This is a genomic window from Candidatus Binatia bacterium, assembly GCA_026415395.1.
Classification (GTDB): domain Bacteria; phylum Desulfobacterota; class Binatia; order HRBIN30; family HRBIN30; genus HRBIN30.
On sequence record JAOAHD010000001.1, the window covers coordinates 57,672 to 115,342 of the forward strand.

Below are 57,671 nucleotides of genomic sequence, written 5' to 3' on the forward strand. Positions count from 1 at the left end.
AGCAAGCGGCAGAGCTCCAACGGTCCAATGCCGCATTAGCTCGAGCCAACAAAGAACTCGAGCGCGCCAACGTAGTCAAAAATGAGTTCCTGGCCAGTGTTTCGCACGAACTCCGCACACCGTTGAATATCATCATGGGCTATGTGGACCTTTTGGCCGAAGGCACTTTTGGCCCGTTGCCTGACGAGGCCGCTGAAATTGTGGAGCGGCTGAGTCGAACTTCACGAAACCTCGTGTTTCTCGTCAGCGATCTTTTGGACCTCTCCCGCATCGAAGCAGGCCAGCTCCATATCGAACTGGCTAACGTGGAACTCGAACAAATCTTCGACGAACTCCGTGAGTATGTCGCGGGGCGACTTAACCACAGGCCGGTGCAATTCATTATGGATCGGCCGTCAGGTCTAACCGTGTACGCCGACCGAAATCGGCTGCAGCAGATTCTCCTGAATTTGCTCTCCAATGCCCTCAAGTTCACGGAAAAGGGCTCGATTCATTTGTACGCAACCGCCAGCAACGAGGGCTACGTCGAAATCCACGTAGAGGATACTGGCATCGGCATCGCCCCTGAAGAGATACCTCTGCTCTTCGAACCGTTCCACCAGAGCAAAGTCGGCCGCCAAGCCGGCGGAGTGGGAATTGGGCTGGCGCTTTCCAGGCGCCTAGCCACCGCGATGCATGGAGAGATTTTCGCCCACAGCGAGTTGGGCAGGGGCTCCCGGTTCACTTTGCGGCTGCCACGTGGCAGTTAGAGAGAATTCAACGCCCAACCCAAGCCGATCTCCACGCCGAGAGCCGGCTGGGAACGGAGGAAGGCTTGGCCCCCTTCCCAACAAATCTACGAGGTTTACCTCAGCGCTAGAATCGTCTTCTGTCCTTCGCTGCGGATCTGCAACTTATCTTCCCGCGCCAACCAACCCACTGCAGCGTAAAATACGTCGCTTCCCATCTTAAGCTTGCGTTTTAAGGTGTCCGCAGCCGTCGGCCCGTTGGCATCGAGGTAACGCCACACTTCTCCAGCGGCGGAGCCGATATCATTCAACGTACTCGCCATGTTTCCTCCCTCGTTCGCTTCTCCGATTGCTGCCACCGCAGCTTTTCCGTTGGCGATCCGTTTCGATCGAGCAACGCTTAGCACTTTAGGCGCCAGCCGCGCCGCGGTACAGCTCGGGTTTTCCGCTCGACTTCACAGCTTGACACTCTCCCAAGACTTCCATGAACGCCTTCAGCAGATCGGAACGTGTGAGAATTCCCACTAGCCGTGCACCTTCCACCACAGGTAAGCAACCAATTCGCTCGCGACGTAACAAGAGTGCAGCGTATGCAATGGAATCGTCGGGCTCGACCGTGAGGACATGGGGAGTCATCGCCGCCTCAACCACGAACTCCCCCGCATCTAGCGCTCGAGGGTTTCGACCGGCTACCTCTCGTGCGGACTCAAGTGCGTCGTGTATATCTCGCGCGGTCAGCAGCCCGACCAACCTCCCTTCAACCACGACAGGCAATTGATCGATGCGGTGTTCTTCCAGCAAACGCTGCGCCCTAGCCAGCGAATCTCGGGGAGACACGGTGACCACGTTACGGGTCATCCATTTTCGAACTTGCATGGCTTTGTCCTCCATCTGGTGGCTTCCGCTTCGTTCCTTCCGCAAGAATTTTGCCAAAAGGGCAGCTCTTAATTGCTGTAAGTCGAGAGACGACCAAAACTTGCACGGCTGCAAAATCAGCAAGCCACACTGCATCTCGTTCCGGCGTGTTTCCACAGCAGCACGGACGTGTTTCGCGAGTCTAAGAAATGCAGAAACCAACGAATCGCTTTCCAAGTAGCCCAGTTGCCGCTACGGGCCGCAGAAGAAAACCGCATGTCCAAACTTCCAGAACTCTCTGAGCTCGCATCACTCGATGTTGGAGAACCTACAGCACTCGCACGAGGACTCGCTCCGGCAAGCCAAAAGCGGGGCGCTGGAAGTTTCCGGGTCATCGTGACTTGCGTTTCTCTCTCCCACTTGCATAGGAAGCAGAAACCACCGCGACACGGGTTGGGAACCAACGCTGGGGACTAGTGGCGGCTGAGCGAGGAAGGAAACGATGGTGGAATCAACCCGATGGGACGGCCAACGCGATGTGCGCGCTGCGATTGCGGACTTAGAAGAGCGCTTACCAGAGAGTCTTCGCGACTTGGCCTGGCTGGCCATGAACTATCGCTGGTCCTGGCACCCCGATGGGCCCGGGCTGTTCGCGACGATTGACGCGGAGTTGTGGGAAACGCTCAAGGAAAATCCGCGCGATCTACTTTGCCTTGCTCCCCGCGCCCGCTTGCGCGCCCTAGCGCAAGACCCCGCCTTTGTACAACGCCTGGCGGCTGTGGCTGAGGCCTGCCGCAAGGACTTTTTACGGCCCTCGTACCCAGGCATCCCGACGGATCAACCGGTGGCCTACTTCTGCGCCGAGTTCGGCTTCCATCCCTCGGTGCCGATTTACAGTGGTGGACTGGGTGTGCTCGCGGGTGACATCCTCAAAACCGCTTCGGACCTCGCTCTGCCAATGGTCGGCGTGGGAATCTTCTACCGCCAAGGCTATTTTCACCAGCGGCTCGACAGTTGGGGTTGGCAACACGAGTACTGGATCGATCTCAGCTTCCGTCGCCTTCCGACCGTATTGGTTACGGGCCAGGACGAAAAACCCATCCTCGTCTCGGTGCCGATCAACGGTCGGACCGTCTTCGCCCGTATCTGGCGCATCGATGTGGGCCGTACGCCGTTGTACTTGCTCGATACCGATCACGACGCCAACGAACCGATCGATCGCTGGATCACATCTCGGCTCTACGTGGCAGACCGCATGATTCGCTTGGCTCAGTACGCCATCCTCGGCATCGGTGGTGTGCGCGCTCTCGATGCGATGGGCATCACTCCCAGTGTCATTCACTTGAACGAAGGGCATGCCGCACTTGCCACATTTGAGCGGTTGCGCCAACGCCTCGAGCGAGGAAAGCCGCTCGATGCCGCACTCGCGGAGGTGCGGAGCCAAGCCGTTTTTACCACCCACACACCCGTGCCCGCCGGAAACGAGGGCTATCACGAACAAGAGTGGGGAGCGGTACTGGGAAGCTATTTGGATCGCCTGGGAATACCCAGACAGACGTTCTTCGATTTCGGTCGAGTGGCGCCGGGGAATCCTCACGAGGCGGTAAACATCACGCCACTTGCGCTGCGGACCACAAAGCTAGCCATTGGCGTGTCGCGTAAGCACGGCGGAGTCTCGCGCGCCCTGTGGCACCCCTTGTGGCCCGACCGCACTGTCGAAGAGGTACCGATTCGTCATGTGACCAATGGCGTGCACGTCCCAACGTGGATGGGCCCTGAAATGCAAAGTTTGTTTCGACGCCATCTTGGCGAGCAGTGGCTCGAACATCTGCACGAACCGAACTTCCTCGAGCGGCTCGCCACCATTCCGGACGAGGAACTGTGGAGCGCACGGAACGCCCAGCGCAAGTATCTCGTCGACTACGTGCGCGCGAAATCCGTCCGTGACCGCCTGAGTCGCGGCGAACAAGCCGATTACACGCGCGCTGCATGGGAAACCTTTTCTCCCGACTCCCTCACCATCGGATTTGCCCGCCGAGTGGCTGGGTACAAGCGTTTCTATTTACTCGCTCGGCTCACCGAAAACGGCATCCTGCAAACCTTGGAAAATGCCCACACTCCGTTCCAGCTTGTCCTTGCTGGCAAAGCTCATCCTGCGGATCACGAAGCCAAGGAAGACTTGCGAAATCGCTTCCAACTCAAGCACTCACCGGAAATCAGCAAGCGCGTGGTTTTTCTCGAAGATTACGACCTCGCCATTGCTCGCGTCCTCACGTGGGGCGTCGATCTCTGGCTCAACCTGCCCCGTCCGCCGCTGGAAGCTAGCGGAACGAGCGGAATGAAAGTGGCGCTGAACGGTGGCCTGAATCTCAGCGTCCTCGACGGGTGGTGGGACGAGGCATTCGACGGCGAGAACGGGTGGGGAATTCGCTCACCAGAGGCTGACCCCCACACCCAAGATGAACACGATACCCGGGTTCTGGCAGAGTTGCTCCAGCATGAGGTGATTCCGCTGTTTTACGAGAGAGACGCTACCGGCCTCCCCCGTCGCTGGCTGGCGAAAGTGAAGCGCTCACTGCGCACATTGGTCGGTCATTTCAGCGCCAACCGGATGCTTCGGGAGTATGTGGCCTTACTCTACACGTAAGGCTTGCGCCGGAGGAGGCACGTTCCGTTAGCCCCGGTTATTGCCTGGCAAGGCGCCCCGCATCACGGCAAAGCTGACGCAACGCATCGCGATCCAAGCCGTGGTAATAGCCGCGAATCTCTAGGTTACGGCCGACCAGTACGAAGCGTTCGCTGTGCACGATCGGTTCTTCCGCGCGGGCATTATTCTCTTGCACGGCCAGACGGAAGCCGTTCGTGACTAACCCGTACACGGCATCACGATCTCCCGTCAGAAACGACCAGCGCGGCGTTACGGCTCCCCGCTCCTCTGCATATCGTTGCAAAACTTCAGGAGTATCATGGCGGGGATCTACGCTAAACGACACGAGCTCCACGGCACGAGCCGCCTCGCAGTTGTCTGCGAACCAACGCAGGTGCTCGGTCAGCGCCGGGCACACGCCACGGCAGCGAGTGAAAATGAAGTTCGCCACCCACACTCTGTTCCGCAAATCCACCGATCCGAATGGCTTTCCGCGGGCGTTTACGAGCGAAAATTCCGGCAATTGACCTAGGACCGGCGGCGGTGGCTGCATCCACTCGCGAATGCGTTTCAGGCCAACCACAAGCGGTACGGCGACGGAGACGAGGAAAAACGCCAACGCCAATAAGCGTTGCCAACGGGAAAGCGTCATATCGCCACAACATGGCGAATCAGGACGAGCGCTTCAAAGCAGCGGTGGCAAGTGCCGCGCGCACACCAAAGTATGCTGGCTTCGGCCTCCAGGATTCATCGAATGGTAGCGGCCAGTCGGTGATCCCGAGGAAATCACGAATCCAACTGTAACGGTCGGAAAGCCCCCAAAAGGTCACTCCCGTGCATCGCGACACCCTCGTGCAGGCTTCGACTACCTGCCGGTAATAATCTCCCTGGAACTCCAGCCGGCCCGGCAAATCCCCGACAGGAAACAAAAGGGTAACGTCGAGCTCCGTCAACTCGACATCGAGGCCCAGGTCCGAAAATCGTCGCAGCGATGCCTCCACGGTGCGGCTGTCTGGATACTGACCCATTGGGATCAGACCCAGGTGTGCCTGGAAGCCGACACCGTCGAGCGGAACTCCCGCAGCAAGCAACTCCTGCACAAGTGCAAAGAAGCGGTCTTGGCGCGGCCCTGGTGCCTCAATTCCGTTCTCGTTCAAGAATAGCTTCGCCTCGGGATCGGCCGCCCGCGCAAGATGGAATGCCTCCGCAATGTATCCGGGACCGAGCAAGCGCCGAAACACGTTGTCGTCCAGTCCGTCCTCGGTCGGCGGCTCCCCCATTGCAGACAGAGGCTCGTTGAACACGTCCCACTGGGCAATGCGGCCACGCCAGCGGCCCACAACGGCGGCTATGTGACCCGCCAGCAGAGTGCGCAACACGTCAGCCGTCGGCGCATTTTCGACGTAAGGGGGTAGCTGCATCGCCCCCCCAGACGAGGGTGTGCCCGCGCAGTCTCGCCCCGATGGCATCCGCTAGAGGGACAACTGCGTCCGCGGCAGCAAAGCTGTACACGCTGGGCAGCGGGTGAATTGGCTCCCACTTCATCGCGTTCTCAGCGGTCAGCGAGTTCAGCTCACGTTGCAGTAACCAAGCATGACTCGCGTCCGCCGCGACCTCCTCTGGCTCCACCGCCGCACCAATGAACATGCCGATCTCGTCCCCTAAGTTGCGGAGGCTGCGTGATGTGGCCTCGCCAATCACTCCCCCCGCAATGCGGAACAAAACTTCAGCAGCCTCCTGAGGAGTTGCTAAGCCCGCGCATTGCAAGGGGAAGGTCCGCGCTAGTCGTAGCTGCGTGCGGGCTACAACTCTTCTCCGAGCTTCGAGTGCCCCAGCACGCCGGCGCACAAACGCCCGCTCGCTCAACACCGCACGGGCACAATTTCCCGCTAAGGCGGCAAGCAAACGGCTCCGGCACACGTCGCTCGCCGGCAAGTCACTGGCACCTGCGCTCACGGCGGCTGCTAGCCTCTGCCACAGAGCGTCCAACTCCGCAGTGGTTGCGGCACAACGGCCGCTACCATCCAGCGCTTCCGCAGCATTCCACGCCCGCTCCAGTCGGCTGAACGCCTCAGCCAGCCGAGTGTCACGTCGCGCGGCATCGTGGTCCGAGATGAACCGCGACTCCGCAGCGAGTACACTCCGGCAAGCACGTGCCGCCGCGGCGATCTTTCGTGCAGCGCACACCACTTCTGGCGGCTCGGCGGCTCCCACCGCGCTTGCCATCGCACCCAATGTAAGAAGTACAACGAGCAGGGAGCGCTCCATAACGCGCCCCCACATTCTGAACCAAGAACGGAGCGAAGCAAGCAAAACTGTTAATGCTCTGGTGCGGACGTACCGACCAGAGCGAGTGGTTGTGGAAGTGCCCTCAGATCAGCCGATGGCCCCCGCACTCAGCGGGATTCGGTTAAATCGGGACCGCCTCCCGCTCGATGCTTGCAAGCAAAGGATGGCCTGCAGCACGGGCGCGTTCAAGTTCCTCTGGAGTGAGTACGATCGGCTCGATGGGGAGGTCGGTTCGCCGCAAAATCTCCCCGATCCGCTCGACCATGCGCCCAGGAATTCTTCCTACGATCAGTAAATCGATGTCGCTACCCTCGTGCTCTTCCCCGCGTGCGAATGAGCCAAAAATGTACACCTGCTCGACGTTCAGCTCGCGGCGCAAGACGGCGGCAAGCTCTCTCAGCCTGGCCAAAATCTCTTCACGTGCTCGAGGATCGAGTGAGCAAACTCGATGCACTGTTCTGCGTCCTTTTTATCGTAATACCTGGCCGGGGGAACTTCTTGGTCGAGGCCATTGGGATAGCGGGTGGCAATGTAGTACTGGTCGAGAAATCGGCAGGCATCGTCGAGCTGTGCAAATGCCGGGTGCTCCCCCGCGCATTCCTCTCGGAGGCGGCGTAAACTGTGCGTGATAATCGAGGTGCGCCCGCGACCGTAAAGAAACGCTTTGAGCGCCTTCTCTCCCGCCTGTTGTGCCTGAAAACACGCCCATTCGTAGTGCCTTGCCGCAGCGCTGTCCTGCGCAGCAGCAAGGTCGGCCTCAGCCTGTTCGAGCCATGTTCGCGCAATCTCAGCCCGGCCAGTCATGCATGGGAGGTTGGCACGGAGTGGCGCTCGCGTGCAAGCCAGCCGAGCTTGCTCCCTCAACCGCGGTTCAGGGCCAGCCGATCGTCATCGTTTTTCGCAAGGCCACATGGCACAGGATGCTGCCCGCCAAGCAAGATCATGCCTGCCGTCGTTCAAGTCCACGGGCAGATTTACACCCGCCGGTTCGCTGACTCGGCACTTCTCAAGGAAGGAGCCACCGGCGATCGAAAGCCATCGCACCCAAAACCAAGGGCAGGTATATCAGCGAAGCGAACAATAATGCACGGGCACGGTCCCGTGAAGGTTGGTGTGCAAACGCCACGCTCACGGCGACAAACCCAAGGCCTGTCAACACGGCCGTGCCCAAGTACAGCCACCCTGTCATCTCCAGCGGCGTTGGCAACAGAGCCACCAGCGCAAGGGCAACCGTGTGCATGACTGTTTGCCGGGCAGTGACCTCTGTGCCCGCCTCCACAACGGGCAACACCTTCAAGCCGGCCGCTGCGTATTCGTCGCGATAAAGCTGGGCAATCGCTAGCGAGTGCGGGAGCTGCCACAAAAACAGCATCGTGAATAAAACTCCAGCTTCCACACCCACCGTCCCCGACGCCGCGGCCCAACCAGTCACTGGTGGTAACGCACCAGGGATCGCCCCTACGATCGTGCAAAGTGGCGAGCGCCGTTTGAGCGGGGTGTACAAACCCAAGTAGGTCACAATGGTCAGCGCCGTGATGGCCGCTGGGAGCGAACCCACAGTGAGCGCAAGCCAGAGAACCCCAATCACGCTGAGCGCGACACCGTAGACGGTGGCCTCGATTAGGCTTAAACGTCCCTCCGGTAAGGGACGCTGACTAGTCCGAACCATCAGCGCATCTGTGTCGCGCTCTAAGACCTGGTTTAACGCCAGCGATCCCGTGGCTGCCAAGGCAGTCCCCAAAATTGTTGGCCATAGAAGAGCCAGATCGCTCGACTCGTGAGCGCCGAGATAAAAACCCACTGCCGTGGTGACCAATACCAGGAACATCAAGCGGGGCTTGCCCAGTTCGATGTAGTCCAACACACGGCGAGCTAGCCGTGCGGCGCTAATTGGCTCCGCTCGACTGGAAGGGGTTAAGTCCATGCCTTGCTGGCCTCCCCGAGCGACCAACCCGAGCGTACCCACAACCACCGTACGCGAGCGAGCCGCAAAGCGAACACGAGACTACTACCCCACACCAAGGTTCCCGTAATTCGGTGAGCGGCAAGTAAACTCAGACCAACTCCGTACGGCAACCGCAAATGCAGGTCTGTAAAATGCCAGAGATACGCCATCAATCCCAGGCTCAACTGCAAGCTCACGAGCCCAGCCAAAGCAAATGCAGGCGTGCGCAACTCCGCCACCTGCGGCACAACGCGCATAACCCACACCAACACTGCAACGGTCAAGACCGCAACGAGACACGCTAGGAAGATATGCTCCCACACGGCTTGGCCCCGATGGGTGAGAAATGCCCCCAAAACAAGTTGCGCGTAAACCGCCGCCGGCAACGCCATCCGCAAAAATGCTGCAAACCACGAGGACTCAACCATTCCAGCCTTCTGCTCGAGCCGATCCCAACTCGGGCTGGTGACGACCCACAAACCAACAAGCAGCCCGAAAAACGCCTGCGCAAAACACCCGTGTACAACGGCGAGTCCGTGTTCGAGCAACACAACCCGCATCCCGCCGAGCACTCCCTGTACAATCACGGCCGCAACCGCTCCGAGGGCCAACCACCGGACCCACGACCGCTGTTCCCAACGCCATGCAGCCACCGCCAAAATGATCGTCAGGAACCCCACCACGCTTCCCAACAAGCGATGCGAGTGCTCGTACAAAACACCTCCGACCCATTGCGAGGGCGGGTAAGTGAACATGTTGTACCCAAAAGTTGTGGGCCAATCTGGCACCGCCAGGGCGGAGCCGGTGTTCGTCACCAGCCCTCCGAGGGCCACAAGCGCAAGCGTCGAGCCAACCGCGGCGGTGCAGATCCAGTGCAACCTACGTTGCAGACTCATCACCTGTTTTTCAGGCCTCACACTGCCTCTCCTCTAGTAAGCTCGCGTACCATCGCAAAACCCGGGGACGAAGAAAACCCTTCACCTTCTTTCCGAAACGCGGCCTGCAACAATCGTGCGCTCGGACCGCTGCTTTTAAAGCAATTCAGGCCAATCGCCCCTTTTCTCGCTTTCGCGAATCCATCGGATGTCATGGCTCCGGATAGAACCGCCCGTTCGTTCCGACCGGCGCTTACCAGGAGCCCTTCTCGTGCTCGGAAACGCTCGGCACTTTCTCGCTGCCTCCCGCAGCACCCGGGCAGCCCCAACCGTGCAGCGCATGGCCGCGGCCATCGGCTGCTGGCCGGGCTGCTCTCCCGGCTGCGGCGCTTGGGCTCATGGAGGTTGTAACCCTTTCAATCGGACTTTGCGGTACTCGTGGCGAGCCGACCGTAAAGCTCGCTGAGGCTCCGCAGCCGCTGCCATACGGCGTCGGTAAGCTGGCCCGGCTCCAGGCGCCAACGCCAATTCCCTTCTGCCCGGCCAGGGTAATTCATGCGCGCTTCGGAGCCGAGGGACAGCAGATCCTGCGCGGGCACAATGAACGTGTCCGCCACGGAACCCATGCCCAAGCGAATCAAGTCCCAGGCGATGTCGCGACCGGAGCGGCCGAGGTAACGTCGCGCATAGCGACGCTCGGCTGGCGGCGCACTACGGAACCAGCCGACGGTCGTATCGTTATCGTGGGTTCCGGTGTAGACGATAAAGTTGGCAGTGTAGTTGTGAGGCAAGAACCGATTGCTTGCATCCGATGAGAAGGCAAACTGCAAAACCTTCATCCCCGGTAGGTCGAATTGCTCGCGCAGGGCATCCACCTCGGGCGTGACCGCCCCCAGATCCTCTGCCACCAGCGGCAACTGACCCAAAGTTTTGTTGAGCGCAAGGAGAAAATCCGCGCCTGGACCTGGAAGATAGCGGCCCGTTTCAGCAGTAGGGGCACCGGCCGGGATTTCCCAGTACCGCACAAAACCGATGAAATGGTCGATCCGAATGAGATCTACGAGCTCGAGAGTTGCGCGGATCCGATCGATCCACCAGCGGTAGCCATCGTCCGCCATGCGCTGCCAGCGGTACAACGGATTCCCCCAGAGTTGCCCGGTAGCGCTGAAGTAATCCGGCGGGACACCAGCAACAACTGTTGGCTTGCCACGTTCGTCGAGAAAGAACAGCTCTGGATGCGCCCAAACGTCAGCGCTGTCGTAAGCGACGAAAATTGGCACGTCTCCGAAAATTCGCACCCCGCGGGTGTGGGCGTAGCTGCGCAAGGCCTGCCACTGCTCGAAAAAGAAAAACTGCCACGCGGTGTATGTGTCGATCTCGCCGCGCAGTCGGTCACGCCAACGCTGCAATGCAGCCGTGTCCCGGGCAACGATGTCGGCATCCCATTCGCTCCAAACCTTCCCGCCGAACACGTCCTTGAGCGCAGAGAACAGCGCATAATCCTCGAGCCACCAGGCGGCACGTTGGCAAAAGCTTTGGTAGCGCTCCAACAGCGCTCCTTGCGCGGAGCGCAGCCGCTCGGCTGCTCGCCGCAGCCAAGTCCGTTTCCACGGGATCAGGCGCCCGAAATCCACCCGACTGGCAGGAAACGCAGGCACTGGCTCCAGGTCATTCTGTGAAAGCAGTCCCGCTGCCATCAAATCCTCGGGCGAAATCATCCAAGGATTTCCAGCAAAGGCGGAAAAGCACTGGTAGGGCGAATCGCCGAATCCCGTGGGCCCCAGCGGCAAGATTTGCCACCAACGTTGCCCCGCGGCGGCGAGGCAGTCGACCCACTCCCGTGCCGCCGGACCGAGGTTACCGATTCCAAACCTGGAAGGCAAACTTGTTGGGTGCAGGAGCACTCCGCTAGCGCGCGGCAACCTCATGCTCGTCTCCTGTCGTCGCCCAATCCTGTGCCCGCGCCGCTACTGCGGAACGTAGCTTGCCGCTAACGCACAAAACGCCTCGACCTCCCGCTGTACCCAGTGCTCGTCGCGCCCCAGTTCTTTCGCCATCAAGCGAGCCACGGTCGGAGCCATGGCCATTGCGGCGCGCGCGTTCAAAAACGTGGCGCGCAACCGCCGCGAGAGCACGTCTTCCACCGTCCGTGCAAATTCGTGACGAACTGCCCACACCACCTGCACCGCCCGATACGGCAGTGCCGGATGCAAGAATTCGCCCAGTTCGGGAGCAGCGAGCATCAGGCGCTGCAATACCACGGCGTCCGACCCATACGGAGCGAGGTCACCGAACCGCTCGGCGTTGAGGTGATAACCGTGCAAGTTGAGCACGCGCGTCACGCACGGGCGTTCCTCTAGCTCGGCAAGCATGGCTGCGTGATTCACACAGTCCTCGGCCATGTTTCGGTACGTCGTCCACTTCCCTCCAGTGATCGTGAGCAAGCCGTTCTGATCGACGTGAATCTTATGGTCGCGCGACAACGCCGCCGTGGACTTACCGTTGCCCGAGCGCACCAGCGGTCGGATACCAGCAAACATGCTGAGTACGTCGTCGCGCGTCGGCGCTTTATGAAGGTAAAGTGCCGCCGTGCTCAAAATGAAGTCGATTTCCGCCGCTAAGGGGCGCGGCTCAGGGCTGACTTCTGAGATTGGTGTGTCGGTCGTGCCAATTAGCGTGTGACCGCACCACGGGATCGCGAAAAGAACGCGGCCATCGCTCGTATGTGGCACCATGATGGCTACGTCGGAGGGCAGAAACGAGCGGTCGAACACGAGATGAATGCCCTGACTCGGGGAGATCAGCGGCGACGCATTGGGATCCGCGAGGCGGCGGACCTCATCGACAAACGGCCCCGCGGCATTGACGACAACCTTCGCCTGTACTGGAAACTCTTCTCCGGTCTCGGCATCGCGGGCCCGCACGCCGCGCACGACACCGTCAGCCCCGCGTTCGAGCGCGACGACACCGCAGTGATTCAAGATCACCGCCCCTTGCTCCGCCGCCGTCTGTACCAGCGCCACGAGGAAGCGCGTATCGTCGAACTGGCCGTCATAGTACAGCACGCCACCGCGCAGACCTTCCCGCCGAATCGTCGGCAAGAACTCCAACGTTCTTTCCTTCGAAAGATTGCGCGACTTACCGAAACCGTAGCGGCCCGCCAGCAGGTTGTAGACCCGCAAGCCGGCACCGTAAAACGGTCCTTCCCACCAAGCGTAAGTGGGAACGACAAAGGCAAGATCGGTCACGAGATGCGGAGCGTTTTGTCGCATAATCCCCCGCTCGCGCAACGCCTCCATCACCAGCGGCACGTCACCCCGCTCGAGGTAGCGCACCCCCCCGTGTACCAACTTGGTGCTGCGACTGGATGTACCCTGTCCAAAATCCCCACGCTCGAAAAGAACAACGTCGTAACCTCGCGCGGCAGCGTCGAGCGCCACTCCGACGCCGGTCGCGCCGCCGCCAATGACAACAATGTCCCAGGGGCGACTGCGTCGCCGCACAGCGTCGAGAAGTTCTTCGCGGGATGGAAGGCGATACATCTGCACCCGACTCCAATCGGCTTGTCTAACCAAAATTTGCCTCAGCGTCACACCTGTTTCTCGCAGCCTGAACACCGAGACCTGCCATCACCCGGCAGACGCCTGGCAACGGCGCTTCTCCCCCAACGCTCGGCACGGAACAAAGCGGAAAGAAGTCGCGGGGCTTCGCTCACTATGGCGGCCACGCTCGATGGCTCACTAAATTGCCGGCAAACCTGCCGTTCGGCGATGAAGGACAAGCACCAGAACGACGTAATCGAGATCTGCCTCCACCGAGCGATCCAGGGAGATGCGCAAGCCCCCTTGAGCGTCACAACGAGAACACAACCACCGAGGGTTTGTTTCCTCGGAGCAAGCCTTCCGGAATCCAGCTCACCTAACCATCGAGTCGCCTCGCTGCGGCCTCGTCGAGAAACCAAACAAGCTCCCCGTCGTGCGGGCAAACGCCACGTGCCGGCACCTCTTCCACTGCGCCAGTGGGGCTGAACACGCGGGCCACAGCCTCGGCCTTGTCTCGGCCCGTAACCAAAAACAGCACACAGCGCGCTGCGTTGAGCACCGGGTACGTCATCGTGAGTCGGGTTGTGCGGAGCTGCGGAACGGGGTTTGCCACAACCCAGTGGCGACGCTCCTGCAGCGCCACCGTGCGAGGAAACAGCGACGCTGTGTGGCCATCGGCTCCCAAGCCCAGCAACACCAAGTCGAACCGCGGTGGGTGGCTCTTCCACTGGACGCCAAATGCGCGCGCCATTTCTTCCTCGTACGCCCGGGCCGCAGCGGGAAGGTCGAGATCCTCACCGCGCATGCGGTGAATTTGCCCAGGGGCAATCCCAAGAGGTTGGAGCAGCGCCTCCGAAGCCATGCGATAATTCGAGTCCGGATCCGTGGGCGGCACCGGGCGCTCGTCGCTCCAAAAGAAGTGCACCTGTCCCCACGTCACCATCGGGCGAAACTCATCGCCTGCCAGCATTTGGTACATTCGTTTGGGCGTACTCCCACCCGAAAGCGCAACAAACGTGGTCGCGTTGCGCGAACGATCGGCAATTTGTCGCACGAACTCTTCGGCTGCCGCACGGCTTGCGGCCTCGTGGTCGCGGGCAACGTGCACGCGGGCGGCAGTCATCCCTCTTGCATCGACTCTGTTGCCGCTCGAGGCAGCGCCTCTACCAGCGGGCGCCATCGATGCCCTTGGCGCGCGAGCATGGCATCTGCCTCCGTTGGTCCGGGGCTGCCCGCAGGATAAAACACCAGCGGCACGGCTCCCTGGGCCCAGGCTGCCTCGATCGGATCGATGATTTGCCACTGTGCTTCCACTTCATCCCCGCGGGTAAACAACGTGGCATCGCCGCGCATGGCATCGAGCACGAGCACGACATAAGCATCCGGCAGCCGCACACCAAAGGCGCGCTGGTAATCGAACTCCATATGCACGGTGCTCGTGCGCATCTCCGGACCCGGCCGCTTCGCGCCGAACGAAATCGAAATCCCCTCTTGCGGTTGGATCCGTAACACGACGGTATTCGGCTCGATGAAGTCGCGCGGCGTGCGGGCAAAGAGCGCTTGTGGCGTGCGTTTAAAGTGCACGGCAATTTCCGTCAGCGTTGCCGCCAGTCGCTTACCGGTGCGCAAATAAAAAGGCACGCCCGCCCAACGCCAGTTCTCGACGCGCAACTCCAATGCAGCGAACGTCTCGACCATGGACTGTGGGGCGACGTTCGGCTCTTCCCGGTAACCGGGAACCTCCTGACCTGCGATCGTTCCGCGGGTGTACTGCCCGCGCACGGTGCGCTGGCGAATGTCCTCGATCGACCACGGCCGAATCGCCTGAAGCACCTGTACCTTTTGGTTGCGGACCGCGTTTGCTTCGAACGCCACGGGTGGCTCCATGGCTGCCAACGTCAGGAGTTGAAGCATGTGGTTTGCCACCATATCGCGCAGGGCTCCCGCCTCTTCGTAGTAGCCCGCACGCGTGCCCACTCCGGAACTTTCCGCCGCGGTGATGGACACATACTCAACGTAATTCCGATTCCACACAGGCTCGAACAACGCGTTTCCGAAGCGAAACACCAGGATGTTTTGCACGGTGTCCTTACCCAGGTAATGATCGATGCGAAACACCTGGTCCTCGCGGAATACTCGGGTCACCTGTTGGTTCAAAGAACGCGCCTCCGCGAGGCTCCGGCCAAACGGTTTTTCCAAGACGATGCGCGCCCAACCGTTTTCATCCCGTGCCAAACCGCTGGCACCCAGCTCGTTGAGGATGGGCAGGGCGAGTGAGGGCGGGACAGAGCAGTAGTACAGGCGATTCGCTGGGCGTTGCCGCGCAAGCTCGATTTCCTGCAGCCGCCGGCTCAACTGCGTATAAGTCGCTGGATCGCCCAAGTCGCCCGAGACGAAGTGCAACGAAGGGGCAAATTTCTCCCACTGCTCGCGGGGGACGTGCGGCATCGCCGAACGCATTTGCTCCCGATACGCCGCGTCGTCGAAGTTACGCCGAGCAACGCCAATGACGTCGAAGCCCTGACTGAGACAACCCTCGCTCGCGAGGGTGAACAAAGCCGGAATCAGCTTGCGCCGCGCCAGGTCACCAGCAGCCCCAAAGATGACCACCGTGCACGGCTCCGCCGGCGGTAAATGAAACTCCGGGCACGGCTCCACCGCCGCACGAACAACGATGCTCACGGCTCGGTCCTCGCCCGAGGTTCTTGATGCCTGCCAAACTCGAAGCGCAGCGCCGACAAAACTCGGTTGGCGAACTCTGCGTTGCCGCGCGAAGCAAACCGCGAAAACAGCGCGGCAGCAAGCACAGGCACCGGCACACCTTGGCGAACGGCAGTTGCGATGGTCCACCGGCCCTCACCCGAATCGCCCACCACACCGGCAAAGGCGTCCAAGGTCTCATTCCGCGCTAAGCTCATGGCTGCCAAGTCCAGCAACCACGAACCGATCACGCTGCCCCGCCGCCAAAGCTCGGCAATCTCCGCTAAGTCGAAATTAAACCGGTATTCTTCGTGGCCAGGCACAGCCATGGACTCGGGATTTTCCGCTGGATCCTTGGAGACACACGCTCGCCGCAACAGATTGAATCCTTCTGCATAGGCAGCCATAAGGCCGTACTCGATGCCGTTGTGGACCATCTTGACAAAATGGCCAGCACCGTGCGGCCCGCAATGCAAATAGCCGTGCTCGGCCGAGCTCGTGCGCTGCCGCAGCGGATTGGCCGGTGCTGCTTCTTTACCCGGCGCGAGAGCAGCCAAAATCGGCTCGAGGCGCTGTACAACCGTGGGCTCGCCGCCCAACATCAAGCAGTAGCCGCGCTCGAGTCCCCACACGCCCCCGCTGACTCCGCAATCGACATATTCAATGCCGAGCGGTGCCAAGCGACGTGCCCGTTGGATATCGAGTTCGAAGTAAGTGTTGCCACCGTCCACCACAACATCGCCGCGTTGGAGATGGGGCAATAGCGCCTCGATCGTGGCATCCACCACATCCACTGGTAGCATCAGCCATACAACACGCGGCGGGCTCAGCTTCTCCACTAGCTCTGCCAACGAAAACGCCCCCATTGCCCCTTCTGCCACCAACTGCTGCACCGGCCCTGCGCTCCGATTGTAAACCACGCACTGATGGCCCTTACGCAACAAACGCCTGGCCATGTTTGCCCCCATCCGGCCTAAACCGACGATGCCGATCTGCATACGGTTCTCCTCGTTGTCCGTGCAACACTACTCGAACGCAACAACGTCACAGCTTCTCCCGCTGTGCCGCGCGGGTGCGGCGTTCGCGGAAGTACAAGATCCATTCGTTCGTGGAGGGGTCGTGTTGCGGCTCGGCATCACCACACAGTTCCGGGGCGATGCGCTCGGCGAGCTCCTTGCCCAACTCTACCCCCCACTGGTCGAACGAGTTGATATTCCAAACCACACCCTGCGTGAACACGGCATGCTCATACAGCGCAATCAATGCCCCGAGGCTGCGGGGAGTGAGTTTCGGCGCCATGAGAATGGTCGACGGGCGATTTCCAGGGAAAGTTCGGTGCGGCACTAAACCAGTGGCAACTCCGCGAGCTGCGACTTCCTCCGCGCTTCGCCCGAAGGCCAAGGCCTCTGCTTGCGCCAACATGTTGGCAATCAGCAGGTCGTGATGATGCTGCAGGTCCGTTTGCGGCTCGCAAAATCCGATGAAGTCGCAAGGCACCAGCACCGTGCCTTGATGCAAGAGTTGAAAAAACGAATGTTGGCCGTTGGTCCCCGGTTCGCCCCACACGACCGGCGAGGTCGACCACTCCACTGCCTCGCCCTGAATCGTGACGGACTTCCCGTTGCTCTCCATGAACAACTGTTGGAGATAGGCTGGAAAGCGCCGCAAGCAGTGATCGTACGGTACCACCGCCCAAGTTTGGCAACCGAAAAAGTTCACGTACCAGACACCGAGGAGACCGAGGAGAACCGGTAGGTTGCGATGTAAGGGGGCACTACGAAAGTGTTCGTCCATGGCGTGAAAGCCGGCGAGGAAGTCCCGAAATCCATCGGGCCCGATGGCAATCATCAGCGACAGGCCGATGGCGGAATCCACCGAGTAGCGGCCACCCACCCAGTCCCAAAACGCAAACATGTTTTCCGGCGCAATGCCGAATTCCCGCACGGCAGCCTCGTTCGTGGAAACGGCCACAAAGTGGCGGCTGATCGCGCGCACATCCCCGAGATGACTCAGCAGCCATTCGCGCGCGCTTCGTGCGTTCGTCATCGTCTCCAAGGTCGTGAACGTCTTCGAGGAGACGATAAAGAGAGTCTCCGCCGGATTCAGGTCGCGCACGGCCAACGTCAGGTCGGAGCCATCGACGTTGGACACAAAGCGCACCTGCAAGTTCGGATCGGCATAAAAGCGCAGCGCTTCGTACGCCATTGCCGGCCCCAAGTCGGAGCCGCCGATCCCGATGTTCACTACAGTGCGGATGCGCTTGCCGGAGTATCCCTTCCACGCTCCGAGCCGCACGCGCATGGCAAAATCGGCCATGCGATCCAACACCTGATGGACCTGCGGCACAACATCCTGATCGCCGACGATGAGCGAACGCGAACGCGGCAACCGAAGAGCGATGTGCAGTGCAGGGCGGAACTCAGTCGTGTTGATGCGTTCCCCGCGAAACATCGCCTCGCGCCGCCCTGGCAGACCGCACTCTTCGGCAAGTTGCACGAGGAGCCGGACTGTGTCTCGGGTGACCCGATGCTTCGAAAAATCGGCACGCCAACCCGCGGCTTCGAACGTGAGTTGGCGGGCGCGTTGCGGGTCTTCCGCAAACAGTTGTCGCAGATGGCACGCCGCTAGCTCCGCGTAGTGTCGCTCGAGCAAAGTCCAGGTTGGAGCCGCAGTCGGAAGGCGCATGCCCATACGGTCGTTCTCGCGTGGGGAAACTTACACGGCCGCACGCAGCTCCGCCTCACGGACACTCAACCGCTCAAGCAAAGCACGCCAAGACTGCTGGAAGGCTTCCGCACCCTCTTTTTGCAACCGTTCAGCGAGCGCCCCTACGTCCACACCAGCCGTCGCGAATTCTGCCAAGAGCTCTTCGGCGCCGCGGCCGTCAACCGGCAGAGGCTCTCCTACCCGACCGTGATCCACAAACGCGAGCAACGTTTCCTCCGGCATCGTGTTGATGGTGTTCGGAGCGGCCAACGCCTCGATGTAAAGGACATCGGAGGCAGCCGGATCTTTTGTTCCCGTGCTCGCCCACAGGAGTTTTTGCGGGCGCGCACCTTCCGCTGCCAAACGCTGCCAACGTTCGCTGGCAAGCAACTCGTTGTAGGCCCGGTACGTTTTCAACGCCACCGCGTAACCCAAGCGGTTGCGCAGCCGCTCCGGCACTTTGCCCAAGACCGCCTTGTCCCAGCGGCTGACGAACAGCGACGCTACCGAAGGAATGCGCGGGTCGAGCCCAGCCGCGATGCGCCGCTCGACTCCTTTCATGTATGCCTCAGCCGCGGACAGGTAGTGCTCCCAGGAAAACAGCAGCGTAACGTTCACGGGCACGCCGCGAAAAATACTCTCCTCGATCGCGGGCAGGCCGGGAGGGGTACCCGGAATCTTGATAAAGAGATTTGGCCGCTCCGCCGCCTGCCAAAGCTCGGAAGCCGCGCGGATGGTAGCCTCAGTGTCATAGGCCAGCTCAGGCGAAACTTCTAAAGAAACGAATCCGTCAGTTCCTCCCGACGCCTCGTACGCTGGCCGGAAGAGGTCTGCCGCTTCGCGCAGGTCCTCCAGCGCCAGGGCAAGGAACAACTGCTCACCGTGAAGGCCGCGGCGCATCCCCTCAGAAATCGAGGAATCGTAGTCGCGAGAGTTCTTGATGGCGTTGTCGAAAATCGTCGGGTTCGAGGTCAATCCGCTGACCCCAAACTCCTCGATGTACTTCCGCAACGTGCCTTTACGCAGCAACGAACGTGTGATTTGGTCCAGCCAAACACTTTGCCCGAGGGCGCGCAAACGATGAGTCGGGAGCATCGATCCTTCCTCCTTTCGCAAGACGGCAACTTATCCCTTTCCTGTGCTGAGAAACAGACCTTTCCGGGACGCGGCTGCTGCTGGGCTTCCGCCACCTTGAAGGGGTCTCGTCTAGCGAAGTGGTGCCCAGGCTTCATCATCATCATCATTGCCCTTGCTCTCGTTCCTCTGCTTCCACGGATTTCGCTGGCCGCTCGGCCACATGTCGTTTGGGTGGTGGTCGACTCGCTTCGTTGGGACCACGTTGACGTTTACGAACCGTCGGCTCATCTCACGCCGTCGCTTTTGCAGCGCGCCCAGTCAGCCACCGTGTTCTGGCAAGCTTACGCGCCCTCGTCGTGGACGGTCCCCTCAGTGGCGTCGTTGTTCAGTGCCAAGTATCCCTCGTTGCATGGGGCCACCCGGTTTGGCGCTGCACCTACCTTCGACGACAACTCCGCGGCATTGGCCTTCGCGCGCAGCGGCTACCGCACCTTAGCGATCTCTGCCAACGCATTTGTCGCGCGCTCCTCGATCTTTTCTACCGGGTTTGCGACGTTCGTCGACACTAAGGATCTTCTCGGACCAGACCGCAAGGGGAAGGTGCGCGCGGAAGAAGCGCTGCGGGTCTTGGACCAGTGGCTCTCGGAACACCAGCACGGGGACTCGTCCCCGCTCTTCCTTTATTTGCATCTGATGGATCCCCATTGGCCTTATGGCCCGAAAGACGAGTTTTTCTCCCAGGTACTGCCCCGTTACGGTGAGCCGGAGAGGCTGCGGAAACTCACTGGCGAACTGTACTTCGGGCAGCTTCGTTTGGATGGCAACGTCCCACCCGAGGCCCGCAACGCGGTGCGCGCCCTTTATGCCGGCGAGGTGCTGGCCACCGATCGGGCCCTCGCCGACCTTTTTGATGTGCTCGAACGCCACGGGATTGCGAAGCACATGCTCCTCATCATCACTGCGGACCATGGAGAAGAGCTCTTCGACCACGACCACATCGGCCACGGGCGCACGTTGTACGAAGAAGTCGTCCGCGTTCCTTTGCTCACCTGGTTTCCTGGGCAAAAGCAGCGGGTGGACGTCCACACCCCGGTCTCCCTGATTGACATTCTGCCAACATCATTAGAGGTCGCGGGCGTACAACGGCCGCGCGCGTCGCTCAAGTTCAACGCGATCTCGCTTGCCGGCTGTGCTCCCGCGAGCTCGTGGCTGTCTCGCATCCGGAAGTGGATCGCGCGGGAGCGCTGTGGCGAGCCCCACCGCGCGGTGTTCGCCGAGTTGCTCCCGCTAAGAGCCGCACCCGCCGCCGCGCCTAAGCACCGCGCCGCGGTCGTTCAAGGCCGGTACAAACTGCTCATCGCACTTGACAGGACCATAGCCGCATTCGGTCTCGGCAATACCCTGCAGGAGGTGGACGGTACTGTCGTACCGGCCGAACGTTTGGAGGAACTCAAGTCCGCTTGGACAGCTTTCCAAGAGCAGCTCGCGGCCGCACCTCGAGCGGTTCCCATCGTCACCCCAGATGCTGCCACACGCGAGCAACTCCGTGCGCTAGGCTACGGCGATTGAACGCCACGAGCGCGGTAACGGCGTTGCTCCTCTGAGCTCCGCTCGGTACAAGCCGGCGGGTGAGTGACTTAGGCCGGTATGACATAGCGGTGATTGGGGCGGGAATTGTGGGTTTGGCGACCGCGCGCGCCTTGCAACGTTTACGCCCGCAAGATCGCATCCTCGTGCTGGAGAAAGAACGGACGGTTGCGGCGCACCAAACTGGTCACAACAGCGGCGTGATTCACGCCGGGATCTATTACAAGCCGGGCTCTTTGAAGGCGAAGCTGTGCGTGGACGGCGTACGCAAGATGAAGGCGTTTTGTGCCGAGCACGGAGTGGCCGTGGACGAATGCGGAAAAGTCGTGGTTGCCACGAACGACACCGAAGTGCCCCGCCTCGAGGAGTTGTTCCGGCGTGGCCAGCAAAACGGGGTGCCCGGCCTGCGCTTGATTGGCCCGCAGGAGCTCCGAGAAATTGAGCCCCATGCGAGCGGCGTCAAAGCAATCCACTCTCCTGGAACCGCAATTGTTGATTTCGCCGCGGTCGCGCGCGCAATTCGGAGCGAGATCGAAAGCCAAGGGGCACTGGTGCAACTGGGCGCCCGGGTGGTTGGGGGAGCAGTAGAACAAAACGAAGTAGTGCTCGACACCACGGCGGGCTCCTGTCGCGCCCGCTTGGTGGTGAGCTGCGCCGGTCTTTACGCGGACAAGGTGGCTACACTCTTAGGGCACAAACCAGACGTTCAAATTGTTCCTTTTCGTGGAGAATATTATCGCTTGCGGCCGGACCAGCAGCTTGTTCGGGCGCTCATTTACCCTGTACCCGACCCCCGCTTTCCCTTCCTCGGAGTGCACTTTACGAAGCGAATTAATGGCGAGTATGAAGCTGGTCCCAACGCCGTGCTGGCGTTTGCTCGGGAGGGATACAGGCTCCGGCAAGTGGCTTGGGGGGAGCTGGTCGAGGCCCTGCGCTTTCCCGGGTTTCGTCATCTCCTGATCCGCCACTGGCGCACAGCACTGGGAGAACTTTATCGTTCCGCGAGCAAGCGTGCATTTTGCCGCGCCCTGCAAAAGCTCGTACCCGAAGTGCGCCCTGAAGACTTACTTCCTGGGGGAGCCGGCGTCCGCGCCCAAGCAGTGGCTGCTGACGGCAGGCTAGTCGACGACTTCTCCATCGTTATGGCAGCACGGGTCGTGCACGTGCTGAACGCGCCCTCCCCGGCGGCAACAGCATCGCTTGCGATTGGCGAGTACATTGCCCAGCGGATCGCCACGGAATACGGCTGGGATATGCCCAACAACGCGGCCAACCCAATCACGGCAGCGTAGTACCCAGCCGCCGTTGACCATCGCCTGACGAGATTCCGCGAGCGATCAGGGCCGCAGCTACCCGAATACCCGCAACCCGCGCGCACACACTCGTTGCTAGCGGTTCGATGCCTGAGGACCCTCTCCTTTCGGAATGAGAGAAACCTGGATCACTGGAGGGTCGAGTTCGTAAAAGGCCCCGCTGGACAAGTCGACCAGCATGCCCAGCACCATGCCGCCGGCCAATAGGTTCCAATAAACCTGGTTGTTCGTCCGGCGGCTGATTTCTCGCTGGGCAGGCTCGTAACCGTCTTTCTCGATGGTCACGCGATACGAAGTCTTGCGCGAAAGTTCCACGGTGGCTGGCGTCGTCACCTCCCGCACACCAATTTTGGCCACTGCCCCTGGCGGGTCTGAAACAATCTGCACCCGTTGGGTCGGGCCAGAAATCAGTGTGGCGCAGCCACTCAGGATAAACCCTAGGACCGCATATAGCCCTTTCTCAATGCGTGGTTTCACAACTGAGCCTCCTTCCTACTGTTGATTTTGCGCTACCGGTGCCGCTGGCACCGGAACCGACGCGAACAATGCGGTGAGCTTGTTTGCGACATCCTGCAGCCCCGCGTTGATGATCGGGGCAAAGTCATCCTCCCCCGGAGCGTTCAATGCCCCTGCACGCCCTCCCTCTCCCGCGTAGGAACCAAGAACCGTGCGGCGCATCAGAAGGCGGCCGTCACAGTCCGAGACAATGACCCGCAAAGGTAACTCCACATGCCCCCGCGCTCCCTCCCGAAAACCCGTATCCCATCCCATGGCGAGCGTAGGACGCGCCGCCCAGTCCACCCGCACGAGAACGGAAGATGACTCCGCGCAGCGCTCTCCCTCGAATACGCGCGCGAAACTTACCTGGGCGGCCCGACGAATCGTTTCCCTTAAAGAGGGCCCATAGGATACCGTGAGGTGCACCTTGCCCAAGGTGGCGTATGCGAACGCGGTTTCATACGTTCCTTCGCTTAAAGAGGGGTCCACCCACAGTGTGACAGCAACCGGCTTCCGGTCGCCCACCCTTTGTGCATCCCCCGGGGACACCGGGACACGGACCGGCTTCGTGCAGCCCATGAGTCCAAGGAGCCCAGCCAGCCCCCAGTGAACGCAGGACAACACCATTCGTCTCCCCCAATTGTCCCCGGAGCCGTAGTTCAAGGCGCTTTTCTTGGGCATCTGCTCCTGCCTCCTGCTCATATGGTTCTTCCTGCGGCCAAATTCCCGAATCTAAAACCTTGCCAACTCGACTGACCTTGAGTTCTCAGGCGCTTTCCCCTTGGAGCAGGGTTGAGCCACTCACTCTGAGTGAGCGGGCCACTCACTTTGATTCGGGGACCCATCACTTTGATTCAGGGAAGAACCCGGAAACGAGGGTGCGCTGGCAATCGATGCCAGGCGGATGAACTCTCCAAACAGGACATCGAGTCACTCTACTCGCCCGGCCGGGTCACCTGAGCTCTCCACCTTCCCAAGGCACCGAACTGGCAAAGGTCGCCGCATCCCAGGCCACTCGCCTGATTTGTGCTTGGTTCTCTCCATCCCGCTCACCCAGGTTCGCCTGCTTGCATCCGGGTAGAGAGCTGCCAGGATGGGCGGGTCCGCAATGGAACTCTACCTCGTCGACGGCACTTACGAGCTGTTTCGTGCCTACTATGGAGCGCCCCGTCGGCAAGACCCTACCGGAGCTCGGGAGGTTGGCGCCGTCCATGGCATGCTGGCGTCGCTCCTACCGTGGCTGGCCACCCTCCGCGGCCAGGCCATCGCTGTGGCGACGGATCATGTGATCGAGTCCTTCCGCAACCACCTGTACCCCGGCTACAAGTCCAGCGCGGGGGTGCCACGCGAACTTCTCGATCAGTTCTCGCTTGCCGAGGATGCCCTGCGAGCGCTCGGGCTTGCCGTGTGGCCGATGGTGGAATTCGAAGCCGATGATGCGATGGCGACTGCCGCAGCGCGATTTCGCGCCGCCGCCGAGCGCACGCTTCTTGTGTCCCCCGACAAGGACTTCGCCCAGTGTGTGCGCGGCCAACGCGTGATCGTGTTCGATCGCCACCGCGACCGCTTGACGGATGAAGCCGCAGTCGTGGCACGGTTCGGTGTTTACCCGGAGAGCGTGCCCGATTGGTTGGCCCTGGTGGGTGATCCGGCAGATGGAATCCCAGGCATACCTGGCTTTGGTCCCCGCAGTGCAACCGCGGCTCTGCAAGTCTTTCGCCACCTCGAGCACGTGCCGCTCGACGCCACACGCTGGCCTCGGACGCTGCGCAACAAGGAGCAACTTGTGCAGAACTTACGGATCCACTGGAGCGAAGCGCTGCTGTTCAAGACCCTCGCCACGCTGCGGGTTGACGCACCACTCCCCCAAGTTCGGCTCGAGGAGCTTCGCTGGTTAGGTGTTGATCATCGCCGCTTCCAGCGATTTTGTGCGCAGTGGGGATTCAAAAAACTCGCCCAGCGAGCGCAATCGTTGTTTCCGGCGTAACCGAACCGCGGCCTCTTCGTTCCGACTCAGCAGTTAGTTGCCCAGCGTTTGCAGCTTCTGCTTGGCCTGCTCCGCTTCTTCGGTGCGCGGGTACTCGCTGACGATTTTTTGAAGCACCAACTTGGCGTCGGTAGTCTCTCCGTTTGCAGCAAAGGCGTCGGCCAACAAAAGCAAGGCGGCCGGCGCTTTATCCCCTTTTCGGTAACGGAGCATCACTTCCGTGAGCTCGGTAACTGCTTTTGCGTACTCCTTTTGGTTGAAGTAACAAGCGCCGATCCAGTACTGAGCGTTATCCGCCAAGTCGGAGTTCGGGTTTTTCCGGATGAAGTCGCGCAATCGTGCGGTTGCTTGCGCACATTGGCCCTGACGAACTAGCGCCAACCCCTCCAGCAAGTCGGACGCACCAGACTTGCCTTGCAGTGCCGCCTCTTCCTTCGCGAGCGCGGCTTCGAACGGGCTCAACGGTCGCGGTGGCGGTGCAGCCGTGCCTGGCACTGCTGCCACCTCCCCACCTGTTGGCGGCACACCCGCTGGAGGCGGCGCCGGCACGCCCGCCAATGCGCGTGCTTGTTCCAACGCGGTAATGCGCGCATCGAGCTCGGCCAAGCGCTGTTGCAGGTTGGCGGGGACGCTTCCCGGACGGCCTCCGCGGGAAATGTCCGCAACTTCCTGCCGCAAAATGTCCAGGCGGCGGCGCATGCCCTCGATGGCTACGTTCTGGTCGGCAACGAGCGCACGGAGCTCACGCTGATCCCGTTGGATCTTGTCGACTTGGGCGCGGGTGGCGCAGCCTGCGCCCAACACACACCCTGCGGCAACCAGTAGCCCTCGAACAATCAATCGTTTAGGAACCGGCACTTCAGTCGCCCAACAAAACAAAATGCGCGCGCCGGTTCTTGGCCCAGCACTCTTCCGTGTGTTCCGTGCAGAGCGGAAGTTCCTCGCCGTAGCTAATCGTGGTCATCCGTTCAGGCGCGATGCCTAGACTTACGAGGTAATCCTTCACTGCACGCGCTCGCTTCGCACCGAGGGCAAGGTTGTACTCAACCGTGCCGCGCTCGTCACAGTGGCCCTCAATCTCCACCTTTTCGCGCGGGTTATCCTGCAGCCAGTCGGCATTTTCTCGCAAGATAGCACGCGCCTCATCGTCGAGCTCGTAGGAGTCGAAGGCAAAGTGAACATCCTTGAGTGGACCACTATCGGCGGCAGGTTTCTCACCAGCTTTGAAGCGCTCGAGGCTGCCAGCCGTATCGATGCCGCGCTCCTCCAAGCCCGCGCCTTCACCGGCCGCACCCGGCGCTTTCTTGCGCCCTGGGCATCCGGGCAGCACGACAACCAGTGCCAATGCGGCCACGATCAGCACGCGGCTAGCCATTATGCTCCTCCTCCCCGCGAAGTCCACAGGATCCGCTCCATCGTTCCGAGCCTTCACTCCAGCCACCGAGACCAGGCCGGACTGGTATCATCACCGCCCCCATGAGTCAATTGAACTTGGCTCATCCCTTGGGCATCCATCACGTACAGCTTCTTCCGGCCCGTGCGGTTGGAACTGAAAACGATGTAACGGCCGTCGGGCGACCAACTCGGGTCCTCATTGTTGCCAGCAGCCTGCGTAAGCTGCCTCAAATCGCTGCCATCCGGTCGCACCGTGAAGATGTTGAATCCACCCTCGTACCGCCGCACAAACGCAATGCGATCTCCCTTCGGCGACCAAGTCGGCGCGGTGTTGTAATCACCCTCGAACGTGATGCGACGCACACCAGTGCCGTCGGCATTCATCACATAAATTTGGGGAGTGCCCGAACGGTTCGAGCAAAAGGCAATTTGCCGACCGTCCGGCGACCAAGACGGCGAGACATCGATGGCCCAGTGGTCCGTAAGTTTTTGAAGTAGTTCCCCGGTGCGGTCGAGCAACACGATTTCAGAGTTCGCACCTTCCTCCAAGGTCATCGCGATGGTCGAACCATCAGGCGAAAACCGACCGCCGAGGTTCAACCCGGCGCGACGCGACAAAGTCAGCTCCCGACCGCTCAAGGTGTCGAGCAGAAACAAATCCGGGTTGCCTTTCTTGTACGACGTGTAGAGGAGGTAGCGAACATCAGGGGACCAGGACGGCGACACGGTGATGCTTTGCGCCTTTGTGACCTGCTGCAGGTCGCCGCCATCCAAGCTCATCGTGTAGATTTCCTTGAAGCGTCCATCGCGGTTCGACACGAAGGCGATGCGCGAGTCAAACGGCCCGCGCTCGCCCGTGAACTGGAGCATAATCTCATCAGCAAAACGGTGCGCCATGCGCCGCAACAAATCTGCTGGGCCACGGTAGCGCCGCCCCACGAGCTGCCGGCGCTGCGCCACGTCAAACAACTTCGCTTCGACGGTCAGGATGTCTCCCTCGAGTTGGAACGTACCTTTGACCAAACCCAGCGCCCCAATCGCGGCCCAACTGTCGAAATTGATGTTTTCCGCCTCAGTCCCAGAGGTCTCGGGTTGCTCAATGTGAGCGGAGCGGTCAATTAAGCGAAAATAGCCCGATAAGACCAAGTCGCGCTCGAGAATGTCTGCAAAGCGCGTCCCTAGTTCACGCCCGACCGTTGTGTCCGACAAGTTGCGGAGCGGCGAGACCGCAATTGGGTAGCTCCGTGCCCCCGGGCCGAAAATCGTTCCTCGCACTTGTGCGCGCGCATCCCCAGGCGCGAGCAGGAAAACAGCAACCGCAATCCACCACGTACCGAGGGTCTTCATGGCGTTCCTCCCCGAGGGTCAGTCCTGCATCGACTTTGCATTGAACGTGTACTGCACGTCGCCAAACAAGTCCCGGTAAGCCTCCGGTGGTGGTGGCATCGGGTCGAGAGCTCGCACCGTACGCTCGACGGACAGATCAAAGCTACGGTCGCCACTGGATTTCACAATGCGCACGTTCGTCACTTTGCCGTCCGGCAAGATACTGAAACCCACAACTGCCTCCAAGGCATCGTTCGTGCCCGCCCATGCCCAATTTTCCTTGAGCTTGCGCTCGAGCTGGCCAAGGTACAGCACGTAGTCAATGCCCATGACCTTCCCACCGGTGCCCTGCCCGGGCCCAACCGACAATGGCCCGCCGGCGCTGGCCACTTTTTGCGGTCCGCTCCCCGCGCCTCGCTCTCCCGCCTGCTCTTGCAGCCGCTTGGCCGCGGCAACGATCCGTTGCTCGATTTGCTCGCGCTGTTTGGCCTCAGCCGCGGCGGTGGCAGTGGCTTGCGCCTGCACCTTCTTTTCCATTTCGGCAGTGGCCGCCCGGCGCTTGGCTTCCTCTTCCCTTCGCCGCCGCTCCGCCTCTTCCGCTTGGCGTCTCGCCTGCTCTTGCTCCGCCGCGCGGCGCAGTTGCTCAATCACGGCGGGCGGGAGCGGTGTGGCCGTTGGAGGCACTTTCGCTGCGGCAACGGCAACCTGAGTCGGGGTCTCGGTCGGCCGAACCTTGGTGGGTGTAGCTGGTGCAAGCGCCACTGCCTTCTCCGGCGGTTCCTTTTCACTAGCTTCCGCGGCTGCTTTGACCGGAGGCTCGGGCCCACGGGCTTCCTCGCGCGGCTGGGGCGGGGGTGCAGGCGGCTCCGCAGCCGCCATCGTTTGGCCTTGGGTGCGACCTCTCCCTCCCTCGATCAGGTTCGTGCCGCCGAGCTGCTCAGGCGCCACAAGATCAACGGTGTAAGAAACGAGCGGCGGCGCATTGCGGAGGAACCAATCCTTCGGAACCAGGAGTGCGAGCATGACGATGGCCGCATGGACCAAGGCAGACAGCGCGATCATGCCCCATAATGCCGGCTCCCACCGTCTTTCGGAGGAGAAATGCCGCTCGCTGCTCCACACGACTCCGCACCGTTCCGCGAGGCTACCGCCGTGGTTCCTCGCGTGGCGGCTCCGTCACCATCCCCAGCCGTTCCACACCTGCCGCCTTTACCGCGGCAACGACCCGCATGACTTCGCCGTAGCGGACGTTTTGATCGGCGCGCAGATACACCTGCTTCTGCGGCTGCTCCCGTAAAATCGCCTGCAACTTCGCCCCCAAATCCTCGATCTGGATGGCAACGTCGTTCAAATACACCTGCCCGCGAGGGTCGACGGTGACGACCAGTTGTCGCTCCTCGCCCGGCAATGAAGCCGCTTTTACCTTGGGCAAACTCACAGCCACGCCTTGCTGCAAAATGGGTGCAGTGACCATGAAGATCACCAGCAACACCAGCATGACGTCGACAAGCGGCGTCACGTTGATATTGGCAATTGCCCCGTTTGTGCCCGAGGAGGAGTCATCGAACGCCATCTCGGATCCGCTCCTCACTTTAGAAAGTGCCGCTCGGCAATGTTGAGAAATTCCGAGGCGAAGTTCTCCATTTCGGCGGTAAGCACTCGGATTTGCCGAGCAAAGTGATTGTAGCCAATGACGGCGGGAATGGCAGCGACGAGGCCAGTGGCGGTGGCAATCAAGGCTTCTGCAATACCGGGCGCCACCGCTTGAATGCTCGACGATTGCGTCTGCGATAGCCCCAAGAATGCGTTCATGATCCCCCAAACAGTGCCGAAGAGGCCGATGAACGGCGTCGCACTCGCGGTTGTTGCCAGAAACGTGAGCGCCCGCTCCAATCGCGTTACCTCCTGGCGGATCGCCCTCCGCATCGCACGTTCCACATTGTCGACACCGCCGAGATCGGTGTCTTCGAGCGAGTTGACCCCACCCGGCCGCCGGGTGCGCGTCAGCCGCACTAGCTCCTGATAACCGGCCCGAAAGACCTGCGCCACCGGACTATCGCGCAGTTCCTGACTTGCTGTGTGGATCGCAGTGAGATTTTTCGTATCCCAAAAGATCTCGATAAACCGCGCCGTTTGGCGCCGCGCTATGCGAATTTGCCGGAGTTTGAAGAAAATCGTTCCCCAACTGGCAATGGAGAACAGCACCAAGATGTACAGAACGCTTTGAACAACCAGGCCCGAGTGGGTGAGGATGTGCCAGACGTCCATCTGTGGCGTCGGGCTCGCCGCTACACCCTGGGCCCACGCTGGCCGGCTAGCCAGCCAAACCAACCACATTCCCATCCTCATCACACGCCACGCCTCAGACCGCAACAGCGAAGCGACTCGATCCTCACGGCGCAAGAGGAACACACCTTTGCGGGTGCGAATTTTCACGGTACAAGGGCACAGCTCGTTGACCATCGAGGAGGAGCGCTGTTCATGCGGGTGATCACGGATTTGCAATTAGCGGGCAAGCGTACCTTTGTGCGCGTGGATTTCAACGTCCCACTGTCCTCAGGCAAGGTTGCCGACGATACCCGGATTCGCGCCTCGTTGCCGACCATTCAGTTGGCGCTGAACCAAGGTGCGCGTGTGATTCTTGCCTCTCATCTCGGGCGTCCCAAAGGGAAACGCCTGCCGGAGGCAAGTCTCGCCCCGGTCGCCGACGCCCTCTCGCAGCTCCTCGGTCAAAGAGTTGTCTTTGCCCCGGACTGTATTGGTCCCGAAGTGGAATCTATGGCCAGTGCTCTCGGTGTCGGCGAGGTGTTGTTGCTGGAAAATCTGCGCTTTCACGCCGGGGAGGAACAAAATGACCCTGAATTCGCCCGTGCGCTTGCTCGCCTCGCCGATGTTTACGTGAACGACGCCTTCGGAACAGCGCACCGAGCTCATGCATCGACCGTAGGGATGGTGGCCTTCGTGCCAGAGAAAGCCGCGGGCTTGCTCATGCAGCGCGAGCTCGAGTACTTGGGGAAAATTCTCCACCGACCTGAACGCCCTTTGTATGCCCTACTCGGTGGCGCCAAGGTTTCGGACAAACTCGCCGTGCTGGAGAATTTACTGGGCGTCGTTGACGGAATGCTGATTGGCGGCGCCATGGCCTACACCTTTCTCCGCACCCGCGGCGTCGATGTGGGCGCCTCCCGGGTCGAGGAAGACCTCGTAGCCACGGCAGAGCGCCTCCTGCAGCGTGCACAGTCCGAGGGCAAAATCTTTCTCCTTCCAGTGGACCACCGCGTGTCCACCGCTCTCGATGGTTCGGCCCCAGTGCAAATCAGCACTCCGGGAATTCCCGCAGGTTGTTACGGAGTGGACATCGGCCCGCAAACTGAAGAGCTTTTTGCCCAGGAGCTATCCAAAGCGCGCACGATTTTTTGGAACGGCCCCATGGGAATTTTTGAAGTCGATGCCTTTGCCCACGGCACGTTGGCCATGGTCGACGCCTTAGTCCGTACCAACGCGATCACGGTAGTGGGTGGGGGCGACTCCGCTGCCGCGGTTGCACGGTCCGGCAAGGCCGATCGCATTTCCCACGTCTCGACCGGGGGCGGCGCCACGCTCGAATTTCTCGAAGGCCGCACGCTTCCTGGCGTTGCCGCTTTGGAGGATTGAGCCGATGCGAACCCCGCTGATTGCCGGCAATTGGAAGATGCATGGGCTTGCCGCCGAAGCCCGCGCCTTGGCGCAAGCGATGCGCGATGGCGCACACGGCCTCACCGACCGCGAGGTGGTGCTCGCACCGCCGTTTACGGCCCTTCATGTGGTGCGCGAGGTGTTGCACGGTTCGTCGATCGGACTCGCCGCTCAGAACATGCACTGGGAAGACCGTGGTGCCTTCACCGGGGAAATTTCGCCGCCCATGCTCGTCGACGCAGGCTGCCGGTACGTGATCTTGGGCCACTCCGAGCGGAGGCAATTCTTCGGGGAGAACGACACCACGGTCCAACGCAAAGTGCATGCTGCGTTACGGCACGGGCTTGTGCCTATTGTTTGCGTTGGGGAAACACTGGGCGAGCGCGAAGCGGGTCGCACGCTCGATGTCGTGGCCGCACAAGTGCGCGCTGCGTTGCTGGGCTTGGATGCCGCTGCTATACGCGCCGTCGTTGTGGCGTACGAACCGGTGTGGGCAATTGGCACGGGGCGCGTGGCAACGCCGCAACAAGCCCAAGAAGTCCACAGTTACATTCGCGGCCTCCTACGCGAGCAAGCTGGCGAGGTTGCGACTGAAGTGCGGATTTTGTACGGGGGCAGCGTGAAACCGGATAACATTGACGATTTGATGAAAGAACCCGATATCGATGGTGCACTGGTTGGCGGTGCCAGTTTGGAGGCGCAGTCGTTCCTGCGCATTGTCCGTTTCTCGTCGCGTGCGCGGGAGTAAAGCATGCACACGGTGTTGATTGTCATCCACGTAATCACCTGCCTTCTTTTGGTCGGCGTGGTGCTGCTCCAGCAAGGCCGCGGGGCGGACATGGGGGCAGTTTTCGGTGGTGGCAGCAGCTCGACGGTGTTCGGCTCCTCCGGGGCTGGCAACTTCCTCACCCGCCTGACCGCCGGGCTGGCAACGGTGTTTATGCTCACTGCCGCGGGGCTGACCTACATGGGCGCCTATCGCGTAACCGGCACCGTTTTCGACGAAGCTCTTCCGGAGCCACCTCCTCTCGAAGCACCTGCAGCGCAATCACAAAGCACCGGCGCTCCCGCTGTGGCCCCCGAGGCTGCGCCCCAAGGAGAAGCAGCTGGGGCAGAGTCGGGCGGAGCCGCTGCCCCTGCAGCAGAGCAACCGGCTCCACCGCAGTGAAAAGTTTTCTCGTGCGAGGATGGCGGAACTGGCAGACGCGCTAGTTTGAGGGGCTAGTGGGGTAACACCCGTGGGGGTTCGAGTCCCCCTCCTCGCACTTTCTCGCCGGCTGCTTGCAAACGCGCCTTAAACCAGCCGGGCCGCATGGATGGGCCTCAGCAGTGAACGAGCAGGAGCGGCGAAGCTTCATCCACGCGCCCCGTTTCCTGCTCTTGCGCCGTCATCGTCCCACGGAGCGGTGCGCGCATCCCCGTTCCAGCCCGAGCCGCGAGCTCCCGCAGGCTCAGGACGCGCAAAGCCTCTGCAAACCACGCTCGCAAAAACCTGCCTGCTGTAGATGCGCGCTTGGTCCCGGGCGCCCTTGCCTGCGCAAGCCCAAACGGCAGCGCATCGCTCCGGTGTAAGAACTGTTGATCTCGCCCGACAAAACGCGACGCCACTGGCCACATGTGTCGACAGTATCCAGAGCCAACCGAGAACCATGACCTTCTCACAGTCTCGCAAGAACATTTCACTTCGGACGGTAACCGTGACAGAACGGGCAGCAGTCGCAAGGTGGAAGGGAATGAATGGCAAGCTCGATCGTGGCGCAGAATTTTCTGCTCCGCGGGGAAAACCTGCCAACTGGGATGAATCCTTCTTGCGAGAGATTCGAGCGCAAATGCTCAAGTTCGCAAGCTTGTACTTGGCCGACCCAGATGCAGCGGAAGACGCAGTCCAGGAAGCTCTCACCGCTGCGATGGCAAACGCCTCTTCGTTTGCGGGCGGCTCTGCGTTCAAAACCTGGGTGTTCGCCATCCTCAAGAACAAGCTCGCCGATGCATTGCGCCGGCGCAGCCGCCTCGTGCAAGCAAGCGAATTGTTGCGCGAGTCCGACGAGGAAGCAGTGCGCGATTTGTTCGACGAACAAGGATACTGGCGCGTCGAAGAACGGCCGAAATCCTGGGGTGATCCGGAACAAACGTTTTCCAACGCGGAGTTTTGGCGCGTTTTCGAGGTGTGTCTGGACCACTTGCCGGCAAGGCAAGCACGGGTGTTCATGATGCGCGAATTCTTAGAGGATGGAAAGCGAAGAGATTTGTTCGACGCTGGGGCTCAGCGTCAGCAACCTGCACGTCCTTCTCCACCGCGCGTGGCTTCGCTTGCGCGAGTGCATAGAAAATCGTTGGTTCAGTCGAGAGGAGACATGCTGAACTGTTTGGAGGCCACCCGTTTGATGTCGGAGGGCCATGAGCGAGCCCTATCGCTGCAAGAGCGGCTGTCGCTACGCCTGCACACAGCGATGTGTGCCGGCTGCCGCAACGCGCGCGCCCAGTTTGAAGTTTTGCGAAGGGCTGCGCGCGCCTATGCCCGAGGCTACGGTGACCCTTCGCCTCACCGTTAAACGCGTACCTCACGAATAAGCGCGAACCGCGCGAATTCACCTCCGGCGCAGCGAACCGCCCCTCCCTGGGCGGCCTGTCAATGCCTGCCATCAAGCCACGAGCAGAAAGTTTTGGCTCGTTCGAAGACCAGCGGTTCGACACGAGCATACGAATCTGGCGTCGAGCGATCGTGCGAGCCGTTCGGGGCTCGGCTGCCCCGAGTGCAACGGAACGCCAGAACCATAAGCGGTTCTGCGCCCCGCTGCTCCCCACTCTTTGTTTCACCCCACGAAGTGCGCGTGTTCGTACCAATTCCGGCCCCACGCGCAATTCACATTCCCGACACTGTAAGGAACCGAGGTTCGGTGCCGACCAACCGTACGAACGCACTACTTCAAGAGGAGAACCTTTCCATGCACAACACCGCTCCGTTGCTCGCAAGCACGGACTTTCCTCCGCTCCACCGCGCGCGCCTGGCGACGTTGCAAGTCAACCTCGGCTACCGCTGTAACCAGTCTTGCGTACACTGCCACCTGAACACCGGGCCCCAGCGCAAAGAGATGATGGACATGCGTACACTCGCGCTGATTCCGCGCGTGCTGGCCGCTCGCCACATCGCAATCTTGGATTTGACCGGGGGTGCACCTGAGCTGCACCCCGGCTTTCGCGACCTGGTAATGGCGGCGCGACACCTCGGTGTCCATGCCATCGATCGATGCAACCTCACCGTGCTACTGGAACCTGGGCAGGAGGATCTGGACGCATTTCTCGCCACCCACCAGGTCGAGGTGGTCGCCTCGCTCCCTTGCTACAACCCTGAGAACGTCGAGCGCCAGCGCGGCAAAGGGGTGTTCGAAAAAAGCATTGCCGCCCTGAAAACGCTGAACGCGCTGGGCTACGGAATGCCCAACTCGCCCCTCAAGCTCAACCTCGTTTATAATCCCGCCGGAGCCACCTTACCTCCGCCGCAGGCCCAGCTCGAGGCCGATTACAAGCGTTCACTGTACGAACGCTTCGGTATCGTGTTCCGCCGCCTCTACACCCTGACGAACATGCCCATCAACCGCTTTGGCTCGTGGCTGGTCTCGCGCGGGGAGTTTGCCTCGTACATGCGGTTGCTGAAAACGAACTTTTCCCCCGATCTCCTCAAGCACGTCATGTGCCGCACGCTCATTAGCGTCGATTGGCAAGGCCGCTTGTACGACTGTGACTTCAACCAGCAACTCGGCCTGCCGCTCGGGGGCAACGCTGTGCGCCCGCATCTCCGCGACCTGTTGACCAATGACTTTACGGGCGCGCCCCTTGCCGTTGCTGATCATTGCTATGGCTGCACCGCTGGGCAAGGGAGCAGTTACGGTGGCGCTCTAGTTTCCGACGATACAGCGAGGGCAGCTCGATGAATAAACGCTTCATCGTTGCCGCCGCCGTGCTCCTCGTTGTCGTGGGATTTCTTGCCGCCGGGGGCCCGAAATGCTCACCCTCAACTCGGTGCAAGTGCACATGGAGCGATGGTCGAGCTGGCGCCACACCTATCCCTGGACAGCATCGGCAGTGTTCTTCGTGGTGTACGTGGGCACCACCGGGCTCTCCCTGCCCGGAGCTGCAGTGCTCACTTTAGTCGCCGGTGCCCTTTTCGGACTGCTTTGGGGGACCATCTTGGTGTCGTTTGCATCCAGCTTGGGCGCACTGCTCGCCTTCTGGCTTTCACGCTACGTCCTGCGCGACTGGGTGCGTGCTCGGTTCGGGGATCGACTTCGCACCGTCGACGCCGGCATTCAGAAAGAAGGGCCTTGGTACTTATTTGCCGCGCGTGTCGTACCCATCTTGCCCTTCTTCTTGATTAATCTCCTTCTAGGCCTCACCCGGATGCGCGCCGGAACCTTTTACTGGGTCAGCCAACTCGGCATGCTGCCTGGAACCTTGGTGTATGTGAATGCCGGCAGGGAACTCGCCAAGCTATCCAGCACTAGCGACATCCTCTCGGTGCGACTGCTTGCTGCCTTTGCGCTGTTAGCCCTCTTTCCAATCGTAGCACGCGCAAGCGTGGCCAGGGTTGAGCGGCGTAGGATTTATGCCCGGTGGACCCGACCCCCCCGTTTCGACCGCAACCTGATTGTGATCGGCGCCGGTGCCGCCGGGTTGGTGGCCGCGTACGTGGGCGCAGCGGTAAAGGCCAAAGTGACCCTCATCGAGGGGAACAAAATGGGCGGCGATTGCCTCAACTACGGCTGCATTCCCAGCAAGGCGATCATTGCCATCAGCCGTTTAGCTGCCAGAACAATGGAAGCACATCGCAAAGGCCTCATTTCGGCACCGCCGCACTTCGTCTTCCGCGCCGTCATGCAGCACGTCCAGCAAGCAATTTGCAAGGTCGCACCGCATGACAGTGTGGAGCGCTACCAGGGGCTCGGCGTGGACGTGCGGCTGGGGCACGCGCGACTTCTGGACCCGTGGACCGTGGAGATCACCACAGCCGATGGCAAGCGCGAGCAACTCACGTCACGCGCTATTGTCCTCGCCACCGGTGCGCGACCGTTCGTGCCCGAGCTCCCAGGCTTGAGCGAAGTGCGATATTTGACCTCCGAGACACTTTGGCAGCGCTTAGCAGAGCTCGACGAACCTCCTCGACGATTCGTGGTCATTGGCGGCGGCCCGATTGGCTGCGAGCTGTCACAAGCCTTGGCTCGCCTGGGCTCGCAAGTCACACTGGAGGAAGTCGCGGAGCGAATCATGCTCCGAGAGGATCCTGAAGTTTCCGACTTCGTCCGCACCCGCTTAGAAAGCGATGGCGTGAGAATTTTTGTTCGGCACCGCGCCGTTGCGCTCAAGCGCGGCACCGACGCGAACTGGCTCCTCGTGCGATCCCCGACGGAGAGCAGGAGTTCGCGTTCGACGCGATCCTGTTCGCTATTGGTCGCCGGCCCCGACTCGAAGGATACGGTCTCGAAGAGCTCGGCATCGAAACCAAGCGCTTCGTTGTGACCAACCAGTACCTCGAGACCATCTACCCGAACATCTACGCGGCCGGCGACATCACGGGACTGTATCAGCTCACCCACGCCGCCAGCTATCAAGGTTCGGTTGCCGCCGCCATTGCACTGTTTGGTCGGTTCAAACGACTCAAGGTGGACTACTCGGCCTTGCCTTGGGTCACCTTTGTCGACCCAGAAGTTGCGCGGGTGGGGCTCAGCGAGACCAAGGCTAGGGAGCAGGGCATTTCCCATGAGGTCAGTCGTTACCCCACCGAGGAACTCGATCGTGCCATTGCGGAAGGTGAAACCGCTGGGTTCGTTAAAGTCCTCACCGTGCCGAAACGAGACCGTATTCTCGGGGTCACCATCGTGGCCGCTCACGCCGGGGAAATGTTGGCAGAGTTCGTCCTGGCGATGAAACACGGGCTCGGCCTCGGCAAAATCCTCGGCACCGTTCACTCTTATCCGACGTGGGCAGACGCGAACAAACAAGCCGCGGGAACATGGCGGCGAGCCCATACTCCGGAACGCGTGCTTGCTTGGTTCGCCCGATATCACGCCTGGATGCGAGGTGCGGCGTGAGCTCCGTTGTTCTCAGGCGCACAAGCGCAACGGGTCGGGTCGCCATAATGGCCGCGATGGTGCTCACCGCACCTCCTTTGATGGCAGATTTCGATCATTCTGCGTGGGACCGCTTACTGCGCCGCTACGTACATTGGATCGACGACGGCCACGCCACTGCTGTGGATTACTCGGGCTTGCAGGCAGAAAGCCATGCCCTCGATGGATACTTGAACCAGCTTTCGGCCGTCGATCAGACAACCTTCGACGGCTGGCCGAAAAGCGAGCAATTGGCCTTCCTCATCAATGCGTACAACGCCTTCACCTTCTCCTTGGCGGCAACCCTTCGTTCCGTTGCTCGGCGCCACGCGTTCGCTCGACGATATCGAACACGGCCTCATTCGTGGATCTAGGCACTACGGAGACCCACGCGTTCACTTCGCCGTCAACTGTGCCAGCATCGGATGCCCGGCATTGCGCCCGGAAGCTTACGTCCGAAAGCAACTCGACTCGCAGCTAGAAGATCAAGCCCACCGCTCTCTCGGTGATCGGCGCCGCAACCGTCTCGACGGGCAGGTGCTGATCGTCTCGCCTATTTTCAAATGGTACCGCGAAGATTTCGAAACGGGTTGGCGCGGCGCTTACTCCCTGCCCGTCTTCCTCGCGCTTTATGCGGCCGACCTCGGCCTTGGTGCCACCGAAACCGAGGCCCTGCGCAGCGGCCGGCCTCGCGTTGGGTTCGATGATTACAATTGGCGACTCAATGATCTCCGGAGGCCAGGGCAATGAAACTCTCGATTATTGTTCCCATGCTCAACGAAGCGGCAGAGTTACCGACTCTCCTACCACATTTAAAATTCTGGGAGGCTAAGGGCTGCGAGATCATCCTTGTAGACGGCGGGAGCCATGATGGTTCGGCGCAGTTGGCAAAGGCGGCCGGCTCTGAGGTCGTACGGTCCGCCCGCGGGCGCGCCCGGCAGATGAACGCCGGCGCCCGCCACGCCAGCGGGGATGTGTACGTATTTCTCCACGCCGATACCCGCCTACCCGTGGATGCGGTAGACGCGATTCGGAAGGGCTTGCGTGCCACCGGTTATGGCTGGGGCCGCTTCGACGTGCACGTGCGCGGCAACAGCCGTTGGTTTGCGGTGATCGCTTTCTTAATGAACTGGCGCTCGCGGCTAACGGGCATTGCCACCGGGGACCAGGCGATATTTGTTCGCAAGGTCGTGTTCTGGGATTGCGGCGGGTTTCCGGACCAGCCGCTGATGGAAGACATTCAAATGTCCCGCCGCCTCAAGCGCTACAGTCCTCCGCTCTGTCTGCGCACGCGTGCAACGACTTCCGGGCGCCGCTGGGAGGCTTGGGGGTTTGGCGAACGATTCTCCTCATGTGGTCCTTGCGCTTGCGCTACTGGCTCGGAACACCAGCGGAAAAACTTGCGGACGCTTATCGATGATGCCGTGTCGGATCGTAATTTTTGCCAAAGCCCCGATGCCTGGGAAGTTAAAAACGCGGCTCATTCCAGTCCTTGGCCCAGCCGGGGCAGCCCGCTTAGCCCACTGGATGTTGATCCACACCGTGCGCCAAGCGCTGGCTGCCCGCCTTGGAGCCGTGGAACTTTGCGTGGCTCCCTCGCCGAGCGACCCGGCGTGGTCTGACGCACTTCCGCGCACCCTTGCTGCTACCGTGAGCTGGGAGGATCAAGGCACGGGCAACCTGGGAGACAAACTTGCACGCGCGGCGGCGCGGGTGACTTCGGCGGGGCAAGTTGCGCTTCTTGTCGGCAGCGACTGCCCCGCACTGACAGCGCTGCATCTGCGCCAAGCGGCTCGCCTCATGATCGGCCGCGACGCTGTGCTCGTCCCGAGCTGCGACGGCGGTTACGTACTCCTCGGGCTCCAACGCACCCACCCGAGCGTGTTTGCCGACATTGCCTGGAGCACGCCTTCCGTCGCCAAAGAAACCCGCGCGCGTCTTACTGCGCTCGGCTGGCGGTGGGTGGAGCTGCCTCCGTTGCCAGACATCGACGAACCTAAGAATCTCGTTGCCGTACCGAGCTCGTGGATTGCGCGCGCAGCCCGAACCCAGGATTCCTCCCCCGCTCGACCGCGCGTTTCCTGAGAGCAGCAAAGTCCACGGGGTTGCACCTCGTGACGGCCCAAAGCGTGATGCTTTAAGCCCGTTCCGCACGGCGAGCAGGTAGGGGCACGAGCGCAGTGGCCTCGGCTTGCTCACAGCCTGCGCTGCCTTTCGTGGGAAAGCGGCCACGTGCCCTCAGGGGCTGATTCGCAGCTCGTCAAGCCGTGCTCTGTGTAAGAACCAGTCCAGGCCCCCGACAATACCCGCGGAAACCATCCCACGGAGACCGGTGATGCGAACCATCCACGATCAAGTTCGAGAATACTACGGCCAGCGCCTTAAGCATTCGCGTGAACTCAAGACCAATGCCTGTTGCGACAGCAGCCAACAACCTCCCTGGCTCAAGCCATACCTGGCTCGCATCCACCCCGAAGTGATCGAGCGCTACTATGGCTGCGGGCTCGTGTGTCCTCCGCTGCTCGAAGGCTGCCGCGTGCTGGATCTCGGGTGCGGCGCTGGCCGCGACGTCTACTTGCTCGCGCAACTCGTCGGTGCGCGAGGAGAAGTGGTGGGCGTGGACATGACCCCAGAACAGCTTACCGTGGCCCGGCGCCATCAAGCCTGGCATGCCGACCGCTTTGGCTTCCAGAATACTTCGTTTGTGGAAGGCTACATCGAAGAGCTCGATACGCTGGGACTCGAGCCCGCGAGCTTCGACGTGATCGTGTCCAACTGCGTCATTAACCTTTTTCCCGACAAGGCGGCCGTTCTGAAGGGTGCGCGGCACCTGCTCAAACCCGGGGGCGAGCTGTATTTCGCCGACATTTACGCGGACCGACGCTTACCGCAGGACCTGCGGGAAGACCCCGTGCTTTACGCTGAGTGCCTCGAAGGCGCGCTGTACTGGAACGATTTTCTCAGGCTCGCTCGAGCAACCGGATTTGCGGACCCCCGTTTAGTGAAAGACCGGCCGCTCGTTCTAACCGACTCGGAATTGGCCGCGCGAGTCGTCAATATCAACTTCCGTTCCGCCACCTTTCGCTTGTTCCACATCGACACGGTGGAGGATGCGTGCGAGGACTACCGGCAAGCAGTGATTTACCGCGGCACGGTGCCCGAGTAACCCAAGCGATTTATCTTAAATAAGCAGCACGTCATCGAGGTCGGGCGCGTATTTCCGGTTTGCGGAAACACCTACCGGATACTGTTTCACTCTCGTTTTCGATCGCACTTCGAGTTTGTTGGAGATTTCTCTCGCCATTACGGTCTCTTTCCGGGATGCGCGAGCCCCGGCTTCAGCTCAGTCGCGTCCTCTGCCTCCACCTGCTGCTGAGCATCTTCCGCCGCTGAACATCGACCCCATCTGAGCATCGACGATGGAGACCGCCCTCGCTCTCGCTCTCGCCGCTCCCTTGCTCCTCGCATTCGCCAACGGGGGCGAACGATCTCATGAAGGCGTTTGCCACCGTTTGGGGCGCGGGAGCCGCGCGCTACGCCAACGCTTTGCTGTTGGCGACTGCTGCAACGGTGTTAGGTGCCGTGAGTGCCGTGGCTATTGCACCCGGGCTGGTTGCGCCATTCTCGGGGCATGCGCTGCTTCCCGAAGCTGTCGTCGCACAGTCCGGCTTTCCCGCCTGCGTCGGTTTTGCCGCATGCCTCGTGGTTTTGCTCGCCAGCCGTTTGGGATGGCCAGTATCCACCACGCACGCGCTCGTGGGAGGCCTTTTAGGCACAACCTTGGCCAGCGGGGTAGGGGCGGATGTTCCCACCTTTTGAGGAACGGTTCTGCTGCCCATGTTCTTCAGCCCCATCGTTGCGGCCGTGCTGAGCCACACTGTGACTCGCTACCTTCGCCACTGGACCGGCACGCGTGCTTTTGCGTGTGCATCATGGTGGAGGAAGCAAACACACTAGCGTCGGAGGGCGTGTTGGTGCGTCGGCTCGCGCTCCCTCGCCTGCTGGTGGCTCACTCCGCGGTGTGCGGAGAGAGCAAGCCAGCAACAGCCTGGAAGTCCCCCGCGAGTATGCAGCACCTGCATATCCTATCGGCGGCGAGTATTGCCTTCGCCCGCAGCGTCAATGACGCCCCTAAGCTTGCCGCTCTCGTTCTAGCCTCGGGTGCGTGGCAAGCAGACGTCCGCACGGCCTTTGTGGGAATTGCCCTAGCGATGACGCCGGCGGCCTGTTTTTTGCGCGACCGGTGGCCGACACCCTCGGCTTTGGCCTGAGCAAGCTCAGCCGCCCTTCTGGATTGGCGGCGAACTTGACCACCGCATTCGTGGTTTTGATTGCCAGCGTACTGGGTTTGCCAGTCTCGACCACGCACGTGCTGGTGGGAGCAATCATCAGCGCGGGCGCAAGCGAGCGGCAGATTTTCAGGCAAGGCACAACCCAAGTGCTGTTTGCTTGGCTCATCACCGTTCCAGCGGCAGTGTTCTTCGCCTGGGCTCTGGCCCTCTCCCTTCTTCCGGCACTCCGCTAGCCCTGCTCTCCCTCCAGTTCCGACCCGCGTCGTTCGCTCCGGGCGGCTCGATGGCGCCATTAGACCAACAGGCACCTCAGCCAGATGGTTGCGAAGAATCGATGAGCTGAGAGCTGTGACCAGCAGTTCATCGCTGCGGATCTTTTTCCTCGCGCGCTCGGCCTCCAGCCCCGAGAGCGGCTCGAACAACGCCGGTGGACGATCTCGAACCCTTCTTCGGCGCTGGCCGGCCGCCAGGAGGATTCCAAACGGCCCACGACGTTGCGCGGCCGGTCCAGCGCCTCGCGGCCGCGGATGCCGCCCACCTCGACGTCCTCCGCCGCGGTGTGCGGCGAGCCCAGCGTATCCTACGCCGACAGCGAGATCACCACGAGGCAATGGGCCGCCCTAGTGGCGGCGCCCTGTTCGGCCGCTAGCTCATTCCCGTGCTCGCGGTAAGCGTGCAACCCATGGAAGCGACTCGAAGACCTCACGGATCAGCGCGTCGACACGCCCCAGCGATTCCCGCCCGGACAGGTGAGCCGCTCCCTCGAAGATCTGGAGGCACCTGGAATGTGGGCAGCCTCCGTCCGAACTTCATCGATGGGATAGATGCGATCACAGTCGCCGGAAATACCAAGCGTATGCGTGCGGACCAAGTGCAGCGACAAAGCAGGCTCAGGGCGATTGAACGCGGCACTCGCGGCGCATCGCCCGAAGCCGGTGCACTCGGCAGTGCGCATCGTGCATTGCACCCTCAGGTAGCGACCCGGAGCGGCGGCGCGCGCTTCAGGGCCGACCAGGTTGGAAAAGATCACGTTGGCCATGTGGCGCGGAGCGAGTGTCGCCACCGACCTATAGCCCATCCTGGCATTAAAGCGCTCGACGCCGCCCCACTCGTGGAATGGCGAGTCCATGAGGACGAGACCCACGAAGCGTTCCGGTTGGGCAATTGCGAGCCGCGTGGCAGCCATGCCAGCCCGCAAATTGCCAAAAACGATAACTCGGGGGCAGGCCAACAGCCCATCGGTTCCCCAGGGGTGGACGGCCGCAGCTTCCAGCGTGAACCGTACAGATGGTGCGGGCGCCCTGCCACGCTGCGCGGGGTCGATCACCAGCACGGGGGATTGTGGGCGAACTCTTCAGCCTGCCGGCGGAGCGAGCTACCGTCCCAGAACAGGCTTGAGCGCATCCACGACCGGCGAACCGGTGCCCGTTTCCTCTATGCAGAACAGGCAGAGCGATCGAGTCACATGCGCCACGGCGTAGAATCTTCCCTGTCGGGCTAACGCTAGCGCTCAGCGGCGGTCGTTAGCCCGTCCGCTGCAGCGCTTTGTTGGGCAGTGTCGGTTCGTGCGATCGCCAGCAACTTCTCCTCGAAGGTTCGCAGATTACAAACGGTCATTGAGAACAGCGATGAGAGCGCAGAGCAGCGATCATCAGACACATCCGTCAGTACCATCAAAGAATGATCGAAATCGAGGCCAAGAAGGCGAGCAAACTTGTAGTACTTAACCACGTGTTGCTGGTAATCACCGGACTTGCCTTCGATCCAGTAGACAGACGACCCTATCGCCGCGAGGATGTCTAGCTCGAAATCGTCACCGTTGGGTAAAGTGATCTGAGGATTGATGAGATACTCGAATGCCAAGTCTCCAGTGACTTCCGAGGCAACCTGAGCATACACCGCTTTGACCTTCTGGAGAATGAATCGCTCTAACCATTGCCCGCCGAAGAAGCGCTGCGCCCTCGGTAGAGTTGTGGTCTTGGCCTTGATCAAGTAAATGGGTGAGCGGAAGTACTGGTACTGCTCAAGGAACGCAACCTCGTGAAGGCGCGTGCAAAACTGGCACGCGGAGCTGATCTCTTGTTGCGTGCGGTTCTTCAGGCTTTCGGTAATCGGCATTCCATTCTGCATGGCGCGTTTGATCTTGCCGAGAAGCCCCGAAAGAGCATCATAGCGCTCTCCGAGATATAGCGACAGGCTATCGATCACGTGGTCGGCTGGGTCATCGGCAGGCTTCGCTTTGATCCGGATTCCCCTGGAGTTAAGAAAGGATTCCAGAATTGAGAGAGACCGGGGCCTGGAGTTCCGAGCCGAGGCATCTGCGCTGTTCTCCTCCGCGTCGGCACGACTGTGAGAGCCCTGGGCGAACGCTCCACGGTGACCTGGCTGCCCGGCTAGTCGCTCCAGTGCAACCGCAATCCGCTCAAGCAAGGCCTCGATCTTGGCGCTGTTCATCGTTCAATCTGCCCAATTATTGTTTCCGTTTAACACCTCGAGGCCGCTCGCTGACGGCCTGAAACACCAGGGTGCGTTCGCAGTTAGGTTTTGTGCCGGCACTGATCTCAAGCTGTTTCTCCGGTTTCTTCGGGGTGCGATAAGGTGCTCGTATAATACGCCATTGCTCGCCTCTTACAACCTGTCGGCCTGACTGTGAACACCCCCGCCCCGATTCAAATCGTGAGTATACTTCGTCGTTGTTTTCACATCCTTATCCCCCAAACAACCCCTGCACGGTACGGATGTCATACCCATCGGCCAGAAGGAGCGTGGCCAAGGAAGGTATGGAAGGTAGCTCGCTTGGTCAGCTTGGCGTCCCTGACCGCTCGCGCCACGGCCCTCTGCACGACGGATTGATGCACACGATGCCGCACTTGTCGTCCGGTCTCGGGGTTGATCCAGCGGCGCTCCTGCGGAAAGACCCGCTGCCAGCGCCAGTCAGTTGGGGCGTCGGGATATTTGCGATTCAGGGCGTCAGGCATCGGGACGCAGCCCCAGCCGTCACGCAGGTCCTTTTCATGGATCGCTTTGACTTTTCGCGGATCGTTCTAGGCCTCTGTTTTCGGTAATTCGGGCAGCATCGTCACGTCGCTTTCGCGCCCTTGTCATCCCGAACCGTGATTTCGTCTCGGGCGAAGTCAATGTCACGAACGCGCAGCCGTAGGTGTCGCATCAGCCGCAACCCCGCGCCATACACAAGCGAACCCATCAGCCACTTGTCGCGCAGGGGATGGCGCGAACCGGCTTGACCTGTTCGCGCGTCAACGCGACGGGCACTTGATCTGCTTTCTGCTGCGGATCATGTGGCCGAGGTCGCCGACCTCGCGGCCGAGCACACGGCGGTAGAGGAAGAGCAAGGCCGAGAGAGCATGATTCTGCTTCGAGGTGCCAGCTCGTTCCTTGAGAGCTGTTCTATCGCGTGAGGGTGGACGTGGGCGTCCTTGCTGGGTCTCCCCAGGTCATGAACCATGAAAGATCTGGCAAGGCCCCTCTCTCCGGCGGGCGAACCCTTCTGGCCCCGGGCTCACTCCTCCTCGAAGCCATGGCTCGTGAAGCGAAGGGTGCGGCTGTTTTCCGTCACCACCCGAACGAGCTGCTGCGGCGAGCCGTCGGGAAGCGTGGCCGAAATCTCGAGAACCACCTTCGCTCGAGCGCCCACCTGTGCCACCAGATGCGCGATCACCTCGTCGGCGATGCGGCTGGCGTCGCGACCCACGCGGGCCGGATCGAGCTCGATGGTGCCATGGAAGCGGCGCGGGCGGGGCGCTGCGGGAGCCGCGCCGCCGGCGGGCGTGACGGTGGTGCCCTGCGCCGGTGTGGCCTCGCCGTGCGTTTTCTGCGACATCTCGCCGGCTGGTCCCAATCTTGCCCTGGAGCTCTCCGCCTCGAGCTGTCGCTGAGCCACGTCCGGCTTGACCAGAAGCCCCGCGCTTTCCGTACCCAGCACCACGTGCTGGCCGCCGCGAAGACCCCGGTACCTGCCCGCCGTCGCGTCGAAGCTCTCCGCATACGCGAACGTCTCCATCCGCCAGGTGAGCAACGCCACACCGTCGGGCGCGGCCTGAAGCACCACCTCTGGGTCACGAAGCCGCGGCAGGTAGAGGTAGCGGGCGAAGTCCTCCGCCGGGAGACCGGGCGGCCGGGGGCGAGAGGCTCACGAGTGAGAAGAGGACGAGGCGCGCCCAAGCACCTCGACGAGCTCGGCCACGACACGTACCCGCCCCTCGTCGGCTTCTCGCAAGACGATTGGAGCAAATTCCGGTTTTTCCGCTCGAGGCGGATCTCCACGTGACGCCAACCCCCGGCGTCCGTAACCTTCTGGCTGCGGTAGCGCTTGACCGTGTAACTCCCGCCGGTCTCGGGGTCGGCAATGTCGCGGTGCTCCACGAGGACGATCTTGCCCTGGTGGCTCCCACGTACGGGCGCTCGGAAGCGACACCATGCTCCATGGGGAATGACGGGTTCCATGGAGCGGCCCACAACCTGGGCGACGAACATACCCGGCTGCAGTCCTCGCCCAGTGTCGGGGACCACCCATTCCTCCGCTTCGACGGCCTGAGGCTCGCTGAAGGCGCCGGCCGCTGCCTTGAGCGTGAGGAGCGGCACGCAGGTCCGGTACTTCTCATCCTCGCTCGGGGTGACTCGACGGAAAGGGGAGGACCTCCGCGGCGGCCGGCTGCGGGGCCGGCGCCGGTTGCTCAGCCCATTCCGCCCCGAAGAGCTCCGCCTGCTCCAGCACCGTTTGCGTCGCCTTCTCCCGCTTGTCTGGCGGGTAGCCGTACTTCCGCAGCACGCGCTTCACGAGGCGCCGCAGGTGGGCCTGCACGTTCTCGCGCTCGGTCCAGTCGATGGTGACGTTGCGGCGCACCGTCTCGACCAGCTCGCGGGCGATTCTCTTGAGGGTCGGCTCGCCGAGAACCTTGCCGGCGCTGTCGTTGGTCTCAAGCGCGTCGTAGAAGGCGAGCTCCTCTTCGGACAGCCCCAGCGCCTCGCCTTTCCGGTCCGCTTCTCGCATCGCCTTGGCGAGGGCTATCAGCTCTTCGATCACCTGGGCCGCCTCGACCGCACGGTTCTGGTAGCGGCGGATCGCCTGCTCGAGGAGCTCGGCGAAGGAGCGGGCCTGGACCAGGTTCTTCCGCCGCCGGGCCTTGACCTCGCCTTCGAAGAGCTTGTGCAGGAGCTCGACGGCCAGGTTCTTCTGAGGCACCCCCGGACTTCAGCCACGAACTCCTCGGAGAGGATCGAGATGTCGGGTTTCTTGAGGCCGGCCGCAGCGAAGAGGTCCACCACGCCCTCGGGGGCGATGGCGCGGGAGACGCGCCTGGCGGATGGCGTGGTCAAGGTCCTGCTCGGTCCGCTGTTCGGCCGGAGCGCGCTTAGTCAGCGCCGCCCGGACGGCCTGAAAGAAGGCCACATCGTCGCGGATGGCGAGCGCCTTTTCGTGGGGGACCGCAAGCGCAAAGGCCCGCGAGAGCTCCGAGACCGCCTGCAGCAGCCGGTCCTTGCCGTTCCCTTGGGCGAGGATGCGCTCCTGGGCGGCGGGGAGGAGCGCGAGCCGCCCCTCAGGTCGCCCGCCCTTCCACGCCCTCCAGTCAAAGCCGTAGAAGAGGTCGCAGCAGACTTCGTATTCCTCCAGCATCACCGCCACGGCCTCGTTCTGGTCGATGGCGGTCCGGCCCTTTCCGCCGCTTGCGGTGTAGGTCGCGAGCGCCTGCTTAAGCTCGTGGGCCAGCCCAAGGTAATCAACCACCAGCCCCGGGCTTGTCCCGGAAAACCCGGTTCACCCGGGCGATCGCCTGCATGAGCCCGTGGGCGCGCATGGGCTTGTCGAGGTACATCGTGTGCAGGGAGGGCGCATCGAACCCCGTGAGCCACATGTCACGGACGATGACCAGCTTGAAGGGGTCGCTCGGGTCGCGGAAGCGCTTGCCAAGAAACTCGCGGCGCTGCTTGTTGCGGATGTGCGGCTGCCAGTCGGGCGGGTCGAAGGCCGATCCGGTCATGACGACCTTGACCTCTCCGCGATCGTCGGCGTCGTCGTGCCATTCAGGGCGGAGACGCACGATCTCGTTGTAGAGCTCGATGCAGATGTGCCGGCTCATGCAGACGACCATGCCCTTGCCGTCCAAGGCCTCCAGCCGACGCTCGAAGTGGTCCACGATGTCCCGGGCCACGAGACGGATCCGCTCCTCCACTCCGACGACTGCCTCGAGCTGCGCCCACTTGGTCTTCAGCCCCTCCTTGCGTTCGACTTCCTCGCCTTCGGTAACCTCCTCGAACTCCTTGTCGATCTTTGGCTTGAGCTCCTCGGGAAGGGCAAGCTTCGCGAGCCGATTCTCGTAGTAGATCGGCACGGTGACCTTGTCTTCGACCGCCCGCTGGATGTCGTAGATGGATATGTAGTAACCGAACACCGAGCGGGTGTTGCGATCTTCGAGCTCCAAGGGGGTGCCGTGAACCCGTTGAAAGAGGCGTTAGGCAGCGCATCCCGCATGTGGCGGGCGAAGCCGTCGATGGAGTCGTACCGGCTGCGGTGCGCCTCGTCGGCGATGACCACGATGTTGCTCCGGGCCGAGAGCTCGGGGTAGCGGTCGCCCTTATCCTCGGGGAGGAACTTCTGGATGGTGGTGAAGATGACGCCGCCGGCCTGCCGCCCCTGGAGAAACTGGCGCAACTGGGCCCGGCTCTCAGCCCGGATCGGCTCCTGTCCCAGTCCCAGTAGTTCCCGGCAGAGGGAGAAAACGCCCAAGAGCTGGGCGTCCAGGTCATTGCGGTCGGTCAGCACCACGACAGCGGGGTTCTCCATCTGTGGGTGGCGGATGATGCGGCCGGCGTAGAAAACCATCGTAAGACTCTTGCCAGAACCCTGGGCGTGCCAGACCATGCCGATGCGGCGATCGCTAGGCGCGCCTCCGCACCCCCGCCCTACGTTAGCTCCGGCCGCTCGCAACGTCTGCTTCACACGATTTGTGATCCGCGCGAAGCCCGCCAGTGCTCGGCACTCTCTGCGCGGGGTTCGTTGGTCAAAACACTAAAAAAACCCACTCCAAACACGCACGCAACCTGCTCCCAAAAACCTTTCACCACAAAAAAAAGATCCCCGTGCAAGCGCCTTCTACCCTCAGACGGGCCGCAGAGAGTATTCTGAGCATGCTATCTCCCCGAGTCGTCGTGGCGGCGGTGAAATGCTTCCGGCCCTCACTCCCCAAGGACAGCGGGAGAAAGCTCGTTCGAGGTACAAATAAGCATCCGCCGCAGACACCGCGCAGTGGAACCAAGGAGTCTCACGAATCCCCCTGCTAGCTGTCTCGGTGCCTCCTTCACCTTAAGCAACCTCCCGAGGCTTCCCATGCGCCGAGGAATGTGTAAGCGAGCAACAAAAAGGAGGCACGTGTGTCATTGTCGGAAATCGAGCTTAATGCTGGGCAAAAGGACTTTTGTTCTTTTCCCGAGGGGACTATCCGACTCCTTGCGCCCGCAGGCTGCGGCAAGACGTACTCGCTGCTTTATCGCTGCAAAGCCCTCAGTGAGGCAGCCAAGAGCTCGCGCCTGCGCTTTCTCGTATTCACCTTCACCCGCGCGGCGCGCGATGAACTGCGCGATCGGCTAAACAAAACAACCACCTTTGCGTCGGTGGCGCCGTTCGTCACCATTACTACGCTCAACTCGTGGGGCTTCCGGATCATCAAACAGCGCGTCTCTCACCCGCGTCTCGTTACCAAGCGAAACGATCGTTTCTTTTGCATCAACAACGTGCTGCGTCGGGTGTGGAGCAATCACGCACGACTCAAGCTCCTGCTCGAAGACGGCCGCCGCATCGGCCAGGTCGCCACGGAGATCTGGGAGCTCATGCAGTTTCTCAAGTCGATGGGCTTGCGGCACGACCGTCTGCCCGAAGCCAAGCACTTCGCCGAGGAGTTGCGCGCACTCCAGTCGTGCCAACTCGGCAATCAAATCCGGGCGTTCTTCCGCCGCCTAGAGGATCTCGAATTAATTTCTTCCGACCCGCCATCGATCGAGGAGGCATACGAGCACTTCGTGGTCTTTTGGACGCAAGCGACGCACGAGCTCGGTCAAGCCGCACTGTTCTCGCTCGAGGACCAGAAGTACTGGGCGCGCATTTTCCTGGAAGACGACATCGCAGCCGGACGAAAGCCCACCGGCCAAGCGCGCTACGACCACATCCTGGTCGATGAGTTCCAAGACATCAATCCACTCGACCTTGCCCTTCTGCGCGCGCTTGCACAAATCCATGATGCTCCGCTCACGATTGTCGGCGATGACGACCAGGCAATTTACGAATGGCGTGGAGCCACGCCGGAATTCATTTTAAATCCGGAACGGCACCTTGGAGCCCAGTACACCACCTGCATTCTGGACCGGAACTACCGCTCCCCCCGCAACATCGTGGAAATGTCGTTGAAGCTCATCGCCCACAATCGGCGGCGGGTGCCGAAAAACGTGGTCCCCGTACGGCGCGAACACGCCGAAGTGCAGGTACTTCGCCACCCCTTAATTGCCGACGCAGTCGATGCGACGGTCGATCTCGTCAAGCAGTTACTGCGCCGGCCAGATCAACCTACGATTGCGCTCATCGGCCGCAAACGAAGCCAGATCATTCCCTACCAAATTGTCTTTGCGGGCGAAGAGATTCCCTTTTACGCTGCCGAAGATCTGCACGTGCTGCTCAGCGAAGCCTTTCAAGAGCTTCGCACCATTTTGGCCATCCGCGGTCGTCAGTCGATGGGTCCATACATGGACATCGATCCGATCAGCGACCTCCTGCGTTTGTGCGACAAGATCAAGCGTTATCCTCTCTCCAAGAAAGACCGCGAGGCGCTCCGCACCTACCTCTACAAGCAAAACGTGGCTGATTTGCGCGAAGCGGCTAAAGCGTTGGAACGATACCAAGGCCCATTAAAGGGCACTAACGAAGGCGGACGCATGAGCGCTGCCTTTGCTCAAGCAATCCTGCAACTTCTGGAGGCCAAGACGGTAGCGCAAGCCATTGGCACCATCAGCGATCACTTCGAAGGACTGCACAAGGATTATGGCAAATCGCTCGACGACATTTTTTACGCGGACCCGCCGTTCCTTTATCTGGCAGAATTCGCCGAACGCTATGGAACCGATTATGACCGTTTTTACCGCGATCTCGATCGCGCCATGAAGACGCTGGCGCGGGTGGTGCCCGACGAGGAATCGTTAACCGACGAGAACGAGGACGGCGTCGTACCCAAAGAGCGTCTCCATTTGATGACCGCCCTGCGCGCCAAGGGCAAAGAATTCGATGCGGTCATCGTGCTCGACGCCAATGCTGGTATCTGGCCCAGCCGCTTTGCCAAAGAGGAGAACGATCTCGAACAGGAACGCCGCTTATTTTACGTGGCGGTGACGCGTGCACGGAAGTTTCTCTACTTCGTGTTGAGCGACGCTTTCCTCGACGAGGTTCACCAACCAACCCCCTACTTGGCCGAAATGGGAATCGAGGTTCCCCCGGTCCAACGGTTGCTCTAGCGGTCCCCGGTACCGTGCTGCTCGACCGGCGCTTGCTCCTAGTACACGCATGACCCGTGTGGCCTGCGCGATGGAATGGCCGACAGCAGAAGGATTTGCTGACCCACGCAGCATTGATTACCACGGCACGCGTGGTCCCCGAGGACGCGCACATGCAGGAACGAACACATACCCGCCAGCGTAACAATCGGGAATGTACGGACTTGCTGCCCGGGCTGCTGTGACGGCAAACTACGAGCGCCGGGCAGTCGGCACTTTGTGTGCAGCCGCTCTGGTTGCACCGCTCTGTGGCCCAACAAGGCCATTGACGTAGCGCTGCGCTCAGTTCACAAACAGCTCGATTCGGTCGAGCGATGTCGCGCATCAGCGTTCAACGGGTGGAGTTCGTCGGGTTCCGTGGCGTACGCTTGCGCGGCGAATCCTGGGGTTCGCCGTCGGCAGCGCCGGTGTTGTTTCTTGCCGGAGGCGGGCAAACCCGGCACGCCTGGGGCGACACAGCCGCGCAGGTGGCTGCACGTGGCTGGCGCGCGATTACGCTCGATCTCCGCGGCCACGGGGAGAGCGACTGGGCGGAGGACGCGGATTACAGCATAGAAAGCTTCGTGCAGGATTTGCATGCAGTCGTGCAGTCGTTGGGTCAGTCGCCAGTGCTCGTTGGCGCGTCGCTGGGTGGCATCACCGGCTTGCTGTTAGCTGGTGAGCGCAATCCGCAAGCGTTCTCCGGGCTCGTGTTGGTGGACATCGCCCCGCGCATGGAGCCAGATGGCGTGCAGCGCATTGTCGATTTCATGCGCCGCCATCTGGATGGATTTGCCTCGCTCGAAGAGGCTGCGGATGCCGTCGCCTCTTACCTGCCGCACCGCCCACGGCCGAAAGACCTCTCGGGTCTGGAGAAGAATCTCCGCCGCGACCCCTCAGGGCGCTACCGCTGGCATTGGGATCCCGAGTTCGTCCTCGGACCAAAACGGCCGGATGCCTCGCGGCAACCAAAGCGACTGCTCGCTGCTGCTCGGCGCCTAACCATTCCTACGTTACTTGTGCGCGGGCGCATGAGCGATGTCATCAGTTACGACAGCGTACGGGAATTCTTGGAGGCTGTGCCTCACGCGCGGTATGTGGACGTCGAGCAGGCTGGCCATATGATCGCTGGCGACCGCAACGACGTGTTTTCCGCTGCCGTCATCGACTTCCTCGACAACGGCCTGCAACCTCCGCCGCGCTCAGGCAACACTTTCGGCACCGATACGGAGTCACCTCGAGGGTGAAAGCCGGTCGGCCACGACACACCGAGGCGGAACGGCATCAGTCCACCACCATCTGCAGCGCCGCCCAATATCAAAGCTGCAACCGCCGCGGGTTCAGTGCCCGCCCTATCCGCCCACCAAGGCAGCAATTGTGCAACAGGAAGCTAACGGGTGCGGAACAAGTCGGTCCGCCTTCACATCATGCCGCACGAGAGTGTCGGACGAGCATTAGGATCCGTGAATCGGCAGGGATAATTCGAGTTTTTCCCCTCCGCGGCGCACCACCAACCGCACCTGCGCGCGGCCCTTGGCGCGATCCATGGCGGCAGAAAATTCATCCACGTTGCGGATCGCGGCGCCATCGATGGCCACAATCTGGTCTCCACTTTTCAACCCTGTTTCTCTTTCCGCGGCGGTGACAATGACCCCAACGCCACTCTCCAAGCCAAAAAACTGGGCCAGTTCAGCGTCGAGGTTTTGGACCGTGATCCCGGCGCGGATGCGCAGCTGCGGCTCTCCGCGTTCTGGGACCCCGGCTTTGCCTTGTTCTTCCATGAGCGAACGGGCAACGTAGATCGGTTTCTCACAGCGGATGGCGAGAGCGATGGCATCACTCGGCCGGCTGTCCACCTTCACCGCGCCCCGCTTTCCAGTCATGTGGATTTCCGCGAAATACACCCCCTCTTTGAGCGAAGTCACGACCACTTTTTCCACTTCCGCGCCCGATTCCTGTAGCAGCCGTTGCAACAAATCGTGCGTAAGCGGGCGAGGCGGCGTCATACCCTCGAGCTTCATCGCAATCGCCTGCGCCTCGCTCGGGCCGATCCAAATCGGGAGTTGACGCGTGCCCCCCTTTTCCACCAGCACGACAACGGGCGACTGGCTGGAAACATCGAACGCCACACCTTTCACTTGCACGAGCACTTCTGCCGGTTGCTTCTCCTTACACCCCGCCACGAGGAGGAGGGCGCAAACCCACGGTGTCAGTAACGACCAACGCCGATTCATAGCGTCACAAGCGCATTCATCTTACTCGCCGCAAGCGTGCGAAGGCAACGCATTTTAAGAGCCAGCCGCAGCCCGCACCGGCGCTCCCACAGATTCCACCACGGCAAAGCGCAAATGTCGGGCAAGGCGCTCTTGCAGCGCCTCGAGTTCCGCAAAGCGCGCGCCGCGTTCCACCACCCGCTCCTTTCGGTCGCCCACCAACGTCACGTACCCCAGTTCGGCGTAACGTTGCACAGCGTTCTCGAAAGTGACGGAAGAATTGCCTTCAGGGCGTCGCACTTCCCCGAGCAACAACGCGGTGTCGTAGCGCTTGCGTGCTTGCGCGAGCACGGTCTTCAAGGGTTGCCCTGTCGGCGGCAGCAATGCCAGGGTGCGGGCCATCACCCAATACGCTTCGCAAAAGTTGTCCAGTAACCCTTGCGTGGTGTCGACAAACGGGTGGCTCGGGTCCATGCGTCCCTGCCCCTCCGGATCCCACGCGCCCTCTTCGCGGTAGTACGCCAACACTTCTGCCACTTCCGTCGGCACGGTTTGTTTTTCCGGCAGAGGGAACTCCCAGCGATAAAAATCCAGCCACCACGACACCTGCTGCTCGAGTTCTGCGCCGCGGAAGCCTTGCAACAAGGCGCGCGACACCAGCGCTGGCATGAGAAAGAAATGAATGATGTTGTTCTTATAAAAATCGAGGGTCATCCGTTTGTCGGCTGGCACATGGATGACCACTTCGTCGCCGCGCAGGCGGCGGATCAAACCACCATTTTCCAAGAACCCCAGGTTCTCGAGAAAGTCGTTGGCATTGCGCTCGAGGGACGCGGTGAGGGTGACCTTGCGATGGCGGAGAAACTTCACCAACGCTTGGGCTCGTTGCAGAAACTCCTGATACCGCCAGGCAGCTTCGGCGCGGCTGAGGAGCACCGTGGCGCTCACCGCCGTTGCCCCGGCAACCGCAACTTCGTTCACTGCGCGCAAAATCCGAAAGCCAAGTTTCTGGATGAAGCGGCGCTTCTCTTCTTCTACTTGCGGGTCGCCCGCATGCTCGCGGAAGCGCTCCAAACGGTCGCCGAGGGCCTCGCGCAGGGAAATCGGATCAGCAAAGGTGACGTACACTGTGCCCCGGTTCTGCCGCAGCACCGTGCGCGCCCGAATCAGCGCCCACAACGATTCCTTTTCCTTCTCGGCGCCGAATAGCTCGCGCTTGTACGATTCCTCTTCCACCACGCGGCCATACTGGATGGAGACTGGCACGAGGTACAAATCGCGCCGTACGCCGGAGATAAAGGCATTCACGATGGCCGAGAGCATGCCGAGCTTCGGCGTGAGGATTTTGCCCGTCCGGCTGCGCCCGCCCTCGATGAAGAACTCCTGCGTATATCCCTCGCGAATCAGGAACTTCAGGTAACTGCGAAATACCGCCTTGTAGAGCGGATCATTGTCGAAACTCCGGCGGATGAAGTACGCACCGGCGCCGCGAAACAGGGGCCCCAACGGCCAGAAGGACAAATTGATTCCAGCAGCAATGTGCGGGGGGCTCATGTAGTTGATGTGGAACAAATACGAGAGAATCAGGTAATCGAAGTGGCTACGGTGGCAGGGGACAAGAACGACCGGATGCTGTTTGACGCACTCGATCACCTTATCGAGACCGCGGTAATCAACGCCCTGGAAGATCCGCGGCCAGATGCGGTTAAAAGCGAACTCCAGGATGGCGAAAAACGCGCCCTGGTAGTTGGCAGCCATCTCGTCGAAGTACTTCTCTGCCGTGCGCCACAACTTGGATTCTGGCTGGCCGGTCTGCTGAGCCAGTGCGCGCACCGTCGACCTAACCTCGTCCTCCCCCAACACAATTTGCCGTACGACTCGCTTCGGCAACAGCGTCGGCCCCCAGACCAATTTTTCTTCCCGGTACAAGAAAATCTGCAGTGCACGCGCTACTCGACGAACGACGCGCTCTTCTCCCTCCGCACGATATTGCGCCAGCATTTCCTGCACGGAGACATGCCTGCCCACAGTGATGCTGGTTTCCTTGGCGTTCCACCACAAGGACAACAGCCGCTTGAGCTCGCCTGGGGCCTCTTGCACGCTGTACACCAGCGTCGCCAAGCGGGATTCTTTACGGCGAAAGCCGCGGCCGCGCAGCACCGCCAAGGGCACGAGAAACACTTCCTGCCCGTGCGTTGCCGCGGTGTGCACGATCTCCCGCAAATAATCCGTGCCGCTGCGCGCCTGACGAATTGCGGCGCGCCGGCTTTGACGGAGCGGCAGCCCGCGTACGTGGCCGCGCATGAAAATCAGCGCGGGCTGCCGGTTGCGCACCACTTGTTGAAGCCGGCTGAGATCCTCCAAGTGGCGCGTGCCGCGGGTGTGCCAGCGCCCACTGCGGAGTCGCTCCCAAAGCGTGCGGAAAATTTCGCCCACCGGACGGAGGAGCAAACTCGGAATGTCCGACACGAACGCTGGCAACGGTAAGCCCTCGCGCAACAACACGAACGCAACCAGCATGTAATCGACCAGCGAGCGGTAGCGCATCACGTACACCACCGTGCCCTGTTGGCTGAGATTGCGGATGTGTGCCACCGCTCCCGGGTCCAAACGAATATGGGCCAAAAACCGCTCGCAAAACCAGCGTGGCAACCAGCCCAGGCGTTCCATCGGCCCGGGCTCGCTCCACCAATCGTTGCCTGCACGGGCTGCGAGTTCTTCGTTCATGGCTCGTTCCTCTCAGGCAACCTTAGAGCGAGTCGCCACCTTCGCCAACACACCACCTCAGCCTCGGACGGCGAGTAGACACAATTTCGATCGAGGCCGCTCTCGCGTTTCTAGCCGAACACGTAGCCGCCTTTCTTCTCACTTGCTCGGCCAGCGATAGTCGCGAAAGCGCTCGCGCAATTCGCGCTTGGCAATTTTTCCCACGCTAGTTTTCGGCAACGCATCCAGAAACACGACGTCGTCGGGCAGCCACCACTTCGCAACCCGCGGCTCCAAAAACGCCAGGAGTTCTTCCTTCGTAAGAGTCTCTCCCGGCTTGACGACCACACAGGCAAGCGGTCGCTCCTGCCAGCGCTCGTGTGGCAAGCCAATCACGGCGGCCTCGGCGACTTTCGGATGAGCCATGATGGTGTTTTCCAGTTCGACGCTCGAAATCCACTCACCGCCGCTCTTGATCACGTCCTTGGCGCGGTCGGTAATTTGCAGGTATCCGTACTCGTCGATCGTACCGATGTCACCAGTTTTGAACCAGCCGCGGTCGAACGACGCAGCCGATCGCTCGTCCTTGTAGTACGATCCGACGATCCACGGTCCCCGTACCTGCAGCTCACCCACACTTTTTCCGTCCCACGGCTGTTCGCTGCCGTCTTCGGCAACGATGCGCATGTCCACAAACGGCAGCGCGCGCCCTTGCTTGGCCCGCACTTTGAGTTTGCGCTCTGCAGGCCAGTCGGACATGACCGACAGCGGGTGTGACACGGAAGCCAACGGCGAGGTTTCCGTCATTCCCCATGCTTGCACCACGGTGATGCCTAACGCATCGAAGCGCGCCAACAAGCTCTCTGGCACTGCGGAACCTCCGCAAGGGATACAGCGCAAACTGGAGAGGTCGTACGGGTGCTTCTCGACCGCGGCCAAAATGCCGAGCAACACTGTCGGCACCCCGGCAGTTACAGTCACGCGATGCGTTTCAATGAGCTGGCAAATGTCCTCCGGCGTCGGTTGCACACCAGGATATACCTGGGTCGCTCCGATCATCGTGGCCCCATAAGGCAAGCCCCAGGCGTTCGCGTGGAACATGGGCACCACGGGCATCACCACGTCCGACTCGCGAAGACCGAAGGCATCCGCCAGGCACTGGCCGAACGTATGGAGCACAAGGGCACGGTGCGAGTAGAGAACACCTTTCGGGTTACCGGTGGTACCCGACGTGTAGCACATTGCCGCGGCTGTTTGTTCGTCCAAGCGCGGAAACGGGTCGCTCGTCGGTGCGTGCCGGAGCAAGTCTTCATAACCATAAATCGGAGACAAGCTGGTTTGCGGCGGAGGCCCATCGTCCATCACCACATAGGCTCGCACCGAACGCAACTCCGGTGCGAGCTTCTCGAGCTGAGGCACCAAGGACCGATCGACAAAAATCACGGCATCTTCAGCGTGGTTGACGATGTAAGCAATTTGCTCCGGGAACAGGCGAATATTCAGCGTATGCAACACGCGTCCACTCGCGGGCACGCCAAAATACAGCTCCAGGTGCCGGAATGTGTTCCAGGCGAACGTGCCGACTCGTTCACCGGGCCGGATTCCAAGCGTTTTCAGCACGTGCCCTAATTGGCAGGCGCGCCGGTACAGATCCGCGTACGTGTACTCGGCAACCCCGTA

General features: G+C 61.3%; 50 protein-coding genes, 1 tRNA gene and 8 pseudogenes (2 of these 59 cut by a window edge). 23 read left to right on the forward strand and 36 right to left on the reverse strand.

Going from position 1 to position 57,671, the window contains the following annotated elements:
* Window positions 1-749, forward strand: the 3' portion of a protein-coding gene (locus N3C12_00195) for an ATP-binding protein (protein MCX8070865.1). Its footprint begins 619 nt before the window's first position; the window shows 749 of its 1,368 coding nt (coding positions 620-1,368); its start codon lies off the left edge, out of view; the stop codon is at window positions 747-749.
* 95 nt (window positions 750-844) lie between these two features.
* Here N3C12_00195 and N3C12_00200 read toward each other — a convergent pair whose 3' ends face one another.
* Window positions 845-1,051, reverse strand: coding sequence for a winged helix-turn-helix domain-containing protein (locus N3C12_00200; GenBank protein ID MCX8070866.1), 207 nt, complete (start codon window positions 1,049-1,051; stop codon window positions 845-847).
* Between the two features lie 85 nt (window positions 1,052-1,136).
* Window positions 1,137-1,604, reverse strand: coding sequence for a CBS domain-containing protein (locus N3C12_00205; protein ID MCX8070867.1), 468 nt, complete (start codon window positions 1,602-1,604; stop codon window positions 1,137-1,139).
* A gap of 481 nt (window positions 1,605-2,085) precedes the next feature.
* Here N3C12_00205 and glgP point away from each other — a divergent pair, with 481 nt between their 5' ends.
* Window positions 2,086-4,230 (forward strand): alpha-glucan family phosphorylase, encoded by a 2,145-nt coding sequence (glgP, locus tag N3C12_00210; GenBank protein MCX8070868.1) that lies wholly within the window; start codon window positions 2,086-2,088, stop codon window positions 4,228-4,230.
* Window positions 4,231-4,267: 37 nt separating this feature from the next.
* Here glgP and N3C12_00215 read toward each other — a convergent pair whose 3' ends face one another.
* The 14 genes from N3C12_00215 to tal form a co-directional block, all read right to left on the reverse strand.
* The gene (locus N3C12_00215; GenBank protein MCX8070869.1) at window positions 4,268-4,882 is read right to left on the reverse strand and encodes an SCO family protein; all 615 of its coding nucleotides are present in this window, start codon (window positions 4,880-4,882) and stop codon (window positions 4,268-4,270) included.
* A gap of 19 nt (window positions 4,883-4,901) precedes the next feature.
* The gene (locus N3C12_00220; protein ID MCX8070870.1) at window positions 4,902-5,651 is read right to left on the reverse strand and encodes an endo-1,4-beta-xylanase; all 750 of its coding nucleotides are present in this window, start codon (window positions 5,649-5,651) and stop codon (window positions 4,902-4,904) included.
* Window positions 5,611-6,498, reverse strand: a complete 888-nt coding sequence (locus N3C12_00225) for an endo-1,4-beta-xylanase (protein ID MCX8070871.1) — start codon at window positions 6,496-6,498, stop codon at window positions 5,611-5,613. The genes N3C12_00220 and N3C12_00225 overlap by 41 nt, the downstream gene beginning before the upstream one ends.
* Before the next feature lie 142 nt (window positions 6,499-6,640).
* On the reverse strand, window positions 6,641-6,928 hold the full coding sequence (locus N3C12_00230) for a nucleotidyltransferase domain-containing protein (protein ID MCX8070872.1): 288 nt from the start codon (window positions 6,926-6,928) through the stop codon (window positions 6,641-6,643).
* Window positions 6,916-7,323 (reverse strand): HEPN domain-containing protein, encoded by a 408-nt coding sequence (locus tag N3C12_00235; GenBank protein MCX8070873.1) that lies wholly within the window; start codon window positions 7,321-7,323, stop codon window positions 6,916-6,918. The genes N3C12_00230 and N3C12_00235 overlap by 13 nt, the downstream gene beginning before the upstream one ends.
* 202 nt (window positions 7,324-7,525) lie before the next feature.
* Window positions 7,526-8,443, reverse strand: coding sequence for a heme o synthase (gene cyoE / locus N3C12_00240; protein ID MCX8070874.1), 918 nt, complete (start codon window positions 8,441-8,443; stop codon window positions 7,526-7,528).
* On the reverse strand, window positions 8,434-9,381 hold the full coding sequence (locus tag N3C12_00245) for a COX15/CtaA family protein (GenBank protein MCX8070875.1): 948 nt from the start codon (window positions 9,379-9,381) through the stop codon (window positions 8,434-8,436). Before N3C12_00245 ends, cyoE begins: the two co-directional genes overlap by 10 nt.
* Window positions 9,382-9,755: 374 nt before the next feature.
* A complete protein-coding gene (gene malQ / locus N3C12_00250) occupies window positions 9,756-11,267 on the reverse strand; it encodes a 4-alpha-glucanotransferase (protein MCX8070876.1) in 1,512 nt (503 codons plus the stop codon).
* 39 nt (window positions 11,268-11,306) lie between these two features.
* Window positions 11,307-12,881: a glycerol-3-phosphate dehydrogenase/oxidase gene (locus tag N3C12_00255; protein ID MCX8070877.1), complete on the reverse strand. Its 1,575-nt coding sequence runs from the start codon at window positions 12,879-12,881 to the stop codon at window positions 11,307-11,309.
* A 376-nt stretch (window positions 12,882-13,257) separates the two neighbouring features.
* Window positions 13,258-14,004 (reverse strand): 6-phosphogluconolactonase, encoded by a 747-nt coding sequence (gene pgl / locus N3C12_00260; protein ID MCX8070878.1) that lies wholly within the window; start codon window positions 14,002-14,004, stop codon window positions 13,258-13,260.
* Window positions 14,001-15,563 (reverse strand): glucose-6-phosphate dehydrogenase, encoded by a 1,563-nt coding sequence (zwf, locus tag N3C12_00265; GenBank protein ID MCX8070879.1) that lies wholly within the window; start codon window positions 15,561-15,563, stop codon window positions 14,001-14,003. The genes pgl and zwf overlap by 4 nt, the downstream gene beginning before the upstream one ends.
* Window positions 15,560-16,579 (reverse strand): decarboxylating 6-phosphogluconate dehydrogenase, encoded by a 1,020-nt coding sequence (gnd, locus tag N3C12_00270; protein ID MCX8070880.1) that lies wholly within the window; start codon window positions 16,577-16,579, stop codon window positions 15,560-15,562. Before gnd ends, zwf begins: the two co-directional genes overlap by 4 nt.
* Before the next feature lie 46 nt (window positions 16,580-16,625).
* Complete coding sequence (pgi, locus tag N3C12_00275; GenBank protein MCX8070881.1) at window positions 16,626-18,266, reverse strand: glucose-6-phosphate isomerase; 1,641 nt, start codon at window positions 18,264-18,266, stop codon at window positions 16,626-16,628.
* A gap of 30 nt (window positions 18,267-18,296) precedes the next feature.
* Window positions 18,297-19,382 carry a transaldolase gene (tal, locus tag N3C12_00280; GenBank protein MCX8070882.1) on the reverse strand — a complete coding sequence of 362 codons (1,086 nt, stop codon included), beginning with the start codon at window positions 19,380-19,382 and terminating at the stop codon, window positions 18,297-18,299.
* Here tal and N3C12_00285 point away from each other — a divergent pair.
* Both N3C12_00285 and lhgO read left to right on the forward strand, forming a co-directional pair.
* Window positions 19,368-20,933, forward strand: a complete 1,566-nt coding sequence (locus N3C12_00285; protein MCX8070883.1) for a sulfatase — start codon at window positions 19,368-19,370, stop codon at window positions 20,931-20,933. The genes tal and N3C12_00285 overlap by 15 nt on opposite strands.
* A 59-nt stretch (window positions 20,934-20,992) precedes the next feature.
* Entirely contained in the window at window positions 20,993-22,243 is a 1,251-nt protein-coding gene (lhgO, locus tag N3C12_00290) for an L-2-hydroxyglutarate oxidase (protein ID MCX8070884.1), read from the forward strand.
* A 96-nt stretch (window positions 22,244-22,339) separates the two neighbouring features.
* Here the strand turns inward: lhgO and N3C12_00295 are convergent, their stop codons facing one another.
* A complete protein-coding gene (locus N3C12_00295; GenBank protein ID MCX8070885.1) occupies window positions 22,340-22,741 on the reverse strand; it encodes a PEGA domain-containing protein in 402 nt (133 codons plus the stop codon).
* Window positions 22,742-22,756: 15 nt separating this feature from the next.
* The gene (locus tag N3C12_00300; protein ID MCX8070886.1) at window positions 22,757-23,464 is read right to left on the reverse strand and encodes a hypothetical protein; all 708 of its coding nucleotides are present in this window, start codon (window positions 23,462-23,464) and stop codon (window positions 22,757-22,759) included.
* A 391-nt stretch (window positions 23,465-23,855) separates the two neighbouring features.
* Between N3C12_00300 and N3C12_00305 the strand changes: the two genes are divergently transcribed.
* Window positions 23,856-24,749 carry a flap endonuclease gene (locus N3C12_00305; GenBank protein ID MCX8070887.1) on the forward strand — a complete coding sequence of 298 codons (894 nt, stop codon included), beginning with the start codon at window positions 23,856-23,858 and terminating at the stop codon, window positions 24,747-24,749.
* A gap of 33 nt (window positions 24,750-24,782) precedes the next feature.
* Here the strand turns inward: N3C12_00305 and ybgF are convergent, their stop codons facing one another.
* From ybgF to tolQ, 6 genes are all read right to left on the reverse strand, one after another.
* Complete coding sequence (gene ybgF, locus N3C12_00310; GenBank protein MCX8070888.1) at window positions 24,783-25,607, reverse strand: tol-pal system protein YbgF; 825 nt, start codon at window positions 25,605-25,607, stop codon at window positions 24,783-24,785.
* Between the two features lies 1 nt (window position 25,608).
* Window positions 25,609-26,124, reverse strand: coding sequence for a peptidoglycan-associated lipoprotein Pal (gene pal / locus N3C12_00315; protein ID MCX8070889.1), 516 nt, complete (start codon window positions 26,122-26,124; stop codon window positions 25,609-25,611).
* Between the two features lie 53 nt (window positions 26,125-26,177).
* Window positions 26,178-27,491, reverse strand: a complete 1,314-nt coding sequence (gene tolB / locus N3C12_00320; GenBank protein ID MCX8070890.1) for a Tol-Pal system beta propeller repeat protein TolB — start codon at window positions 27,489-27,491, stop codon at window positions 26,178-26,180.
* Window positions 27,492-27,509: 18 nt separating this feature from the next.
* Complete coding sequence (gene tolA, locus N3C12_00325; protein ID MCX8070891.1) at window positions 27,510-28,532, reverse strand: cell envelope integrity protein TolA; 1,023 nt, start codon at window positions 28,530-28,532, stop codon at window positions 27,510-27,512.
* Between the two features lie 82 nt (window positions 28,533-28,614).
* Window positions 28,615-29,043 (reverse strand): protein TolR, encoded by a 429-nt coding sequence (gene tolR / locus N3C12_00330; protein MCX8070892.1) that lies wholly within the window; start codon window positions 29,041-29,043, stop codon window positions 28,615-28,617.
* 14 nt (window positions 29,044-29,057) lie between these two features.
* Complete coding sequence (gene tolQ / locus N3C12_00335) at window positions 29,058-29,738, reverse strand: protein TolQ (protein MCX8070893.1); 681 nt, start codon at window positions 29,736-29,738, stop codon at window positions 29,058-29,060.
* Between the two features lie 207 nt (window positions 29,739-29,945).
* On the opposite strand from tolQ, the gene N3C12_00340 reads away from it, so the two are divergent.
* The 16 genes and pseudogenes from N3C12_00340 (at window position 29,946) to N3C12_00415 (ending at window position 41,774) form a co-directional block, all read left to right on the forward strand.
* A complete protein-coding gene (locus N3C12_00340) occupies window positions 29,946-31,124 on the forward strand; it encodes a phosphoglycerate kinase (GenBank protein MCX8070894.1) in 1,179 nt (392 codons plus the stop codon).
* A gap of 4 nt (window positions 31,125-31,128) precedes the next feature.
* The gene (gene tpiA / locus N3C12_00345) at window positions 31,129-31,893 is read left to right on the forward strand and encodes a triose-phosphate isomerase (GenBank protein MCX8070895.1); all 765 of its coding nucleotides are present in this window, start codon (window positions 31,129-31,131) and stop codon (window positions 31,891-31,893) included.
* Window positions 31,894-31,896: 3 nt separating this feature from the next.
* Entirely contained in the window at window positions 31,897-32,313 is a 417-nt protein-coding gene (gene secG / locus N3C12_00350; GenBank protein MCX8070896.1) for a preprotein translocase subunit SecG, read from the forward strand.
* A gap of 13 nt (window positions 32,314-32,326) precedes the next feature.
* Window positions 32,327-32,410: transfer RNA gene (locus N3C12_00355), tRNA-Leu, on the forward strand.
* 564 nt (window positions 32,411-32,974) lie between these two features.
* Window positions 32,975-33,506: pseudogene (locus tag N3C12_00360) on the forward strand (sigma-70 family RNA polymerase sigma factor).
* A 584-nt stretch (window positions 33,507-34,090) separates the two neighbouring features.
* On the forward strand, window positions 34,091-35,077 hold the full coding sequence (gene arsS / locus N3C12_00365) for an arsenosugar biosynthesis radical SAM protein ArsS (GenBank protein ID MCX8070897.1): 987 nt from the start codon (window positions 34,091-34,093) through the stop codon (window positions 35,075-35,077).
* Window positions 35,074-37,231: pseudogene (locus tag N3C12_00370) on the forward strand (FAD-dependent oxidoreductase). The gene arsS and the pseudogene N3C12_00370 overlap by 4 nt, the downstream one beginning before the upstream one ends.
* Before the next feature lie 47 nt (window positions 37,232-37,278).
* Entirely contained in the window at window positions 37,279-37,623 is a 345-nt protein-coding gene (locus N3C12_00375) for a DUF547 domain-containing protein (protein ID MCX8070898.1), read from the forward strand.
* Window positions 37,565-37,684 (forward strand): annotated as a pseudogene (locus tag N3C12_00380) (DUF547 domain-containing protein). Before N3C12_00375 ends, N3C12_00380 begins: the two are co-directional and overlap by 59 nt.
* Window positions 37,685-37,999 carry a hypothetical protein gene (locus N3C12_00385; protein ID MCX8070899.1) on the forward strand — a complete coding sequence of 105 codons (315 nt, stop codon included), beginning with the start codon at window positions 37,685-37,687 and terminating at the stop codon, window positions 37,997-37,999.
* Window positions 37,996-38,669, forward strand: a pseudogene (locus tag N3C12_00390) (TIGR04283 family arsenosugar biosynthesis glycosyltransferase). The gene N3C12_00385 and the pseudogene N3C12_00390 overlap by 4 nt, the downstream one beginning before the upstream one ends.
* Window positions 38,666-39,334, forward strand: a complete 669-nt coding sequence (locus tag N3C12_00395; protein MCX8070900.1) for a TIGR04282 family arsenosugar biosynthesis glycosyltransferase — start codon at window positions 38,666-38,668, stop codon at window positions 39,332-39,334. The pseudogene N3C12_00390 and the gene N3C12_00395 overlap by 4 nt, the downstream one beginning before the upstream one ends.
* 259 nt (window positions 39,335-39,593) lie before the next feature.
* Window positions 39,594-40,625 (forward strand): annotated as a pseudogene (locus N3C12_00400) (methyltransferase domain-containing protein).
* 113 nt (window positions 40,626-40,738) lie between these two features.
* Window positions 40,739-41,068, forward strand: a pseudogene (locus N3C12_00405) (inorganic phosphate transporter).
* Window positions 41,069-41,181: 113 nt separating this feature from the next.
* Window positions 41,182-41,520, forward strand: a complete 339-nt coding sequence (locus tag N3C12_00410; GenBank protein ID MCX8070901.1) for a hypothetical protein — start codon at window positions 41,182-41,184, stop codon at window positions 41,518-41,520.
* A complete protein-coding gene (locus N3C12_00415) occupies window positions 41,493-41,774 on the forward strand; it encodes an inorganic phosphate transporter (protein ID MCX8070902.1) in 282 nt (93 codons plus the stop codon). The genes N3C12_00410 and N3C12_00415 overlap by 28 nt, the downstream gene beginning before the upstream one ends.
* Before the next feature lie 188 nt (window positions 41,775-41,962).
* Here N3C12_00415 and N3C12_00420 read toward each other — a convergent pair.
* The 9 genes and pseudogenes from N3C12_00420 to N3C12_00460 all read right to left on the reverse strand — a co-directional run bounded on the left by N3C12_00420 (window position 41,963) and on the right by N3C12_00460 (window position 48,499).
* Window positions 41,963-42,172: pseudogene (locus tag N3C12_00420) on the reverse strand (hypothetical protein).
* Window positions 42,173-42,250: 78 nt separating this feature from the next.
* Window positions 42,251-42,874 (reverse strand): alpha/beta hydrolase, encoded by a 624-nt coding sequence (locus N3C12_00425; GenBank protein ID MCX8070903.1) that lies wholly within the window; start codon window positions 42,872-42,874, stop codon window positions 42,251-42,253.
* Between the two features lie 170 nt (window positions 42,875-43,044).
* Window positions 43,045-43,995 carry a hypothetical protein gene (locus tag N3C12_00430; protein ID MCX8070904.1) on the reverse strand — a complete coding sequence of 317 codons (951 nt, stop codon included), beginning with the start codon at window positions 43,993-43,995 and terminating at the stop codon, window positions 43,045-43,047.
* Between the two features lie 625 nt (window positions 43,996-44,620).
* A complete protein-coding gene (locus tag N3C12_00435) occupies window positions 44,621-44,746 on the reverse strand; it encodes a hypothetical protein (protein MCX8070905.1) in 126 nt (41 codons plus the stop codon).
* 315 nt (window positions 44,747-45,061) lie between these two features.
* Complete coding sequence (locus tag N3C12_00440) at window positions 45,062-45,610, reverse strand: hypothetical protein (protein MCX8070906.1); 549 nt, start codon at window positions 45,608-45,610, stop codon at window positions 45,062-45,064.
* 549 nt (window positions 45,611-46,159) lie between these two features.
* Complete coding sequence (locus tag N3C12_00445) at window positions 46,160-46,744, reverse strand: DUF3387 domain-containing protein (GenBank protein ID MCX8070907.1); 585 nt, start codon at window positions 46,742-46,744, stop codon at window positions 46,160-46,162.
* 9 nt (window positions 46,745-46,753) lie between these two features.
* Window positions 46,754-47,287, reverse strand: coding sequence for a DUF3387 domain-containing protein (locus tag N3C12_00450; GenBank protein MCX8070908.1), 534 nt, complete (start codon window positions 47,285-47,287; stop codon window positions 46,754-46,756).
* Complete coding sequence (locus N3C12_00455) at window positions 47,280-47,981, reverse strand: hypothetical protein (protein ID MCX8070909.1); 702 nt, start codon at window positions 47,979-47,981, stop codon at window positions 47,280-47,282. The genes N3C12_00450 and N3C12_00455 overlap by 8 nt, the downstream gene beginning before the upstream one ends.
* Window positions 47,982-48,028: 47 nt before the next feature.
* A pseudogene (locus N3C12_00460) lies at window positions 48,029-48,499 on the reverse strand (DEAD/DEAH box helicase family protein).
* 431 nt (window positions 48,500-48,930) lie between these two features.
* Here N3C12_00460 and N3C12_00465 point away from each other — a divergent pair.
* Entirely contained in the window at window positions 48,931-51,054 is a 2,124-nt protein-coding gene (locus tag N3C12_00465) for an ATP-dependent helicase (GenBank protein ID MCX8070910.1), read from the forward strand.
* Window positions 51,055-51,407: 353 nt separating this feature from the next.
* Entirely contained in the window at window positions 51,408-52,319 is a 912-nt protein-coding gene (locus tag N3C12_00470) for an alpha/beta hydrolase (GenBank protein ID MCX8070911.1), read from the forward strand.
* 207 nt (window positions 52,320-52,526) lie between these two features.
* Here N3C12_00470 and N3C12_00475 read toward each other — a convergent pair whose 3' ends face one another.
* From N3C12_00475 to N3C12_00485, 3 genes are all read right to left on the reverse strand, one after another.
* Window positions 52,527-53,306: a DUF151 domain-containing protein gene (locus tag N3C12_00475; GenBank protein ID MCX8070912.1), complete on the reverse strand. Its 780-nt coding sequence runs from the start codon at window positions 53,304-53,306 to the stop codon at window positions 52,527-52,529.
* 54 nt (window positions 53,307-53,360) lie between these two features.
* Complete coding sequence (locus N3C12_00480; protein ID MCX8070913.1) at window positions 53,361-56,012, reverse strand: 1-acyl-sn-glycerol-3-phosphate acyltransferase; 2,652 nt, start codon at window positions 56,010-56,012, stop codon at window positions 53,361-53,363.
* A 138-nt stretch (window positions 56,013-56,150) separates the two neighbouring features.
* Window positions 56,151-57,671, reverse strand: partial view of a long-chain fatty acid--CoA ligase gene (locus tag N3C12_00485; GenBank protein MCX8070914.1) — the 3' portion only. Its footprint extends 99 nt past the window's final position; the window shows 1,521 of its 1,620 coding nt (coding positions 100-1,620); the start codon falls outside the window, past its right edge; the stop codon is at window positions 56,151-56,153.

Coding starts and splice junctions, on each gene's coding strand:
- N3C12_00200 (MCX8070866.1), bottom strand. CDS start 1,051: ATGGCGAGTACGTTGAATGATATCGGCTCCGCCGCTGGAGAAGTGTGG.
- N3C12_00205 (MCX8070867.1), bottom strand. CDS start 1,604: ATGCAAGTTCGAAAATGGATGACCCGTAACGTGGTCACCGTGTCTCCC.
- glgP (MCX8070868.1), top strand. CDS start 2,086: ATGGTGGAATCAACCCGATGGGACGGCCAACGCGATGTGCGCGCTGCG.
- N3C12_00215 (MCX8070869.1), bottom strand. CDS start 4,882: ATGACGCTTTCCCGTTGGCAACGCTTATTGGCGTTGGCGTTTTTCCTC.
- N3C12_00220 (MCX8070870.1), bottom strand. CDS start 5,651: ATGCAGCTACCCCCTTACGTCGAAAATGCGCCGACGGCTGACGTGTTG.
- N3C12_00225 (MCX8070871.1), bottom strand. CDS start 6,498: ATGGAGCGCTCCCTGCTCGTTGTACTTCTTACATTGGGTGCGATGGCA.
- N3C12_00235 (MCX8070873.1), bottom strand. CDS start 7,323: ATGACTGGCCGGGCTGAGATTGCGCGAACATGGCTCGAACAGGCTGAG.
- cyoE (MCX8070874.1), bottom strand. CDS start 8,443: ATGGACTTAACCCCTTCCAGTCGAGCGGAGCCAATTAGCGCCGCACGG.
- malQ (MCX8070876.1), bottom strand. CDS start 11,267: ATGAGGTTGCCGCGCGCTAGCGGAGTGCTCCTGCACCCAACAAGTTTG.
- N3C12_00255 (MCX8070877.1), bottom strand. CDS start 12,881: ATGTATCGCCTTCCATCCCGCGAAGAACTTCTCGACGCTGTGCGGCGA.
- pgl (MCX8070878.1), bottom strand. CDS start 14,004: ATGACTGCCGCCCGCGTGCACGTTGCCCGCGACCACGAGGCCGCAAGC.
- gnd (MCX8070880.1), bottom strand. CDS start 16,579: ATGCAGATCGGCATCGTCGGTTTAGGCCGGATGGGGGCAAACATGGCC.
- pgi (MCX8070881.1), bottom strand. CDS start 18,266: ATGCGCCTTCCGACTGCGGCTCCAACCTGGACTTTGCTCGAGCGACAC.
- N3C12_00285 (MCX8070883.1), top strand. CDS start 19,368: ATGAGTCGGGAGCATCGATCCTTCCTCCTTTCGCAAGACGGCAACTTA.
- tal (MCX8070882.1), bottom strand. CDS start 19,382: ATGCTCCCGACTCATCGTTTGCGCGCCCTCGGGCAAAGTGTTTGGCTG.
- N3C12_00300 (MCX8070886.1), bottom strand. CDS start 23,464: ATGAGCAGGAGGCAGGAGCAGATGCCCAAGAAAAGCGCCTTGAACTAC.
- N3C12_00305 (MCX8070887.1), top strand. CDS start 23,856: ATGGGCGGGTCCGCAATGGAACTCTACCTCGTCGACGGCACTTACGAG.
- pal (MCX8070889.1), bottom strand. CDS start 26,124: ATGGCTAGCCGCGTGCTGATCGTGGCCGCATTGGCACTGGTTGTCGTG.
- tolB (MCX8070890.1), bottom strand. CDS start 27,491: ATGAAGACCCTCGGTACGTGGTGGATTGCGGTTGCTGTTTTCCTGCTC.
- tolA (MCX8070891.1), bottom strand. CDS start 28,532: ATGATCGCGCTGTCTGCCTTGGTCCATGCGGCCATCGTCATGCTCGCA.
- tolR (MCX8070892.1), bottom strand. CDS start 29,043: ATGGCGTTCGATGACTCCTCCTCGGGCACAAACGGGGCAATTGCCAAT.
- tolQ (MCX8070893.1), bottom strand. CDS start 29,738: ATGGACGTCTGGCACATCCTCACCCACTCGGGCCTGGTTGTTCAAAGC.
- tpiA (MCX8070895.1), top strand. CDS start 31,129: ATGCGAACCCCGCTGATTGCCGGCAATTGGAAGATGCATGGGCTTGCC.
- secG (MCX8070896.1), top strand. CDS start 31,897: ATGCACACGGTGTTGATTGTCATCCACGTAATCACCTGCCTTCTTTTG.
- arsS (MCX8070897.1), top strand. CDS start 34,091: ATGCACAACACCGCTCCGTTGCTCGCAAGCACGGACTTTCCTCCGCTC.
- N3C12_00375 (MCX8070898.1), top strand. CDS start 37,279: ATGGCCGCGATGGTGCTCACCGCACCTCCTTTGATGGCAGATTTCGAT.
- N3C12_00395 (MCX8070900.1), top strand. CDS start 38,666: ATGATGCCGTGTCGGATCGTAATTTTTGCCAAAGCCCCGATGCCTGGG.
- N3C12_00410 (MCX8070901.1), top strand. CDS start 41,182: ATGGTGGAGGAAGCAAACACACTAGCGTCGGAGGGCGTGTTGGTGCGT.
- N3C12_00430 (MCX8070904.1), bottom strand. CDS start 43,995: ATGAACAGCGCCAAGATCGAGGCCTTGCTTGAGCGGATTGCGGTTGCA.
- N3C12_00435 (MCX8070905.1), bottom strand. CDS start 44,746: ATGGGTTCGCTTGTGTATGGCGCGGGGTTGCGGCTGATGCGACACCTA.
- N3C12_00470 (MCX8070911.1), top strand. CDS start 51,408: ATGTCGCGCATCAGCGTTCAACGGGTGGAGTTCGTCGGGTTCCGTGGC.
- N3C12_00475 (MCX8070912.1), bottom strand. CDS start 53,306: ATGAATCGGCGTTGGTCGTTACTGACACCGTGGGTTTGCGCCCTCCTC.
- N3C12_00480 (MCX8070913.1), bottom strand. CDS start 56,012: ATGAACGAAGAACTCGCAGCCCGTGCAGGCAACGATTGGTGGAGCGAG.